General features: G+C 32.6%; 53 protein-coding genes (1 of these 53 running past the window's edge). 25 read left to right on the plus strand and 28 right to left on the minus strand.

Annotation, left to right across the window (positions count from 1 at the left end):
• A partial coding sequence (locus LNQ49_RS00005) for a tail fiber domain-containing protein (RefSeq protein ID WP_229986744.1) occupies positions 1–993 on the plus strand: 993 nt, incomplete at its 5' end.
• A gap of 557 nt (positions 994–1,550) precedes the next feature.
• Here LNQ49_RS00005 and LNQ49_RS00010 read toward each other — a convergent pair.
• The 4 genes from LNQ49_RS00010 to LNQ49_RS00025 form a co-directional block, all read right to left on the minus strand.
• Positions 1,551–2,099 carry a YbhB/YbcL family Raf kinase inhibitor-like protein gene (locus LNQ49_RS00010; protein ID WP_229986745.1) on the minus strand — a complete coding sequence of 183 codons (549 nt, stop codon included), beginning with the start codon at positions 2,097–2,099 and terminating at the stop codon, positions 1,551–1,553.
• Between the two features lie 89 nt (positions 2,100–2,188).
• A complete protein-coding gene (locus LNQ49_RS00015; protein WP_229986746.1) occupies positions 2,189–3,025 on the minus strand; it encodes a helix-turn-helix domain-containing protein in 837 nt (278 codons plus the stop codon).
• 98 nt (positions 3,026–3,123) lie between these two features.
• A complete protein-coding gene (locus LNQ49_RS00020; RefSeq protein WP_229986747.1) occupies positions 3,124–3,600 on the minus strand; it encodes a YdeI/OmpD-associated family protein in 477 nt (158 codons plus the stop codon).
• 4 nt (positions 3,601–3,604) lie between these two features.
• Complete coding sequence (locus LNQ49_RS00025; RefSeq protein ID WP_229986748.1) at positions 3,605–4,234, minus strand: hypothetical protein; 630 nt, start codon at positions 4,232–4,234, stop codon at positions 3,605–3,607.
• Positions 4,235–4,645: 411 nt separating this feature from the next.
• Between LNQ49_RS00025 and LNQ49_RS23185 the strand changes: the two genes are divergently transcribed.
• The 3 genes from LNQ49_RS23185 (at position 4,646) to LNQ49_RS00035 (ending at position 7,627) form a co-directional block, all read left to right on the plus strand.
• Positions 4,646–4,768 carry a hypothetical protein gene (locus tag LNQ49_RS23185; RefSeq protein ID WP_255680711.1) on the plus strand — a complete coding sequence of 41 codons (123 nt, stop codon included), beginning with the start codon at positions 4,646–4,648 and terminating at the stop codon, positions 4,766–4,768.
• A gap of 70 nt (positions 4,769–4,838) precedes the next feature.
• Positions 4,839–6,002, plus strand: a complete 1,164-nt coding sequence (locus LNQ49_RS00030; RefSeq protein WP_229986749.1) for an ankyrin repeat domain-containing protein — start codon at positions 4,839–4,841, stop codon at positions 6,000–6,002.
• A gap of 170 nt (positions 6,003–6,172) precedes the next feature.
• Positions 6,173–7,627: a hypothetical protein gene (locus LNQ49_RS00035; protein WP_229986750.1), complete on the plus strand. Its 1,455-nt coding sequence runs from the start codon at positions 6,173–6,175 to the stop codon at positions 7,625–7,627.
• Positions 7,628–7,864: 237 nt separating this feature from the next.
• Here LNQ49_RS00035 and LNQ49_RS00040 read toward each other — a convergent pair whose 3' ends face one another.
• Complete coding sequence (locus tag LNQ49_RS00040) at positions 7,865–8,611, minus strand: NUDIX hydrolase (protein WP_229986751.1); 747 nt, start codon at positions 8,609–8,611, stop codon at positions 7,865–7,867.
• 391 nt (positions 8,612–9,002) lie between these two features.
• Between LNQ49_RS00040 and LNQ49_RS00045 the strand changes: the two genes are divergently transcribed.
• Entirely contained in the window at positions 9,003–11,255 is a 2,253-nt protein-coding gene (locus LNQ49_RS00045; RefSeq protein ID WP_229986752.1) for a TonB-dependent receptor, read from the plus strand.
• A gap of 12 nt (positions 11,256–11,267) precedes the next feature.
• Positions 11,268–13,580: a glycoside hydrolase family 3 protein gene (locus LNQ49_RS00050; RefSeq protein WP_229986753.1), complete on the plus strand. Its 2,313-nt coding sequence runs from the start codon at positions 11,268–11,270 to the stop codon at positions 13,578–13,580.
• Positions 13,581–13,720: 140 nt separating this feature from the next.
• Here LNQ49_RS00050 and LNQ49_RS00055 read toward each other — a convergent pair whose 3' ends face one another.
• Both LNQ49_RS00055 and LNQ49_RS00060 read right to left on the minus strand, forming a co-directional pair.
• Positions 13,721–14,863 (minus strand): hypothetical protein, encoded by a 1,143-nt coding sequence (locus LNQ49_RS00055; protein ID WP_229986754.1) that lies wholly within the window; start codon positions 14,861–14,863, stop codon positions 13,721–13,723.
• A gap of 265 nt (positions 14,864–15,128) precedes the next feature.
• A complete protein-coding gene (locus tag LNQ49_RS00060) occupies positions 15,129–15,530 on the minus strand; it encodes a glyoxalase (RefSeq protein ID WP_229986755.1) in 402 nt (133 codons plus the stop codon).
• A 70-nt stretch (positions 15,531–15,600) separates the two neighbouring features.
• Between LNQ49_RS00060 and LNQ49_RS00065 the strand changes: the two genes are divergently transcribed.
• On the plus strand, positions 15,601–15,984 hold the full coding sequence (locus LNQ49_RS00065; RefSeq protein ID WP_229986756.1) for an acyl-CoA thioesterase: 384 nt from the start codon (positions 15,601–15,603) through the stop codon (positions 15,982–15,984).
• Positions 15,985–16,215: 231 nt separating this feature from the next.
• Here LNQ49_RS00065 and LNQ49_RS00070 read toward each other — a convergent pair whose 3' ends face one another.
• On the minus strand, positions 16,216–17,472 hold the full coding sequence (locus tag LNQ49_RS00070) for a mechanosensitive ion channel family protein (RefSeq protein ID WP_229986757.1): 1,257 nt from the start codon (positions 17,470–17,472) through the stop codon (positions 16,216–16,218).
• Positions 17,465–17,749, minus strand: a complete 285-nt coding sequence (locus LNQ49_RS00075) for a DUF3817 domain-containing protein (protein ID WP_229986758.1) — start codon at positions 17,747–17,749, stop codon at positions 17,465–17,467. Before LNQ49_RS00075 ends, LNQ49_RS00070 begins: the two co-directional genes overlap by 8 nt.
• Positions 17,750–17,853: 104 nt before the next feature.
• On the opposite strand from LNQ49_RS00075, the gene LNQ49_RS00080 reads away from it, so the two are divergent.
• From LNQ49_RS00080 to LNQ49_RS00095, 4 genes are all read left to right on the plus strand, one after another.
• Entirely contained in the window at positions 17,854–18,387 is a 534-nt protein-coding gene (locus tag LNQ49_RS00080) for a DUF6155 family protein (protein WP_229986759.1), read from the plus strand.
• 107 nt (positions 18,388–18,494) lie between these two features.
• Positions 18,495–20,033 carry a DEAD/DEAH box helicase gene (locus tag LNQ49_RS00085; RefSeq protein ID WP_229986760.1) on the plus strand — a complete coding sequence of 513 codons (1,539 nt, stop codon included), beginning with the start codon at positions 18,495–18,497 and terminating at the stop codon, positions 20,031–20,033.
• 486 nt (positions 20,034–20,519) lie between these two features.
• Positions 20,520–21,854: a DEAD/DEAH box helicase gene (locus tag LNQ49_RS00090; protein WP_229986761.1), complete on the plus strand. Its 1,335-nt coding sequence runs from the start codon at positions 20,520–20,522 to the stop codon at positions 21,852–21,854.
• Between the two features lie 83 nt (positions 21,855–21,937).
• Positions 21,938–23,206 (plus strand): NAD(P)/FAD-dependent oxidoreductase, encoded by a 1,269-nt coding sequence (locus LNQ49_RS00095; protein WP_229986762.1) that lies wholly within the window; start codon positions 21,938–21,940, stop codon positions 23,204–23,206.
• A 497-nt stretch (positions 23,207–23,703) separates the two neighbouring features.
• Here LNQ49_RS00095 and LNQ49_RS00100 read toward each other — a convergent pair whose 3' ends face one another.
• Positions 23,704–24,933, minus strand: coding sequence for a multidrug effflux MFS transporter (locus tag LNQ49_RS00100; RefSeq protein WP_229986763.1), 1,230 nt, complete (start codon positions 24,931–24,933; stop codon positions 23,704–23,706).
• A 149-nt stretch (positions 24,934–25,082) separates the two neighbouring features.
• On the opposite strand from LNQ49_RS00100, the gene LNQ49_RS00105 reads away from it, so the two are divergent.
• The 3 genes from LNQ49_RS00105 to LNQ49_RS00115 all read left to right on the plus strand — a co-directional run bounded on the left by LNQ49_RS00105 (position 25,083) and on the right by LNQ49_RS00115 (position 27,198).
• Entirely contained in the window at positions 25,083–25,496 is a 414-nt protein-coding gene (locus LNQ49_RS00105) for a hypothetical protein (protein ID WP_229986764.1), read from the plus strand.
• A 178-nt stretch (positions 25,497–25,674) separates the two neighbouring features.
• The gene (locus tag LNQ49_RS00110) at positions 25,675–26,580 is read left to right on the plus strand and encodes a DUF5655 domain-containing protein (RefSeq protein ID WP_229986765.1); all 906 of its coding nucleotides are present in this window, start codon (positions 25,675–25,677) and stop codon (positions 26,578–26,580) included.
• Between the two features lie 309 nt (positions 26,581–26,889).
• The gene (locus LNQ49_RS00115; protein WP_229986766.1) at positions 26,890–27,198 is read left to right on the plus strand and encodes a hypothetical protein; all 309 of its coding nucleotides are present in this window, start codon (positions 26,890–26,892) and stop codon (positions 27,196–27,198) included.
• Positions 27,199–27,200: 2 nt separating this feature from the next.
• Here LNQ49_RS00115 and LNQ49_RS00120 read toward each other — a convergent pair whose 3' ends face one another.
• Positions 27,201–27,488: a type II toxin-antitoxin system RelE/ParE family toxin gene (locus LNQ49_RS00120; protein WP_229986767.1), complete on the minus strand. Its 288-nt coding sequence runs from the start codon at positions 27,486–27,488 to the stop codon at positions 27,201–27,203.
• A 618-nt stretch (positions 27,489–28,106) separates the two neighbouring features.
• Between LNQ49_RS00120 and LNQ49_RS00125 the strand changes: the two genes are divergently transcribed.
• Both LNQ49_RS00125 and LNQ49_RS00130 read left to right on the plus strand, forming a co-directional pair.
• On the plus strand, positions 28,107–30,023 hold the full coding sequence (locus LNQ49_RS00125; protein ID WP_229986768.1) for a DUF294 nucleotidyltransferase-like domain-containing protein: 1,917 nt from the start codon (positions 28,107–28,109) through the stop codon (positions 30,021–30,023).
• Position 30,024: 1 nt separating this feature from the next.
• The gene (locus LNQ49_RS00130) at positions 30,025–30,621 is read left to right on the plus strand and encodes a 3'-5' exonuclease (RefSeq protein ID WP_229986769.1); all 597 of its coding nucleotides are present in this window, start codon (positions 30,025–30,027) and stop codon (positions 30,619–30,621) included.
• On the opposite strand, the gene LNQ49_RS00135 is transcribed toward LNQ49_RS00130, so the two are convergent.
• The 8 genes from LNQ49_RS00135 to LNQ49_RS00170 form a co-directional block, all read right to left on the minus strand.
• Complete coding sequence (locus LNQ49_RS00135) at positions 30,622–31,113, minus strand: 4'-phosphopantetheinyl transferase family protein (protein ID WP_229986770.1); 492 nt, start codon at positions 31,111–31,113, stop codon at positions 30,622–30,624.
• Positions 31,110–31,364, minus strand: coding sequence for an acyl carrier protein (locus LNQ49_RS00140; protein ID WP_229986771.1), 255 nt, complete (start codon positions 31,362–31,364; stop codon positions 31,110–31,112). The genes LNQ49_RS00135 and LNQ49_RS00140 overlap by 4 nt, the downstream gene beginning before the upstream one ends.
• Before the next feature lie 27 nt (positions 31,365–31,391).
• Positions 31,392–32,663, minus strand: a complete 1,272-nt coding sequence (locus LNQ49_RS00145; RefSeq protein WP_229986772.1) for a beta-ketoacyl-[acyl-carrier-protein] synthase family protein — start codon at positions 32,661–32,663, stop codon at positions 31,392–31,394.
• A gap of 23 nt (positions 32,664–32,686) precedes the next feature.
• Positions 32,687–33,115 (minus strand): 3-hydroxyacyl-ACP dehydratase FabZ family protein, encoded by a 429-nt coding sequence (locus LNQ49_RS00150; RefSeq protein WP_229986773.1) that lies wholly within the window; start codon positions 33,113–33,115, stop codon positions 32,687–32,689.
• 14 nt (positions 33,116–33,129) lie between these two features.
• The gene (locus LNQ49_RS00155) at positions 33,130–34,182 is read right to left on the minus strand and encodes a type III polyketide synthase (protein ID WP_229986774.1); all 1,053 of its coding nucleotides are present in this window, start codon (positions 34,180–34,182) and stop codon (positions 33,130–33,132) included.
• Entirely contained in the window at positions 34,179–34,892 is a 714-nt protein-coding gene (locus tag LNQ49_RS00160) for a methyltransferase domain-containing protein (protein WP_229986775.1), read from the minus strand. Before LNQ49_RS00160 ends, LNQ49_RS00155 begins: the two co-directional genes overlap by 4 nt.
• A gap of 2 nt (positions 34,893–34,894) precedes the next feature.
• Positions 34,895–36,025, minus strand: a complete 1,131-nt coding sequence (locus tag LNQ49_RS00165; protein ID WP_229986776.1) for an NAD(P)/FAD-dependent oxidoreductase — start codon at positions 36,023–36,025, stop codon at positions 34,895–34,897.
• Between the two features lie 215 nt (positions 36,026–36,240).
• Positions 36,241–36,828 carry a hypothetical protein gene (locus tag LNQ49_RS00170; RefSeq protein WP_229986777.1) on the minus strand — a complete coding sequence of 196 codons (588 nt, stop codon included), beginning with the start codon at positions 36,826–36,828 and terminating at the stop codon, positions 36,241–36,243.
• Between the two features lie 307 nt (positions 36,829–37,135).
• Between LNQ49_RS00170 and LNQ49_RS00175 the strand changes: the two genes are divergently transcribed.
• Complete coding sequence (locus tag LNQ49_RS00175) at positions 37,136–41,341, plus strand: DUF6531 domain-containing protein (protein WP_229986778.1); 4,206 nt, start codon at positions 37,136–37,138, stop codon at positions 41,339–41,341.
• A gap of 13 nt (positions 41,342–41,354) precedes the next feature.
• Complete coding sequence (locus LNQ49_RS00180) at positions 41,355–41,822, plus strand: hypothetical protein (RefSeq protein ID WP_229986779.1); 468 nt, start codon at positions 41,355–41,357, stop codon at positions 41,820–41,822.
• 88 nt (positions 41,823–41,910) lie between these two features.
• Here LNQ49_RS00180 and LNQ49_RS00185 read toward each other — a convergent pair whose 3' ends face one another.
• A complete protein-coding gene (locus tag LNQ49_RS00185; RefSeq protein ID WP_229986780.1) occupies positions 41,911–42,120 on the minus strand; it encodes a transposase in 210 nt (69 codons plus the stop codon).
• Between the two features lie 236 nt (positions 42,121–42,356).
• Between LNQ49_RS00185 and LNQ49_RS00190 the strand changes: the two genes are divergently transcribed.
• From LNQ49_RS00190 to ybiA, 6 genes are all read left to right on the plus strand, one after another.
• Entirely contained in the window at positions 42,357–42,506 is a 150-nt protein-coding gene (locus LNQ49_RS00190; RefSeq protein WP_229991301.1) for an RHS repeat-associated core domain-containing protein, read from the plus strand.
• Between the two features lie 242 nt (positions 42,507–42,748).
• Complete coding sequence (locus LNQ49_RS23190; RefSeq protein ID WP_255680715.1) at positions 42,749–42,877, plus strand: hypothetical protein; 129 nt, start codon at positions 42,749–42,751, stop codon at positions 42,875–42,877.
• A gap of 1 nt (position 42,878) precedes the next feature.
• Positions 42,879–43,193 (plus strand): hypothetical protein, encoded by a 315-nt coding sequence (locus LNQ49_RS00195; RefSeq protein ID WP_229986781.1) that lies wholly within the window; start codon positions 42,879–42,881, stop codon positions 43,191–43,193.
• A 25-nt stretch (positions 43,194–43,218) separates the two neighbouring features.
• On the plus strand, positions 43,219–43,416 hold the full coding sequence (locus LNQ49_RS00200; RefSeq protein ID WP_229986782.1) for a hypothetical protein: 198 nt from the start codon (positions 43,219–43,221) through the stop codon (positions 43,414–43,416).
• Positions 43,417–43,418: 2 nt separating this feature from the next.
• On the plus strand, positions 43,419–43,769 hold the full coding sequence (locus LNQ49_RS00205) for a P-loop NTPase family protein (protein WP_229986783.1): 351 nt from the start codon (positions 43,419–43,421) through the stop codon (positions 43,767–43,769).
• A gap of 71 nt (positions 43,770–43,840) precedes the next feature.
• A complete protein-coding gene (gene ybiA, locus LNQ49_RS00210; RefSeq protein WP_229986784.1) occupies positions 43,841–44,647 on the plus strand; it encodes a riboflavin biosynthesis intermediates N-glycosidase in 807 nt (268 codons plus the stop codon).
• A gap of 216 nt (positions 44,648–44,863) precedes the next feature.
• On the opposite strand, the gene LNQ49_RS00215 is transcribed toward ybiA, so the two are convergent.
• The 8 genes from LNQ49_RS00215 to LNQ49_RS00250 all read right to left on the minus strand — a co-directional run bounded on the left by LNQ49_RS00215 (position 44,864) and on the right by LNQ49_RS00250 (position 56,510).
• On the minus strand, positions 44,864–45,772 hold the full coding sequence (locus tag LNQ49_RS00215; protein WP_229986785.1) for a GNAT family N-acetyltransferase: 909 nt from the start codon (positions 45,770–45,772) through the stop codon (positions 44,864–44,866).
• Between the two features lie 130 nt (positions 45,773–45,902).
• The gene (gene acs, locus LNQ49_RS00220) at positions 45,903–47,810 is read right to left on the minus strand and encodes an acetate--CoA ligase (RefSeq protein WP_229986786.1); all 1,908 of its coding nucleotides are present in this window, start codon (positions 47,808–47,810) and stop codon (positions 45,903–45,905) included.
• A gap of 562 nt (positions 47,811–48,372) precedes the next feature.
• A complete protein-coding gene (gene ilvC, locus LNQ49_RS00225; RefSeq protein ID WP_229986787.1) occupies positions 48,373–49,842 on the minus strand; it encodes a ketol-acid reductoisomerase in 1,470 nt (489 codons plus the stop codon).
• Between the two features lie 17 nt (positions 49,843–49,859).
• On the minus strand, positions 49,860–50,387 hold the full coding sequence (ilvN, locus tag LNQ49_RS00230) for an acetolactate synthase small subunit (protein ID WP_229986788.1): 528 nt from the start codon (positions 50,385–50,387) through the stop codon (positions 49,860–49,862).
• A 76-nt stretch (positions 50,388–50,463) separates the two neighbouring features.
• Positions 50,464–52,158 carry a biosynthetic-type acetolactate synthase large subunit gene (gene ilvB / locus LNQ49_RS00235; protein ID WP_229986789.1) on the minus strand — a complete coding sequence of 565 codons (1,695 nt, stop codon included), beginning with the start codon at positions 52,156–52,158 and terminating at the stop codon, positions 50,464–50,466.
• A gap of 62 nt (positions 52,159–52,220) precedes the next feature.
• A complete protein-coding gene (gene ilvD / locus LNQ49_RS00240; RefSeq protein ID WP_229986790.1) occupies positions 52,221–53,894 on the minus strand; it encodes a dihydroxy-acid dehydratase in 1,674 nt (557 codons plus the stop codon).
• A gap of 279 nt (positions 53,895–54,173) precedes the next feature.
• Entirely contained in the window at positions 54,174–55,292 is a 1,119-nt protein-coding gene (leuB, locus tag LNQ49_RS00245; RefSeq protein WP_229986791.1) for a 3-isopropylmalate dehydrogenase, read from the minus strand.
• Between the two features lie 42 nt (positions 55,293–55,334).
• On the minus strand, positions 55,335–56,510 hold the full coding sequence (locus LNQ49_RS00250; protein WP_229986792.1) for a 2-isopropylmalate synthase: 1,176 nt from the start codon (positions 56,508–56,510) through the stop codon (positions 55,335–55,337).
• Positions 56,511–56,665: 155 nt separating this feature from the next.
• Here LNQ49_RS00250 and LNQ49_RS00255 point away from each other — a divergent pair, with 155 nt between their 5' ends.
• On the plus strand, positions 56,666–57,671 hold the 5' portion of the coding sequence (locus LNQ49_RS00255) for a hypothetical protein (protein WP_229986793.1). The gene runs 539 nt beyond the window's last position; the window shows 1,006 of its 1,545 coding nt (coding positions 1–1,006); the start codon lies at positions 56,666–56,668; its stop codon lies beyond the right edge, outside the window.

Here is a 57,671-nt window from a genome sequence, read left to right on the forward strand (position 1 = left end):
ACTATGCCTATAGCAGCTTGGGGTTTAAAAGGAAATACGGGTAGTGCTACAGATTTTATTGGTACTACAAATGATCAGGATGTAGTTTTTAAAAGAAACAACATACGCTCAGGCAGCTTAGCAGGAACAAATACTTCTTTTGGACAGCATTCATTAGAATCTAATAGTAGTAGTAATGGTAATAGTGCTTTTGGTTTACGTGCTTTACAGAATAATACTGTTGGAAATAATAACACTGCCATTGGTACTATGGCTCTTCAAAGGTCTATTAATAATATTGATAACGTTGCTGTGGGACTTGCTGCCTTAGGCAGACTTGAAAAAGGGAATTATAATGTAGCTTTAGGTAGTAATGCTCTTTTTTTAAATAAAGCAGGGAATTATAATATTGCTATTGGTTATATGGCAGGAGACGAACTTTTTATGCAAGACAATCAAGATGCATTTAACATTGTGATAGGCTCTAAAGCAGGCAAAGGATTGGTACAAGGAATAAAGAATACCATCTTAGGTTCTAATATAATTGGCTTACCCGCTAATCTTTCTAATTCGATTATTATAGGAGAAGGAGCCAAGACCTCTGTCAACAATAGTATTAGACTTGGTAATACTTCTATTAGTAGTTTTACAGGGCAAGTAGCTTATTCATTTGCATCAGATAAAAGATATAAAACGGATATTAAAACCATTCCTCTAGGACTTGATTTTATAAACAAGTTGAATCCTGTAGAGTACATTCGTAAAAATAATACGTCTAATACCAAAGAATGGGGCTTTATTGCTCAGGAATTGCAACAAACACTTCAGGAAGAAAATTATAAAGATGCGGGTATTGTACAAGATGATGGTAGTGCAGATAAAATGCTATCAGTACGTTATACCGATTTAATTGCACCTATGGTTAAAGCCATGCAGGAGCTAACAGAACATAACGAGTTTTTAAATAATAGAATCAATCAGTTAGAAGCTAAACTAGAAAAATTGAGTAAATGATAGTTGTAGTTTGCAGTACTCAGTTTACAGTCGCGGTTAACAGTGAGCAGTTACAGTTTACAGTCACAATACTAAAATTGAACACTAAACACTGAGACTGAGTACTGAAAACTTTTTTACACGCAGATTTATTACCCACAAACTTGTCACCCTGACGAAGGAAGGGTCTCATAAAGCAACTCGACATAGTGAGGGTTAAACCTGAAACCTGAAACAAAAAAAACAGTTTGCAGTCACAGTTCAACTTGAAACTGAGACTGCAACTGCAAACTGAGGCTAAACACCGAGACTTGAACACTGAGACTGAGTACTGAAAACTTTTTTACACGCAGATTTATTACCCACAAACTTGTCACCCTGACGAAGGAAGGGTCTCATAAAGCAACTCGACATAGTGACGGTTAAACCTGAAACCTGAAACAAAAAAAACAGTTTGCAGTCACGGTTCAACTTGAAACTGCGACTGCGACTGAACACTGAGACTGAACACTGAGACTGAACACTGAGTACTGCAAACTGAGACTGAGTACTGCAAACTGAGTACTGCAAACTGCAACTTATCGCTTATAATAGGCAATTATACTTGCTTTGGCTAATGTATTGTTCCAAAGATTAAAACCTACAACAGCAGGGTTAGTATTTTCATCAGTACCTAGTTTAGCTGTTTTTAAAGCATAAACAGTTATGATATATTGATGAAATCCATGACCTTCAGGAGGACAAGGGCCGCCAAATCCTTTAATACCGTAATCAGTTATACTCTGAATAGCTTCTTTGGGAGCTAAATTAAGTTTTGTATTCCCAGCACTTGCTACCAATTCGTTGACATTTGCAGGAATATCCGTTACAATCCAATGCCAGAATCCGCTTCCTGTTGGAGCATCGGGATCATACATCGTTATGGCAAAACTTTTTGTTGCTTCGGGTGCATTTTTCCAAGACAATTGCGGAGATTTGTTTTCGCCAGAACAGCCAAATCCATTGAATTCTTGTGTTTTTGTAGCTTCACCTCCTAAATCTTTACTAGTTAGGGTAAATGTTTTTTGTCCAAAAAGAGTTGTTGAAAAAATCAAGGACAGTACTAAAATTAAATTTACTTTTTGCATTTTTATTACGCTTTAAATGTTTCAGCAAATTTAGCTCAGGTACAAGCCGTAGGAGCATAGGTGGTCGTTCAAAAACTGTTGCTAAAAGCTCAATTCTTATGATGGTGTTTTGGGGTAACTCCGTATTTTGATTTATAAGCCTGAATAAAGCTAGACAAATTCTCATAACCGACTTCAAAATAAATTTCAGATGAGCTTTTTTGTTTAAGATTTAGTAAGGAATGAGCATATTCTAATCTTTTGTTTTGAAACCACTTAATAGGAGATTGAGAATAGTGTTTTTCAAACTCTCTTTTAAAAGTAGAAACGCTCATGTCACACAAAAAAGCCAATTCATTTAATGTAAGCTTACTCAATTGATTGCTTTCAACGGTACGAATGAACTTTTGAGTTGTATCATTATTGTTTAAAATTAAGGAATGAATAAAATCGGTTCCTTGTTTCTCAATAAGATAGAGCATGATTTCTTCAAACTTAAGATATAATAATTTGCTTTGTGCATTTTTTGATAGTTTAGAAATATCCAATAAACTATCTATATATCTTCTGATAAAAGCGTCATATTCAAAAGAATAAACAGATTTATAATCTATTGTTTCTGTTTTGTTTAAAGGTAGTTCTCTAATGAATTTTAGTAGTAAATCATTTGGAAAAAACAGCAGTATACTTCTGTATTTATTCACATCAGAAAGCTTTTCAGTCATTAAACAATGACCAGATTTCATGAGTAAAAAACTTGAGTTATCTATCACTAATGATGAACTATCAAAAACGACTTCTTTGTTGCCTTCCATCAAAAAACTAAATGCATTTTGATTCAAAATGATTTGCTGTTTAGAAATCTCTCGAGTAGTATAATAGTCATAGACTTGAATAGATGGCGTTTGTTCTACATAAAGTTCATCAGGAAGTATAATTGTTTTCATTCTGTTTTTTGTTTTTCTATGCAAATAGGAGATATCAAAAATACAATACGTTTATTAGAAACGGAAATATGTATAGTAAGTCATTATTAGAATTGTTTCTACAGCTTTATTGTTTTTGAGATTGTATCAATGGTATCTACAATTCTTTTTACTTTTATTTTATCTGTTTTTGCCGAATAGATCCATTCCATAATAGTTTTCTGTTCAGCATTGCTATAGGATAAAAATGTTTCTAATGCTCTAGGTTCATCCATTAAGCAAAGTTTTAATTCATCAGTTATTTCAGTTGTAAGATTGTCTTCGTATAGAATTATCCGAACGTAGTCACCTTCTTTCTTTTTTATTTTTTTTCTAATCTCAGCTTTTACAGGTAAAAAGAGTTTACCATTTCCCATTGATTGTAAATTGTAACTCTTGATTTCAAAATCATCAATCGATCCACACACTCTTACCCAGCCAAAAGGAGTCTTTTCGCTGGCTTGTATTTCAGGAATTTTTGCAAATGTCCAACCGCCTTTGCCTTGAAATTTTTCAAGTAAATATTCTTTATCAACCAATGGGATTTGTTCTTTCATTTGTTTAGCCTACTAAATACCAAAAATCTAATTTCATTGTTGTTTCATCAGCCATTTCCAACATAGGTTTGCAAAATGAATTGGACATATAACCAAAACAAATTTCTTTGGTTTTACCTAATGTTTCTCCGAATGTGATTTCAGAATAGGTATTGTCTTGTATTCTACCAATAAAATGGTCTTTAGTATTTTCAAAAGTACTTAAATATTCTTTTTCAATGTTTTCAGATACGATTAATAGTTGCTCTACTTCGTTTTCATTTTTAAGTTTAAATGTACCACATTCGATACAAGAAAAGGAAGACGGAATCTTAAAATTAGTTTTTAAAACTTCATGATACTCCATTTTTATACTTGGCCCATCAATTAATTTGAAGAAATCCTGTGCTTCTGGAAGCTTTATTAAGTTTTCTTCTATTTTTTTTAAATCTCCAAAATCAGACACGAAAAGAATATTTGCATATTCGTTTTTAAAGTTGCGTACTAAGCAGTGAAAAATAACACCATTTTGTTTTGCTAATATACTTTCAAATTTTAGAACTGCATTTATTAGTTCGTCATCAGTTACATTTTCTTTTTTATTGAAACTTGTAAATTCCATTGCTTTTACAAAATCATTGCTTACTCTAATCATTTTTATATTTTAAATTAATACTTCTGTAAAAGTAAACTGAGGTGGTGACAGCCCTATGTCAACAGTAAAACCAATCTTTGATTGTTTTTTTGAATACTAAGAATTTGATAAAATAATTGAAAAATCATTTTTAAACTATACAGAGTAGGTACAAGTGTAGTGTCGTTTTTGTAAAAAGGTGATGAGGTTTAGGTAAGCGATATAAAGCGGAATAAAAAGTGTAAAGTCTCTTTTTTAAGTTAACTATTTGATAAAAGTAGTTAAATAGCCTGTTTCGAGTAGATGTGAGTAGGTTGTTATTGCCCGTTATAGCTTTAATAGGTTTAGTTTTGTACGTAAAATACTGTATAATACTTCGCCTGATTCTTCATCAGCCTTGGATAGGAGTAGGTAGACGGCAGTGATGATAAAATGCTTTCTGTACGGTATACCGATTTAATTGCTCCTATGATTAAAGCCATTCAGGAGCTTTCAAAAGAGAATAAAGAACTAAAAGAACGAATTATAGCACTTGAACAACAAAGAATGCAATAACATTTAATCATGACTGTTTTTTGTGAGTTCTTTTTTAAAATATGAATTGTTTAATTAAATATATAAAGATATGACTGAAAATAAATCAGTAGCAGAAGCTATATTACGTGGAAGTTTAGATGAAGCAAGAACACTTTTAAAGAACGGAGAAAAAATTTCTGGATTGTTTGCCGAAAACAATAAAATGGGAATATTTCATGTAGTATTTCGAGAAAAAGCGATTGACTTAATAGACCCTTTAATCGAAAGCGGATTGATTGAAACAGATATATATGAGTATGAAAATTTTGACTATACCATCTTCAAAACAATAGCCGAACAATTAAAAGCAGATGATGCTATTGTTGCTTTTTTGAAAGAAATCATGAGTAGGATTACAAATAGTAATGATGAAGTAAACAATCAAACATTGCTTGGCTTTTTTATTAATGAAGAAGCACACCCAGCTATTATACAATGCCTTATTGATGAAGGATGCAGAGTTGATTTTAAATATGATGATGATAAAAATTTAATTCATCGCATAATGGCGCATCCTAAAAAACTAGTATATAGTGATATATTAATAAATGAGGGAGTAAATATCGACGAAAGAGATAAGTTCGGAATAACTCCTTTGATGGTTGCAGTAGGTTGTAATAATATCAAAGGCACAGATTTTCTTTTAGAAAATGGAGCAGATATCTATGAGAAAGACAATAATGGAAACTCAGTGTTTTTTCGTGCAGTTGCCGAAAATCATAATTATGATCTATTATTGAAACTATTAGAATATTCTTCGATTGATTTTGATTCTATCAATACTAATGGCGAAACTGTACTATCTCAGTTTATGAAGAACATGTATGAATACGATGATGACCATGTAAGCATATTAGTAAAATTAATAGAGTCTGGTGCCGATTTACAACAAGCAGTGATGTATCAGGGGGCACTAAAATCAGGAATGGATTGGTTGGCAGAGAAAGAAGAGAATGTATTAGAAGCTGTTGTGGGTTTAATTGATGTAAACGATCAAGATGACCACGGAAATACCCTCTTGCATAAAATATGTGCTATTGATGTTATTCAAGATAGAGAACGTGTTAAGATGCTTTACAAAAAAGCAAAAATGCTATTAAATGCAGGTGCTTTAGTTGATATTACAAATACCAAAGATGAAACCGCCCTAATGCTGGCTCAACAAGATGATTTCAAAATTAAAATAGTAGAATTATTAATGATGAAGCAATAGTAATTTGGACTCGATAGGATAAAATATTTGATAAAAATGGCGTTTGTTTAAACGCCATTTTTTATAAAGTTATCTGAAGAAAATAAGCAATAAGCCATTACAAAAAGGAGAAGAAATATATTTTTTAAAATAAGAGATATGATTCTTTAAATAGATATACAATTAAAATTATGAAAAAAAACATTATATTATTTTTTATTCTCGTTCTATCAGCCAATTTATACGGACAAACAGGTATAAATACAAGAAATATAGACCCATCAGCTGAATTAGAAATTCATTCATCAAATAAAGGAATATTAATACCTCGAGTAGCTCTTACTAGTAGTAACGATATGGTAACAATACCAAAAGCTGCAGAATCACTAATGATATATAATATTGCTAATGCTGGAATAGTTCCCCATGATGTTGTTAAAGGGTTTTATTACTGGTGTAGTGAGAAAAAAGAATGGATTGCACTAAGAGCTCCAAACTCTTGGAGAGTTTCAGGAGGTGATGAGGAAAGCACCCTGAATACACAGGACATATACCAAATGGGTACAGTAAGTGTTGGGACAAATACGGTAGATGACTCAGCAATATTTAATGTACAATCAGATAATAAAGGAGTGTTGTTTCCTAAAGTTACATTAAAAGGAGAGCAAGATAAAAGCGTGATAAAGAATCCTACTGATGGACTTCTGGTTTATAATACAGGACTTGATCCCAATTTCAATCTTTCAGGTTATATGTATTGGAATACTGATTCATGGATTATTTTATCTCCTTCAAAAACGAGTAAAGCAGTTATAAGTAATGGACTTGTTAAAGACTCTCAAATGCTATTATCAAATAGTTATACAGCAACAGTTATAGATGATATTTTGACAGTAGTATATTCGGGTGGTAATGGCGTTTTCTACCCTAAAGAGGGAAAATATTTGGCAAGCGGCACAGTAGGGGGAGATAAGGAAATATATTTAGAACTTCAGGCAGGAAAGCTAGAATCTACAGGAATGTTATATTTTAAGATTACTGGTAAGCCAGGCTCATCTGTCAAGACTAGTGCTATAAAAGATATTAAAATCAAGTTTCAAGGCAAATTGTTAGGAGAAATAGATAAGGTAGGAGGAGTGACTGTAACTGAAGCGTTACAATTTACAATTTCAAATTCTATAGATATAGAGGATGGTAATGAGTTTGGAGAGAATGGGTCTATACTAAATTGGTCTAGAGATAATAACTCTGTAGGTCAATATATTGAATTGCCTGAAGATGGATCATTTGTTTTTGCCTTTAGAATCTATGGAGTTACTAGCAGTACTTATACTACTGTGCAACAACAATGGTGTTTTATTAGTGCATGGAAAGAGCTAGAGGAAACTGCATTAGGAACATCTCCGATTCTCTCGGATATTTCAGAAATGGGACTTATTAGTCCTAGAAAAGGATCTTCTATTACTTATACTATAAATCTTACTGCAACTGGTAAAAAAGGAGATAGAGTATTTTTCAAAATGGCTCGTGGACATAATAACAGTAAGGAACAAAAATTTACGCTTACGTTAAAAAATGGAGGCCCTGCTAGTCTTCCTAGCGAAAAAAGTGGAGCACGAACATCTATGTTTTATTTCAAATTGTAAAATAGAATGAACCGATAACAGATTTAGGAAGCTTTGAAGTAACTGTAAACGGTATGCAAAATACCGTTTATGGTTATTTCTAGATATAAATTTTATTGTTAAATGTTTGGAGTAAAGGTAGATATGAACATTTAAGCGTTGTTCTGTATTGATTATAAAAAATCACATTAGTCTTGATTTATCTGACCATAAATTTTATCCAAGACAATCAAAAAAATAAGGATTAAAACATCAAATTTACCAGCTACCCTTAAAACCTTCTTTAAGAGCATTGTTGTATTCTTCCAAATTAAAACTGTATAAATCAGGTGCTTTATGAGCACCACCTTTGCGCGATTCATCAAGTTTAATTAAGATATCGTAGCGCAATATTTTTCTATAAAAGTTACCACGATTAAGTTTTTTACCCAGAATGATTTCATATAATTTCTGAAGCTCAGGCATGGTAAATTTCTCAGGAAGAAGATTATAGCCAATCGGATGATTGCTCAATTGCTCTCGTAAAGTAAGAAGTGCTTTGTCTAGAATTTCTCTGTGATCCATCATAAATGGTGGTAAATCATCAATAGATTTCCATTCGCAGGCAGTTGAGATATCATCTATCGTTAAATTTACTTTAGAGTATTCAGCAAGAGCATAGTAGCCTATAGAAACAAACCGTTGTTTGTTCCATAAATCATCATTATAATCTTTAAAAATACCCTCAGAACGGTTTAAATTACCAAAAGTGTAAAATTGCTGTAAATAGATGTTTTCAGTACCCGTTCTAGTTTTTAAAATACGGATAGCAGCAGTATCGATATTTTCGTCTTTTTGCACATAGCCACCAGGGAGACCAAAAGAATCTTGGTCTTTCATTTTAATAGTCAGCACTTGAAGAGCAGCGTCTTTAAAACTAAAAATGGCACAATCAATAGAGAGTGTAGGAACATATTTTTCCCAAGACACTTCAGAATCTTTTTCAAGTAATTTTTTAAACTCCATAATATACAATTACCGTCAAATTTACTCTTTTGATGTTGATAAGTCAACTTTAAAAAGTTTTTTTCTAATAATTCTTTTGGGAATTATAAAAAAAATGAGTCTCAGAAAAATGGTATTTCAGTTCAAATTTTGATAGTAGTAAAATTCATTATTTGAAGATTTTTCTCACTGTTTACTGGGGTTGCGCAAACGTGATAGTGATTTTTTTGGACATATTTAGTCCGTAATAATATGGAGTATTTTACGCTTCGATTGCCATTATTTTGAGTTTTAAATGAGATTATGATAACTTTTTTTTGAATTGTTTGCTAATATGAAAAAATGTAATTAATATTGCTTCTTAATGAAGCAATGAAATTTTAATACCACCTTTTAATTAACCAAATTACTTATGAAAAGAATAATTATTTCAGCGATTTGTATGACGATTTTTCCCGCTTTCGAAGGATTTTCACAAGAGGAAAAAAAGCAGCGCAAGGTATCAGATACCACAAAAACAAAAATTGTAGAAACCAACACTAAAGAAGAAAAAAATAGAAATGTGATGCTAAATGCGGCAAACAACACTGGGCCGCGTGATGTGAATATCGGACTGCCATCATCTGTTGGTGGAATCACCATTCTTGAAAATGATTTGCCAGTAGTATATTATTTCTGGCCAGAGTTACCAAACAGAACATGGAGACAAAGTAAAAGTTTAGGACGTACAGGATTGCTAAAAATAGGAGAAGCAGCAATTACAACTGGCGATTTAGGATTTACTGTTAATTCGTACACGAGATTAGGTACAGATAAATTAGAAATAAACGGTAATTTTTCAGGATCAAGCTTCGGATGGATGAAAGGAGACTTAAATGTTTCTGGACCATTAAGCAAAGGCTGGTCCTATACAATGGGAGCTTATGCCAATTTTGATCCCAATTCATTTGATGTGAAGTTTGCAAAATATTCAGACCGTACACAAATTTATAGAGCAGGGCTAACCAAGAAATTCAATAATGGCAAAGGAGAAATTAGCGTTTTATATAAATACGCAAACTCAGCGTCATTAAGTAACAATGCCGTTTTTGAATACAAGCAAGGTGGAAAAGTAGAGGAGTATAATGGATTTAGAATAGGAAGAGATTCATATATCGTAAATGATGGAATTTTTAAGTTTAAAGACATTCTTACTGGAGAAACTAAAAACAGAAGTATGAAAGGGAGCGATGCAGCAACAACCTCACATACCGTTGATATACTTGGGAATTATGACTTAGCAAATGATTGGAAATTTAATTTCACAACCCGTTTTCGTTATGCCGAAGCCACACAATTAATGGTATTCCCATTGAGTATATTTGAGGCAACAGCCGCAGACAACTTTACATACAAAGAAACAGGAAAGCCATACGTTGGAAATGTGAACTCGATGTTAGCATTAAATTCAGACAAAACCCCAACAACAACATTCTTATCGCGATTTGAGATAAAAAAGAATGTAGACAATCACCAATGGAGATTTGGGTTAATGGAGTCTTATTATAAAGTAGATGAATTTACATCAAGCCGATCATTCTTTAATCAGACCGTAAGTGCAAATCCAGATAAATTAGTGCGTAATACACCAGGAGGGACAGCAAATACCGATGCAGATGGGTTTTACAACTACAACGTAGGAGGAGAATATCATAATGGTTTTGAGAATAAACTCTCCGCTTTTTTCTCAGACAACTGGACAGCTTCAGATCGATTGACATTAAGTTATGGAGTAAACTTGAGATACCACAAATTAAAAGGAGACTATTACCTAACACCTAGAACACCAGATTTAGTATTTGATCCAAGTCAGAAAACATATTTTGACAACAACTGGTTTCATTTAGGGGGATCGATAAATGCTGTTTATAAGGTAATAAAAAGTGCTGGGCTACTTGCCGATTTTACATATACAGAGAAAAACGGTCAATTAGAGAGTTATTCAGGAGCAGTAGAACCAAATCTTGCAAAAACCAAAAGCCCTTTGGCAGCATTTGGAGTGTATTTTAATCAGGAAAAATTTAGTATAGTATCACAAGCAACTTATCTAACAAGAAATAATTATCAATCAAGATTAAACTTAGTAAACCCATCAAATTCAAGCCAGTCAGAGGTGGCAACAGTTTTTTATGATATACAAACGCTAGGTTGGACAACAGATATTGTGGCAACACCATTTGAAGGATTTAATCTACATTACTTAATTACGTTTCAGGATCCAATTTATAAAAATTATGATTTCTCAGCTTTTGGAAAAAACTATTCGTATAACGACAAAAATGTTTTAGAAATTTCAAAAGTATTGATGGAAATAGATCCAAGTTATACCCATAAAAATTTTAAATTTTGGGCGAGTTTCCGTTATTTCAGCAAGCAATATGCGAACCTAACAAATGCATTATACTTTGCGCCAAGATGGGAAACTTTTGGAGGAGTAAATTATAAAATCAACAATCACTTTGATATTGGACTTACAGCAGTAAACTTCCTAAATCAAACAGGAGCAAAAGGAACAATTAGCGGTGCCGAGTTAATCACAGACGCAACCCCTTATTACGATAAGTTATTGGTAGGATCATACATTCGACCATTTACATTAGAAGCATCATTAAATTTCAGATTTTAAATTTTATATAAAATGAAAAAAACAGTTATAACAATCAGCTTGGCTTTCTTTTTGAGCGTTACAGCAAAAGCACAGCAAGAAAATTTTACCCTAGTCAAAAACAATAAAGGAGCTGATTTAGGATATTCGCCAGAATCAGGAGTGAAAATTTTAACCATAAACGGAAAAAAATTCAAGGATTTAAATAAAAATGGAAAATTAGATAAATACGAAGATTGGAGACTTTCGGCAGATGAGAGAGCCAAAGATTTAGCAAAACAAATGTCAGTTGAGCAAATTGCAGGATTGATGCTTTATAGCCGACACCAATCATTGCCAGCAGGAATTACGGGATATAATTCAGGAACGTATAACGGTAAAATTTTCCCAGAGAGTAATGCTAAAGCGTATGATTTGTCAGACCAACAAAAAGCATTTTTAAAAGAAGATAATCTGCGACATGTATTAATTACAAATGTAGAAAGTCCAGAAGCAGCCGCTTTATGGAACAACCAGATGCAAGCATTTGTAGAGGGAATAGGATTAGGGGTTCCGAGTAATACCAGTACTGATCCACGTCATATTGCCAATGTAACATCAGAGTTTAATGCAGGAGCAGGAGGAACAATCTCCATGTGGCCAGATGGATTAGGAATGGCAGCAACATTCAACCCGAAAATTGTAGAACAGTTTGGTCAAATTGCAGCCAAAGAATACCGTGCACTAGGAATTGCAACAGCCTTATCACCGCAAATAGATTTAGGAACTGAACCAAGATGGTACAGAATTTCGATGACTTTTGGCGAAAGCCCATTACTAACAAGAGATATGGGAAGAGCCTATATTGATGGATTTCAAACCTCATTTGGAAAAGACGAAATTAAAGACGGTTGGGGATATAAAAGTGTAAATGCCATGGTGAAACACTGGCCGAGTGGTGGAGCAGAAGAAGGAGGTCGTGACGGACACTGGGCTTATGGGAAATTTGCGGTATATCCAGGAAATAATTTGCAACAGCATATTGATCCGTTTGTAAATGGTGCCTTTAAGTTAAAAGGGAAAACAAGCAAAGCATCAGCAGTAATGCCTTATTACACCATAAGCTTTGATCAGGATAAAAAATACAATGAAAATGTAGCCAACGGATATAGCAAATACATTATTACCGATTTGTTAAGAGACAAATATGGTTACGATGGAGTAGTTTGTACCGACTGGTTAATTACAGGTAATGAAGGAAAAACACCAAATATATTTGCTGGAAAACCTTGGGGAGTAGAGAACCTTTCGATAGATGAAAGACACTATAAAGCGATTATAGCAGGAGTAGACCAATTTGGAGGGAATAATGATAAAAAACCAGTTTTGGCAGCCTATGAAATGGGGGTTAAAGAATTTGGAGAATCATTTATGAGAGCCCGATTCGAAAGATCAGCCGTTCGATTGCTGAAGAATATTTTTAGAGTGGGGCTATTCGAAAACCCTTATCTGAATATAGCCGAAACAAAAGCGATTGTTGGAAATGCGAAGTTCATGGAAGCAGGATACGACGCACAATTAAAATCGGTAGTATTATTGAAAAACAAAGCTTCGATTTTACCAATAAAAGAAAAGAAAACAGTTTTTATTCCTAAAATCTATACAGCTTCAACCAAAGATTGGTGGGGAACACCAAGTCAGCCAAAATTGGAATACCCTGTAAATTTAGAATTAGTAAAAAAATACTATAATGTAAGCGATGACCCTACAAAAGCAGATTTTGCTATTGTATTTGTAACAAGCCCAAAAAGCCTAGAAGAAGGGTATGATTTAAATGATAGAATCAACGGAAGCAATGGTTATGTGCCAATTTCATTGCAATACAGATCGTATACCGCAACTGAGGCAAGAGCCAAAAGTATTGCAGCGGGCGATCAGGTAATCGATCCAACGATAACAGACAGAACATATAAAAACAAAACAGTTACTGTAGCCAACACAATGGATTTGAGAACCATTTTAGATACCAAAGACATGATGAAAGGTAAGCCAGTAATTGTTTCGGTTACAGCTTCAAAACCAATGATCTTTAATGAATTTGAAAAAGAAGTTGACGGAATTGTATTGGAATTTGGAGTTTCAACACAGGCAGTTTTAGATATCATTTCAGGTAAAACAGAGCCATCAGGATTATTACCAGTTCAGATGCCAGCCAATATGGAAACAGTAGAAAAACAATTTGAAGATGTTCCTTTTGATATGGTTTCGCATAAAGACAGCGAAGGAAACGTTTATGATTTTGCTTATGGGTTAAATTGGAAAGGAGTTATAAAAGACGCAAGAACCAACACCTATAAAAAAGAATAAAGAACTGTTGAAGTCGTAATAAATTCGATTATAATATTTCAAAAAAACACCTGTAAAACAATTTTTGCAGGTGTTTTTTTTTACAAGTACTTGATTTAAATAGGGATGTTATACCGCAATATCAAGATTAGTTTTAAGAGCTAAAGTTTCCAAAATATCATAGAGCTTCTGTTTGCAACGGCATCATCTCCATCTCCATTTTTTAATGCCCACTTAAAACTATAGGTAGGGTCCACATTTACGCTCGAAATTGTAAAATAAATTTTATCACCAGCCTTTCCAGAAATAGTTAAATTAATGGAATACGTTATTTGATTATAACCAACAGCTTTAATTATAGTCATTTCAGCTATATCCAATAGATTATCAGTCATCGGATTAATATTAATTACATTAGAAGGTTTTATAACGGGAGTAGCACCTTTTTGCTTAAAAGCAGCGATGTAAACGGGCAAAGCCGTGTTGCTTGGCGGTGCAAGTATTGCTGTTCCATATAAACGAAAAGAAAAGGAGTACGAACCAGTTTCAGGTAATATGATTTCCTTTTGTTGTCCTTTCTTGCCCCATTTCATGAGGCTGCCACCATATCCTTTTTCAACACCGTTACCGCCATTAACTCCAAAATTTGCAATTACATTGCTATAAAGAGTATACTGAGAAGATTCAATCACCTGACTTCCTCCAATGTCTTTAGTAGCTAGTGTAGTTTCTTGAAAGATTATAGGAACATTAGTAATTTTACTTGGAAAACTTACAAGAGGCTTTCCAGTTACTTTGTATACAAGAATTCCAGTTGCTCCTAATTTTCCAGGCTGAAGTTCAAATGTTAGCCCTTTATGGGTATAAGGGGTTCCTCTAGGATATGAGCCACCGTTTCCGCCTATGTACCTTACTTCAAGAATTCCGTTATAAGGTTTGTTTGCATCATAAGCGTTTGGGCTCAATGAGGTGTCAATGATAGAATTTATTGAAAGAGTTGCTTTTATACTTGAAGTATCAACAAGTAGTCTCCATTCTATTCCGTCCCAAGACATATATCCTTTATGTTGAAAATCGGGATGCAGTCCTGAATTGTAAACCAAAAGACCATTTGCAGGAGCACGAATAGTAGTCATGTCCTTACTGCTTTGCAAAGTAACTATAGGCAATAATACACCTTTGGTAGAAGAATCTAGCTCCAAAATTGCCGAAGGATGAGGCGCTTTAGGGCTGCCAATCGTAGTTTGTCCCAAAATAGTTGAATAAAAAACGACAAACAAAATAAGGGCATACGAATATTTCATAAGCTATAAAATTTAGGTTGTTTTTGTAAATATAATATTTATATAAAAAACTTACAAAAAAAGCATTAAAAAATATTATTTGTAGTATATAAGCTATATTTTGTGTTAAAAGTATAAATTAAACAATTTGCCTTAAATAAAGCCAGAGTAAGAAGGAAGTATTGTAGAAGTGTTATTGGGAATTAATATAAAAAAACCAGTGAAGCGAGGCTCACTGGTTTGCTTATTTAGTATAAGAATTACTAAGTTATTTTACGGTAATAGATTATTTGGATTCAAGTTCAAATAACTGGACTTGATTTTTAAGCCTTTCGATTACCAAATTCATCATTCTTTTGTTTAAGCTAGAAGAATTTAGAATATAAGATTGATATTCGTCAGCAGTAAAAAGAGCGATAACCATACCTTTTAATGAATTTCTAAATTTAATGTCTTTCTGAATAGCGTTTTCAATTACTAAAAGTTTCTTTTCAACGGTGTAAGAATAAAAATCGGTTTTATTTTTATTGACATAATTTATAAAAACGGCAACAAACAAATCGTTTTGAAGTTTTAAAATCGGCCGAAGTACTTCGTTTTGAAATAATTCATCTGCAGAAGATTGAGCATTTACAGTGCCTAAAGTTGGTCCTCGGAATTCTTGTAAAAAAGTATCTCTGTGGCTCATTTTTTTATTTAAAATTAAAAAAAAAAATGATACTAAAATGTTATTTTTGTTACTAAATAAAATAAAAATCATGAAATTTCACACTCGAAAATGGGTTAAACCCGAAGATCTAAATCCAAACGGAACTTTATTTGGAGGACAATTACTGGCATGGATAGACGAAGAGTTGGCTTTGTATACAATTATTCAGTTAGAAAACTACAGAGTAGTAACCAAACATATGTCAGAGATTAATTTTAAAAGCTCAGCCAGACAAGGTGATATAGTCGAAATCGGAATAGACGTAGTTAGATTTGGAAACACCTCGTTGGTACTAAAATGCGAAGTAAGAAATATGATGACCAGAGAAACCATTATTACATTAGATAATATTACAATGGTTAATTTAGGAGAAGACGGAAAACCAAAAGCACACGGTAAAACAAAAATAGAATACGTAAAAGACCGTTTATAGTAGGTTGTGAAATGTGAGTTGTGAAATTTTCAGCACGCAGATTTTTATTCTCAACCTTGTCACCCTGACGAAGGAAGGGGCTCATAAAGTAACTCAAACTGTAAAATGTGAAACGTGAATTGTGAAATGTAAGCAGTAAAATGTGAATTGTAAACTGAGACTGCAAACTGCAACTGAACACTAAAAACAAAAAACCACATAAGCATTATCAACTTATATGGTTTAGAGTTCTTATTCTAGAGGACCTATTTTAGAGGGCAATTCAAATATTTCAAGGTCAAAATAGGCAACAGAAGCAATAATATGATCAAAAATATCAGCCATTATATATTCGTAATTAGCCCAACGTTTATCACTCGAAAAAGTATAGATTTCCAAAGGTACACCGTGAGCGGTCGATTGCAGCTGACGGCACATCATATGCATATCCTTATTTAAACCAGGATGGTTAAGCATGTATTGGATAATATATTTTCTAAACAAACCAAGGTTAGTCATATTGCGACCATTCAGAGAGAGAGATTTATCAATACCATGTACGTCATTATATTTTTCTATTTCGGCCTGACGAGATTCAATATAAGGAGTAATCAGTTGAATCTTTTTCATCATATTCAAATCCTCATTAGACAGAAAACGAATGGTACTCGTTTTAATCAAAATATGTCTTTTGATACGACGTCCATCTGATTTTTGCATACCACGCCAGTTCTGAAAAGAATCAGAACTCAAGGCATAGGTTGGAATAGTGGTGATTGTATTATCAAAATTTCGAACTTTTACAGTAGTAAGATTAATTTCGATAACATCCCCATCGGCACCAAATTTATCCATTGTAATCCAGTCACCAATACGAACCATATCGTTGATAGCAACCTGAACACTAGAAACAAAACCAAGAATAGTATCTCTAAAAATCAAGATAATAATTGCCGAAAGCGTTCCTAAGATTGTTAATAGTTCGCCTTGCCTGATTCCGAATAATTTAGAAATAATGATAACGATTCCAAATATCCAAAGTACCATCATTACAACCTGAATAAAACTATCGATAGGTTTATCGCTGTATTCTGGTTTTTGTTTTAAATAGTCTTTAAGAGAATTAAAAACAGTTTGAATAATCCATAGCGATAACAGTACAATATACACACCAACAATTTTCCCAAAGACCAATTCCCAATATTCATACTTTTCCAAAATTATTGGAACAGCTTTATAGATAAAGAAAAACGGAATTAAGTAAGCAGTGTATTTAGTCGTTTTATTATTAATTAAAAAATCATCAAACTTAGTTTTTGTTTTTTGGGCAAAAACGGCGGTAAGAGTTACTAAAAGAAATTTAGCTACATAATATATGGCATAAGCCATTATAATAAGTACAGCAATATTAATTATAAGACTGAGATAAGCAGCAATATTGCGGCTCATACCCCAGTCTCTAAAAAGAGGGTATAAAAAGTTAAATATTTTCTCCAAAAACTTAAGCATTTTTTAAGTATTTATACTCAACATAAAAAGTACCAAACGGAATCACAGAAGCAATTAAGATTAACATGAAGGTTTTAAAATCCCATTTTTGAGCGCTTTTCAATAAAATCGCCAGTAAAATGTACCCTATAAATAGTAAACCATGGCTCATTCCGATAGGGAATAATAAAGTTTTATATAAAGCTAGGTTGGTAGGCTTAATAAAAAGCATATTAGAAAATAAAACCAGATATGAAATTCCTTCTAAAATCGCTGTAATCTTAAAAATCTTGAGCATTTAATTATTTTTTTAAATTATTAACGGTAAAATTAATGATTCTGCTTCATTTTTAGGGCATCCAAAGAGAAAGTAATTTACTTTTACAATCTTAAACTTTGATAATGAGTAAACGCGATTTAAAAAAATATTTAAACGATCTTACTAAAGAGCAATTAGAAGAGCAGATAATCGAATTATACGAGAAATTTAGCCCAGTAAAAGTGTACTATGATTTTGTGTTTAATCCAAAAGAAGAAACACTGTTGCAGGAATGTAAGTTAAAAATTTCGCATGAATATTTTCCCGTTAGGGCAAAAGCGACAAGACGACGTGTAAAACCAAAAATGCGTCGTTCAGTAGCTCAAAAATACATCAAACACTTTATACTTTTAGGAGTAGATCCGTTTGTAATCGCCGATGTTATGCTTTATAATATCGAAATTGCACAAACATATTCATCAGAAAATCCGATAAAGCAAGAACTTTTTTACAAAAGCATGTTCAATTCATTCGAGCAAGCAGTAAATTTTATAATTTCAAACGGAATTTTAGCCGAATTTAAGTCCAGAATAAATCAAATTTATGAGGAAACGGCTACCCAAAAATGGAAAAACGAGTCTGATTTTGAAGTAATTTTGGATAAATTGACATTTTAGATCCCGCTCTATAATTAAATAATTGAGAACTTTTCCTTTTATTTTAAGATAAAAAAGACAAGATAACTGTTTTTTAGGTGTATTTTTGCAAAAACCAATAAAAAACAATGTCTCAAAACACTTTAGAAATAGAAAGAGAAGAAAAAAAAGAACTTTACGCATACCAAAAAGGCGATATTGACGCCATTTTTGATCGTTTAGATAATGGTTCGGCGCAACATCATTTGTTGTATCAATTGCCTACTGGTGGAGGGAAAACAGTCGTTTTCTCAGAAATCGTGCGTCGTTACTTGTCTCAACATGAGAAAAAAGTAGTAGTTTTAACACACAGAATTGAACTTTGTAAGCAAACTTCAAAAATGTTGAAAGGTTTTGGTGTTAAAAACAAGATTATCAATAGCAAGGTAAAAGAACTATTGGACCAAAATGAGTATTCATGCTTCGTGGCCATGGTTGAAACATTAAAAAACCGTATTAATGACGAAAAATTACATTTAGATAATATTGGTTTAGTAATTATCGATGAGGCGCATTACAACTCATTCCGAAAATTATTAAGCTCATTCAAAAATGCATTTATATTAGGAGTAACAGCAACACCGCTAAGCTCAAATATCAAATTGCCAATGCACGAAAGTTACGATGAACTAATTGTAGGAGACACAATAGGTTCGTTAATCGAGCAAGGGTTTTTGGCAAGAGCAACTACATATAGTTATGATGTAGGGTTAACATCTCTAAAAGTAGGTATCAATGGAGATTATACCGTAAAATCTTCAGATGATTTATATACCAATACCATCATGCAAGAAAAATTATTGCATGCTTATACAGAGAAATCACTAGGAAAGAAAACCTTGATTTTTAATAACGGTATACATACTTCATTATATGTATATGAAACCTTTAGAGAAGCAGGTTACGATATTCGCCACCTTGACAATACAAGTAGTAACGAAGAAAGAAAAGATATTCTACAATGGTTTAAGAAAACTCCAGATGCAATTTTAACATCAGTAGGAATCTTAACAACAGGTTTTGATGAGCCAACAGTAGAAACCATTATATTAAATAGAGCAACCAAGTCATTGACATTATATTATCAAATGATTGGGCGTGGTTCTCGAAAATTACCTAATAAAGATGAGTTTACAGTTATCGATTTAGGAAACAATGCAGCACGTTTCGGATTATGGAGTGAGCCAGTAAACTGGCAGCATATCTTTAAATCACCAGAGTTTTATTTGGAGAATTTAAGAGACGATACCGAAATCGAATTGTATTTCAAATACAGCATGCCACCAGAATTACGCGCAAAATTCAGCAAAACTGCCGATGTAAGTTTTGATGTCGATGAAGAACATAAAATTGCAATAGCACAAAATTTACGTTCAAAAGTAGTTTTGGATAAATCATTAGAGCAACACGCAGCAATGTGTGTAGATAATTCAGAAACGCTACAAGAAGCCAAAGCATTAGGAAAAGAGCTAGAGGATGACATCGATTGTCGTATCAAGCGATATTCAAAATGTTTAAGTCAATGTAGTAAGAATTACCGCGAATGGCTTATAGATGATTATAAATTGAAGTTAGTATTATTAACCGGTAAAAAATACCGTGAAAAAATAATGAACGAACCAGATTGATTCTAAAATAAGAATAAAAGTTTTTAGGAGCTATCCCGATAATTATCGGGACCTGCTGTACGCTAAATCTTTTATTTTTTAAAGAAAAAAATAAAAGGATACCGCTGCCATCAGGGCTAGAGTTCCGTTTACATAAGAACTATTATTTTTAATAGTTTACATTAAGAGGAACGAGGAATCTCCATAAGTGCAAAATTGATTAATTGATTCGGCATGTGGAGATTCTTCTTTCATCAAAAAAAAGAAAGTAATAACTGTTTAATCTAAATAATGGGCTAAAAACAACCATTAAGAGATCAAGCAAAATAATGCTTTCGTAATCTTGTCATTTCGAAGAACGAGAAATCGCAATTGAGGAAGACAAGATTGGAATAAAAATCATTTTAATCTGAGTAATCAGTGGCTAAAAAATAACCACCTGAGAGATTAAAGTACAGTTAGAAATTTTTAAATCTTTAAATTTTTCAATTTTAAAAAAATAAAATAATGTCAAAACAATTTTCAGATTTAGGAATTTCAGCACCAATACTAAAAGCACTAACCGAATTAAATATTGTTACACCAACCGAAATTCAGCAGAAAACCATTCCGCTAATCTTGGCAAATAACAGTGATGTAGTAGGTTTAGCAAAAACAGGAACAGGAAAAACAGCAGCATTTGGATTGCCATTACTGCAGTTAATAAATCCAGAGTTACCTACAGTACAAGCAGTAATTCTAGTTCCAACCAGAGAATTAGGACATCAGATATTTAAAAATTTAGAAGATTTCTCAAAATACCAGCCACAAGTTTCTATAGCAGCTACTTGCGGGGGAATCCCGATAAAGCCACAAATAGAGCGACTTACGCAACCAACTCATATCGTGGTTGCAACGCCAGGGCGATTAATCGATTTAATTCAGCGAAAAGCAATCAATCTAAAAGAGACACAATATCTTATTTTGGATGAAGCCGATGAAATGGTTTCAATCTTAAAAGAAAGTCTAGATGAAATCGTAGCCGAATTACCTAAAAAACATACTACATTCTTATTCTCAGCAACATTGCCGGGGACAATCAAGCAATTGATCCAGAACTACCTATCCAAAAATGTAGTTCAGGTAAGTGCAAATATGGAAACCGTAGGAAATCAAGGAATTGACCACGAATACATAGTAGTTGATCCAATTGAAAAACTAGATGTTTTAATGCATTTTTTGAATTCAAGAGATGGAGAACGCGGAATTATTTTTTGTAAAACAAAAGCAGCAGTAAACAAGCTGGCTAAAAACTTAGCAATAAACCGTTTTTCATCAGGAGCATTGCACGGTAGTTTGTCACAAGGAATAAGAGACCGAATCATGGAGCAATTTCGTGAAGGACACATCAATATATTAGTTGCTACGGATTTAGCAGCTAGGGGAATAGATGTCAAAGAAATTTCTTACGTTGTGAATTACCATTTACCAGATGCTTACGAAGCTTATGTACACCGTAGTGGTAGAACAGCTAGAGCAGGAGCAAAGGGATTATCACTTACAGTTTTGCAACCAGAAGAGGTTGTTGAAATAGCAGATTTTGAAAAAGAATTAGGAATTAAATTCACAGAATTTAAAAAACCATCAGTTGCAAGTCTAGAAGAAAACAATACACTTTTGTGGGCAAAACAAATCTTCAAAACAAAACCAAATCACGACGTTTCAACAGAATTAAAAACAAAAGTAAAAACAGTTTTTCATCATTTAACTAAAGACGAATTGATAGAAAAGTTGTTGGCAAATTATATCTTGCAAAATAAACCAGAGGTAGTTGAAAAACCTGTTAAAAAATTCAAAAAGTAAGTATTGTTACGTTTGTAGCTGCTGATATATGTTGTACTTTTATAAGGTATTTTTTTATAAAACCTATTTAATAGAAAGCATATATGAAGATAGTAATCATAGGAGGTGGTTTTGCAGGAATAAATCTAGCAAAAGAGCTTGTAAACCAGCCTCAAATACAAGTAACACTTGTAGATAAAAACAACTATAATTTTTTTCCACCACTTATATATCAGGTTGCGACTGCATTTTTAGAACCTTCAAGTATCAGTTATCCTTTTAGGAAATTTTTTGCAGGCAAAAAAAACCTAAGCTTTAGATTGGGAGAATTAGAACAAGTAGTTCCGGCCGAAAATAAAGTAATTCTTAGTAACGGAGAATTAACATACGATTATTTAGTATTTGCAACAGGAGCAGAGACTAGTTATTTTGGAATGGAGAACGTAATGAAAAACGCCATTCCGATGAAAACGCTTAATGATGCCATTGTAATGCGTAATACGTTGCTTAAAAACCTTGAGAAAGCAGCAATTTGCAAAGATATACGTAAACGCCGTAAATTATTAACCATTGTTGTTGCAGGAGGAGGGCCAACAGGAGTAGAGGTTTCGGGAATGTTTGCCGAAATGCGTAAAAACATTCTATTAAAAGAATATCCAGAACTCGATACCTCGGCAAGTAATGTTTATTTAGTCGATGGGGGAGATGCATTATTGGCTCCAATGAGTAAAGCTTCACAACAAGACACACTCAAAGCGCTTACAGATCTAGGCGTTGTGGTAAAACTCAACAACCGAGTAACAGATTATGTAGATGATATCGTGTATTTTTCAAATGGAGAAACAATTCACACCAAAAATTTAATTTGGGCAGCGGGAGTTTCGGCAAAAGCTTTTGATGGTATTCCGATGGAGAGTTACGGACGTGGAAAACGAATGGCAACCGATGCACATAATAAAGTAAACGGATTGGAAAATATTTATGCTATTGGTGATACATCAATCATGGATACAGACCCAGCATTTCCAAACGGACATCCACAAGTGGCACAAGTAGCCATTCAACAAGGATTAAATCTAGCAAAAAACTTTAAGGCAATTGTACAAAACAAACCCTTAAAACCTTTTAAATATGTAGACAAAGGATCAATGGCGATTATAGGTAAAAATAAAGCCGTTGTTGATTTACCAAAACCAAAATGGCATTTCAAAGGATTCTTGGCTTGGGTAATTTGGTTATTTATACACCTTATATCACTTATTACATACCGTAATCGTTTAAGTACTTTTTACAACTGGATGGTAGCTTATTTTGCAAAAGACCAATCGCTACGTATGATTATCAGACCAGATAAAAAACAAGCAATCAATTAAAAATACGCTTACAATTAATAAAAAAGGTTTTTCTTTAAATTTTAAAGAAAAACCTTTTTTGCATATGCAGTTTATAGTCTCAGTATTCAGTCTCAGTACTCAGCCGCAACTTACAGCTTACATTTCACATTTCACCATTTCTACTTTTAACCAAAATAAACCTTTGAGCCTCTGAGCCTTTGCAACTTTGAACCTTTTTCAATCACAGTTTCCACTTTTAACTAAAATAAACCTTGCGTCCCTTGCGTAGACCTTTGCATACTTTGCGGTTAATATCCATTTCACGTTTCACAACTCACATTTCACAGTTTGTAGATTGAGTTACTTTATGAGACCCTTCCTTCGTCAGGGTGACAAGATTGAGAATAAAAAACCTGTGTGCTGAAAAGTTTGCAGTTTGCAGTCACAGTACTATAAAAGAGTAATCTAAGTAAAACCTTTGAGCCTTTGCAACTTTGAACCTTTTTTAATCTTAGCACCTCAGTACCTCAGATCCTTTAATGAAGCACTACAGTTTCATCATCGTTAGAAATAGCAACTTTTTCTTTTATAAAACGCTTACCAATATTCAAAATAATAAAAGCAGTAATAGTAGTCGTTGTCATAATAGCAACCATTGGAACAATAGAGCTTTTTACAAAAACACCAACTGCAAACGAAGCGATTGCACCTAAACCAAGCTGAATTGCACCCATTAACGCCGATGCACTTCCAGCATTTTTAGCAAAAGGAGCCATTGTAAGACCAGCAGTATTAGGATTTGAAATTCCTAGACAAGCCAAGTAAATGAATAACATGCCGATTGTTTCGTATAAACCAAGGAAGTTGTTTATAGCCAAAATCAAAAAGACAATACTAATTACAGATTGAGTAATCAATGCACCAAAAATCATTTGTTCGCTAGAAAATTTTCTTAATAAAAACGAATTCAACTGACTAGCACCAATAAAACTCAAAGACATAAAGGCAAAAATCCAACCATAAATTTTAGCATCAACCTTAAAAATATCCATGAAAACGATAGGAGAGGACGCTACATAAGTAAATAAACCAGAAAAAGACACTGCACCTGTAAAGGCATAAGTAAAGAATTGAGGTTCTTTTACAACTCTAAGGAAGTTAGTAATTATAGGTCTTGGTTTTAGAGAAATAGAGGTATCAGGTTTATGTGTGTTGGGTAAGCCAACTTGAGAAGCAATTAAAATCACAATTCCCATACACATTAATATAAAGAAAACAGTATGCCATCCATAATCAGAAGTTACATAACCACCAATAGTTGGAGCAAGCATTGGTGAAAGACCAACAACAAGCATAAGCATAGAGAAAACTTTAGGAATATCCTTTACAGGAAAAAGATCACGAACCATTGCCACAGAAGCTACAGTTGCAGCACAGCTACCAACAGCTTGTAAAAAACGCAAACCAATAAAAGTATCAATATCAGTAACAAAAACACATCCTAAAGAAGCCAAAATATAAACCATCAATCCAACGAATAAGGGTTTTTTTCGACCAAATCGATCCAATAAAGGTCCGTAAAGTAGTTGTCCAGCCGAAATACCTATAAAATAACTAGATAAACTCATAGAAACTTTTGCAACAGTGGTGTTTAAATCTTTAGCAATTCCAGAAAAACCAGGAAGATACATATCGATAGAAAACGGTCCAAGAGCAGTTAAAGAGCCTAAAATAAGGATTAATTGGAGGTATTTTTTTGTAGTCATTTATTTAAAAAATAATATTTTTATTTCCATGCAAAGATAAATATTTCGTACCTTGTTGATTCATTAAAAAATGTTTTAATGAAAAACCCATTTTTTTAACAGAGTTAGCTCTGTAAAGGGCTATAATTATTAATTTAAAATTATCAATTATGAAAAGATGTGCCTTATTATTACTTTTAGTTACTACAGTTTCTTTTTCTCAAACAATTACTTCCAAAATTGAACCAGTAAGTGTTGAACAGTATGAATTTCTTGAAAAAGTAAATAAATATTATCCTGATATTCCTCTTACTAAACAAATTACAAATTTTTATGCAGATGATAAAGTCATCGATTCAAAACAAGAATTTGATTTAAGAGGGACGGCGTTCTCAGCATACAGCTTAGCAATTGGTCCTTATAACAAAACAATCAAATTTGATTATACGACAAAAACTGACGGAAGAACTCATGGTGAGATTGCCCTTTTTAAAGGAGACGTTTATAAAACGGCATATTATGATGATAAAAATAAATTTGAAGTTTTTGTAAACGGAAAATCGGTTTACCTAAAGAAACATTAAAGTTATATAAGTCAAATAAAAACCATCTTAGCAATAAGATGGTTTTTTTATGTTTTTAAAATTGTTCTATCTTATTTTTAAACAGCATTGTTTAAGAATATTTAAATCTTAAATTCGCATAGTGTGCATATTAATTGAGTATACAAAACATTAGAACTTGAAATTAGAATAAAAAAGCATGAACATATTTACTCGAAATAAAAATTTGATGACTAGCTTAAAAGAAATAAACTTTAAGTTGGAAAAAGATATTCAAAATCTTTTTGAAGGAAATTTAGATAAAATTACAAATTTGAAACTAATTAAGTCTGAGTTCACTATAAAAAGTAATCGTATAGATACTTTGGCATTCGACGAAGAAAGTAAAGCATTTGTAATTATTGAGTATAAAAGGAACCAGAATTATAGTGTTATTGACCAAGGAGTATCATATTTGAACCTGATGTTGGAATATAGAGCTGACTTTATTGTAGAATATAACGAGACACAGAAAGGAAATTTAAAACGATCAGATGTTGACTGGTCACAATCCAGAATTGTTTTTGTTTCGCCTTCATTTACTGATTTTCAAAAGCAATCATCTAATTTTAAAGATTTAGCTATCGAGCTTTGGGAAATAAAGCAATTTGAGAATGATATTGTTATTATCAATCCGATAAAAAAATCTAAATCAGCACCTAGTATAAAACTAGTACAACAAAATGAGGGGTCTGACATAAGTAAAGTTATCAAAGAGATAGTAGTATATACGGAAGATAGTCATTTAAATGGTAAAAGCGATGAAATGTTAGAGCTGTACGATTCTTATAAAAATGCAATCTTAGCTTTATCTCCAGATATAGAAATTGTACCGAAAAAGAAGTATATCGCTTTTAAGTTAAAGAGCAATATAGTTGATGTTAATGTACAGCAGAATAAAATGATTTTTTGGATTAATATGAAAAAAGGAACATTAGATGATCCTAAGAAAATAACAATTGATGCTTCTGTAAAAGGGCATCATGGTAATGGAGATTATGAATTAAAAGTTAGTGATACAAAGAATTTGGAATACATTATGAGCTTAATAAAACAAGCTTTGTAATTTGATCTAAAAAATATTTGTTTTTACACGAATATGCTGTTGACACAGTATTTATAAAGTTGATATTTCTGTAGTTTAAAAAAAAGTAAAAACTTTTTCAATTATGCAAAACATTAATGAAGCATACAGCGAATATTGACATAAAAAAAAACGTTTTATTGAACTTATTTATTGTTAAGTAATAAGATGGTTTTTTTATTTGTTCTAATTTTTAGAATTGCTTTGAGTTCCGAATAGCTTATTTTACAATATTGTGTATCAATTTTTTTACTATATTTGATAAATAAATGTAATTAAAAATTATCAAATATGATAGCAGAAATTATTGCTTTTAAAAAGATAGCAGAAGAACTAGATGAATTAATTACTAATTCACCGTTCAAAAAGAATTATATCATAGAGCAGGTAGGACTTTCTGTACCGACATTTTATAGAAAATTAAAAGCACAAACTTTTACAGCGGATGAAATGATGTCAATAGCAAAAATAATCTCTCCAGAAGAATACTATAGAATGGAATTAATGTCTGAGCTTGAGGAAGCTAGAAATGATTATAAAAATGGGAAAACGATTCCGCATAGCGAAATGATAGAGAGAATAAAAAATAAAAAGAAATAAGATTATATTTCAAAGTTTATCTTTTTTTGTCTGTTATCATGAAAATACATTAACGTAATTTTTCCTTTGTAAATAGTATAAAACAAAGAGATTTGTTTTACAATTAGAATGATACTACACTTAAAATCATTGTTATAGCGACCTAAATATGGGTTTTTTGATATCAAATCAATTACTCTCAGTACTTCAGAATCAAATTTAGTAGCTACTTCTAAATTCCAATTTTCTAATAGATACTCACAATTTTGTAAATATGTCTTTTCGGCTTTTAGAGTCCAAACGACTTCCATATGATCTTTATTTTTTAATGTAAATATATGTGTTTATTTGAATAAAATGTAAGAATATTTTTATTTTAACTTGTTCGTAAAAAAATATTAGATTAATAATTACTGAGGATTATCTAGAATTTATAAATCGTCTAATGAGTGTTCATGTGAAAAATGATTTATTTTTTTGTACAAGTATTCGTCAAGTGGATATTTCTGTAGTTTAAAAAAAAGTAAAAACTTTTTCAATTATGCAAAACATTAATGAAGCATACAGCGAGAATCCATATCAGGGTTTAAAATTTAGCTTAAATGATTTTGACAAATAAATATTTAAATACGCCTCAATACAATGAGGCTTTTTTTATGTTTCTAATTTTAAAGGATATTAGTTTGAACGCTGTACATTGGTATTTCTACTATATAATAAATGACCTATAATTTATATTATGTAAAATAGAATGTTTTTAATCCTGAAAATGCTCATATCAATCCCTATGTTTGTATTTTAAAGGTTTTATTGCTTATTTTAGCTTAATATATGGTAAAATAAATGGATTCAAAATAATTTATCCTTTCATTGTAAGGGTTTATTTTATTATTTTTACAAACGATACTTTCTAAAAATCTATCTAACTTATGAATACAATTGCTGAGCATATCGCAGATTTCTTGAAAGAATATCCGCCATTCGATAACTTAACTTTTCAAGAACTATCTGAGATTGCGACCAATATTCGTGTTATTAATTTAGAAAAACACGCTGTATTGTTTCAGGTTAATGACACCTTGCACGATAGTTTTTACGTGGTTGCTTCAGGCGTTATTAATTTATCGGTAATTGCCGATGCCGAAGAAACATTATTAAATAAATGTCATGATGGTGATATATTTGGGTTACGCCCATTTTTTGCCAAGAATAACTATATGATGACGGCAAAAGCCAGAGAAGAAAGTATTGTGTACGCAATACCAATTGCTGTCTTTAGGCCTTTTGTTGCAAACAATCCAGATGTTTTAAATTTCTTATTAGAAAGTTTTGCAGCAAATACGCGTCATACCAAAGACAATGCAGAGTTTAAAGGAAATCATATTTCTGATAATATATTCTATTCAGACCAACAATCAGAAATACAATACATACAATCTTTAAGCTATAATAACTCACCATTAATAGCCAAACCAAGTGATATTGTAAAAGATGTTGCTATACGCATGACTGATGCTATGGTTGATAATATTGTCGTTTGTGACAGTAATAAACCTATTGGTATTGTTACTGACGCCGATTTGTCTTCTAAAATTGCTACAGGTAGATTCTCAATTGATGAAACTGTAGATAGAATCATGTCCTCACCTGTTGTAACTGTAATAGAAAATGTTTCATTAGCCGAAGCGCAATTGTTGATGCTAAAGAATAATGTAAGTCATTTATGTGTTACAAAAGACGGAACAAGTAAATCTGCTGTAAAAGGAGTTATCTCAGAGCATGATTTAATTGTTGCACAGGCTAGTAATCCGGGAGTATTGATAAAAGAAATTAAACGTTCGCAATTGCCTAAGGATTTGAAACAAATCAGAGATCGTTTATCAGACTTGATTCAGAATTACATACAAAAGAATATTCCACTTTCACATATAAGTAATATTGCAAATGAAATTAATCTGGCGTTGATAAAACGTTCAGTTGAGCTTTCAATTTTAGAGATGGGCTCACCTCCTGCTCGTTTTGCATGGTTAAGTATTGGGAGTCAAGGAAGAAAAGAACAGCTTTTATTGACGGATCAGGATAGTATTTTGATTTTTGAAGATGTAACTGCAGATAAATACCGTGATGTAAAAGATTACTTCTTGCATCTGGCAAAAAGAACTACAGCTACCTTAGAAAAAATAGGATATGAATATTGCCCTAATGGACATATGGCTAGTAATATGTTGTGGTGTAAGTCGCTGACAGACTGGACAAAACAATATAACAGTTGGATGAATACTCCAGGTGAAAACAGCAATGATTTAAGTAGTATTTTCTTTGATTATGAGATTGTTTTTGGAGAACCAAAAATTGAAGAAGTAATAGAAAATGTGATATTCAAAAACGCCATAAACAATACATTATTCTTTGATTTCTTAGGAAATGATGCGTTGAGAAAGAATTCACCTTTAAGCTTCTTTAAGAAATTTATTGTTGAAGAAGAAGGTCCACATAAATTTAAGTTTGATATTAAAACACGTGCATTGATGCCTTTAATTGATGGTGCACGTTTACTTATATTGAGCTCGAATATAAAAGGAATTAAAAATACCTATTTGCGATTTAAGCAATTAGCGATTACTGATTCTAAAAATGCTGATATTTATCTTAGTTGTGCTGAAGCATTTTTAACCTTGTCAAAATTTAGAACTGTAGAAGGATTAAAAAATGATGATTCAGGACAATATATCAATTTGAGAGAACTATCAAAAAGCGATAAAGAAAAATTAAAAAATGCATTAGCTCCGATGAAAGATTTAGAAGAGCTTATAAAAAGTAAATTTCAACTGACCCAATTTTCATAATATGTTAGACTGGCTGAAAAATATCAACAAAGAATACCCTGATTTCTGGAAAGAGTACCTCACTAAATTTGAGACTAAATCAGAGCGTTTTGTTGTATTATCTACCGAAACATCAGGATTAAACCCAACTAAAGATGTGATTCTGTCTATTGGTTCATTTGCAGTAATAAACAATAGTATTCATATTCAGGATAGTTTTGAAGCAGTTTTGCTGCAGTATAAATTCTTTCATGATAACGGACTTACAAATGAGTTTATTATTGAAAGTAAAATGGAAAAATTACCAGAACCAGATGCACTTAAAGCTTTAATTGAATATATTGGAAATGGTGTTTTGGTTGGGCATCATATTAATTTTGATGTAGAAATGATTAATGCAGCCCTAGAAAAACTAGACTGTGGAAGATTAAAAAATGAAGCTTTAGATGTAGATGTTATGTATCGTAAGCTTCATGATATTAATGACAGACAGTTCTCTCTAGATGAATTGTGTGAGATTTATAAAATTCCAAAAAGCGAAAGAAATTCATCTTCAGAAGATGCATATAAAATTGCCTTACTATTCTTGAAACTTAAATCAAGATTAGGGATAAAGTAATTATTCCTTTACTCTAATTGACTCAATAAAACGTCCATGATGACTTATTGAAATTGGTATTACAGCTTTTGTAATAGCATCAATTAGATATGGAATCCCTTGGTCTTTAAGTATTTTACAGTTGCTGTTTAAAGAGATGATTCTATTTAAATTTTCTCTTTTAGAAACAGCAACTGTATGTATATAATCTTTTGTGATTGTTGTTTGAGTATGATACAAGTTGTTGTTTATAGATACAGTACCAAAACGGGCACATTCGTAAATGCAAATTAACTTTGTTGGAAAATAGCCATTTATTTTAGTGTCGCGATTGTATATTTTATAAGCAGCTTCTTTTCGACTCCATAAATTCCAAACCATTATTTCGGGCGTATTAGAATTGTGAATGAGCAATTGTTCTTCGTCGGTAAAAATTTTATTTAAAAAACCTTCGCGTTTCCAATTGCTCTCTTGTTGAGCAGTTTTTAGATCAACAATATCATTTCCAATCATTTTTCACTTAGTTTAGATTGAATAATGCTCAAAGCAGCTTTCGCATTAACCATTTTTTCCATTGATTCGTTATCAATTGTAATATCAAAGGCTTCTTCAACATCTAAGACAATGTCGACTAAATTGGCAGAATTAATATTTAAATCAGTTATGAAGTTTGTTTCTTCTGTGAAATTTTCAAAAGCAGTATCATTCTTAACATAAGGCTTTACAATGTTTTTTAATTCGGTTAGTAGTTGTTGGTTATCCATATTCAATAGTTGTTTTTTAAATGAGAGTTAGTTATATTTTTTTAAAATCACGCAACCATTCACGTCACCAAAACCAAAACTAGCTTTGGCAATAATATTTAGATCGGAATTAATTAATTGAGTTGGGATTTTAGATTTGTCTATTATAGATGTAATTTCTGGATGTAGATCTTCACAATTTACATTTGGAAAAATAAAACCTTGATGTAATTGCAATACCGAAGCTACAAGTTCTATGCTTCCTGCAGCTGATAAACAATGTCCTATAGTTGATTTTAATGCATTTACATAGGGAAAATCATTGCCCTTACGATTTAATGCAATGCTCCAATTTTCAATTTCCAAAGCATCTTTACTAGTAGCGGTAAGATGTCCATTAATCAAATCAATTTCAGAGGCTGAAACTGAAGCATTTTCTAGTGCGTTGCTAATGCATTTTTGTACAGCTGTTGCGTTTGGGGCTGTCATGCTTCCGTTCCCACGCTGTCCGCCTGAGTTTATATTTCCCCCCAAGACTTCAGCATAAATTCGTGCTCCCCTATTTAGAGCTGTTTCTAAATCTTCTAACACCAAGGCTCCTGCCCCACTTCCTGGAACAAAACCCGAAGCGCTTGCACTCATTGGTCTAGAGCCACTCTCGGGAGTATCATTGTGTTTGAAAGTACAAACCTTCATTGCATCAAATCCTCCCCAAATATAAGGTCCAGAGTCACTAGTGCTACCTGCTAAAATTCGTTTGGCTTGACCTAGTTTGATTCGTTCGTACGCCATTAAAACACTTTCGGTACCAGTTGTACAAGCCGATGAATTGGTGGTGACTTGATTTCCAAGTCCTAGTTTGCCGCCTAAATAAGCGCTTACGCCACTAATCATGGTTTGAGCTACAACAGTACTTCCTAATCTTCTGGTTTGAAAATCATCAATTTTATAGATGCTTTCTCTAAATTTTTCTATTCCAGATGTTCCTGCGCCAAAGATTGTTCCGCTATCCCAATCAGGATCATCATTTTCTAGAATTGCTAAGCCTGCATCTTTCCATGCGTCTAAACCTGCAATTACACCATATAAAATTCCAGTAGCATTAAAATTCCGTAATTCAAGCTCAGAAAAATAAGCAGCTATCAATTCAGGAGATAATGCTGGTTTTCCAGAAATATGACAAGAAAATTGCAAGCGTTCTAATTCAGCATCGTATTTAATACCTGATCGGCCATTTTTTAATGCATCTGTAAATGCATCAAGCCCCACCCCATTTGGGGCAACGACTCCAAGACCTGTAATGACAACTCTTTTTTGCATTTGCTTATTTTTAAGGTTAAAATTTAAACAATCATTCCGGCAATCATCCCAGAACAAACTTCAACTCCAAGCTGGTTTTTCATAGTTACCTTGCATTTTAATTTCCCAAATCTAAAATACATTTTTTCTGAAACAACTGTTACTTTTTCATTTGGATAAACAGGTTTTAAAAAATCTATTTCAATTGATGTTAAGGCAATTGAGGTATTTTTAGTGAATTCTTTGTTTAATAAAAATATACCTAAGCATACCAATCCAATTTGTGCCATTACTTCAGTTAAGATTACACCCGGAGTAATAGGATTTGCTATAAAATGGCCTTTGTAAAAATCTAAATTTTCATCAAAATAGTAGGTTCCCTCTACTCCATTTTCAGATATAGAAATAACTTCGTCTACAAACAAAAAAGGTTTGCTATACGGTAATTTAGATATAATATCTTGATTTGTCATTTCTAATTCTATATTTAAAATTGCAATAGAACACGTTGAGCCGAAAAACCCGGTCCAAAACTCAACATTAAACCCCTTTGTCCCTTTTTTGGTTTTTTGTCCATAATTTGCTCTAAAACATATAAAACAGTTGCACTGGACATGTTTCCGTATAATCTAAGGACTTCTTTCGTGTCATCGATATTCTTACCTAAATCAGAAAATAATTCTTCTACAGTTTGTATTATTTTTTTTCCTCCAGGATGAAATATTAAATGATCTATATCTTCTATTTTTAATTTGTTCTTGGCTAAAAAAGGATGGATGATATCTGGAAAATGAGAGGCAATTGTTTCTGGAACTTCAATATCCAGTACCATTTGTAACCCGGTGTTTACAAGTTTAAAACCCATCATATGGATGTTATCATAAAAATGATACATTTCTTCATTAATAATTTCAGGGCCATTATCATCTTCATGTGAAGAAAGAAGAGCACAAGCGGCACCATCTCCAAAAATTGCTGCTGATACAATATTTGCCATCGAGAAGTCATCTAACTGAAAAGTTGCAGTTGGACTTTCTACAGCAATTACCGCAGCTCGTTTTCCAGGATTGGCTTTTAAAAAGTTTTTAGCATAGATAATTCCAGAAATACCAGCAGCACAGCCCATTTCGGTTACAGGGAGACGCACGATATCTTGACGCAGTTTGAGTTTGTTTATAAGATAGGCATCCAAAGAAGGAATCATAATACCTGTACAACTTACTGTAATGATATAATCTAAGCTTTCAGGCTTCCAGTTTGATTTATCCAAGGCTTTTTTTAAGACTTTTTCTCCTAAATCTATTACCTCACGGACATAAATATCGTTTCGATCCTCAAAAGAAGTATTAGAAAAAACCTCGATGGGATCCATAATAGAGTATCGCTTATCGACAGCAGCACCCTCAAAGATTTTTTTTACCTTTCGGATAAAGCGTTCATCTTGCCCCAAAAGCCACGAATCTAAAAAAGGGATAATTTCTTCAGTTGTTCTTGAATATTTGGGTAATTGCTTAGTAATGGCGGTTATTTTTACACTCATGTTTTTGAAATTATCCATTGATATCGGAAAGCCCATTTCCATTGAATGGTATATTTTTTTAAGTTTAACTGTTTAGAGAAATCAAGTAATTCATGTTTTTTAAATCCTCTTAAAATAGATGTTAAGCCATCTTTTTTAGACATTCCGTTTAATTGGGTAATAAAACACATTGCTTGAAATAAACGATAAGAAACAATACTTCTGTGTAAATCATTTATTACTACTCCAAGTCTTGCATTAGCATTAAAAATGGTTGCTAGATTGATTATTTCATTATTTTTAAAATGATGTAAAGTCAAAGTACACAATATAATATCGTATTCTAATTTACTAAATGATTCATCAAATATATCTTCGCAACGGTAAATTATATTGGGGTAATGTTTAGATAGTTTTCGAGCGTAATTTATTGTAAAAGCATTGGCATCGATACCTATTAATTTAAAATTCCAATCGTGTTTTAATCCATAATCGGCTAATTTCCTTAACATGTCTCCGTTTCCGCACCCTATATCTACAATAGTTATTGTTTGATCTTTGCTAATACCATCCAATAATTTTTCGACTCCTTGTAAAGTTAAGTAGTTTCCTCCAAGAAGCTGATTTATTTTAGCGATTTTATCCAATGCGTTTTGTAAAACATCCCCTTTTAAATTGAAGTCATCCATAATCTCTGGATCATCCGTTCTATATTTGGTTTTTATAGCCATTATTAATTTAGAATTATAGATTTACCATGTGTTCTTTTTATAATTTGAGGTAATAAAAATGGAAATTGAATTAAGAACCACATTACCACTGTAGCTCCTTTCTTGTTTTGTAATAGCGAAGCAAGAAATCGACCTGTTTTTAATCTTCTCTTAAAATTGTAGTTCCATGATTTGGTGTACTCCTTTTCAAGCTCTTTTCTTGAAATGCTCTTTTTGGTATAAAAATCTATAATTAATTCAGAGGCAATTTTTGCACTGTGAATTGCCATTGCCATACCATTGCCACATAAAGGCTGTATTAAACCTGCGCTATCTCCAACCATTAGAATATGATTTTCTATTGCTGTTTTTTCTTCAAATGAAATCTGACTTATTGTAAGTGGTTTTTCGAATAGTGGTTTGCTATTGGTGAAAAATTGTCTTAGATACGGGTTTTTATAAATAATATTAGCTTGAAAATCATCAATGTTTCTGTATTTTTTAAAAGTATCAAAATGAACTAGATAGCAAATGTTTATTATGTCGTTTTCGACTTTTGAAACACCACAATATCCTCCTTCAAAATTATATAACCCAACGAGATCATTTGCAAATTCTCCGCTGTAGTGCCCTTTTACTGCAAGCCAAGGAGCTTTTTTTTGAATGAATTTGCGTTGTAGTTTTTGATCAAAATTAGAGCGTTTGCCAAAGGCACCTATGGCTATATTGGTTACATACGTTTCTGATTTTAAGGTTGTAATAGTAAATAACTCATTCTCAAAACTAATGTCTTCAACAGTATCATGAATTATCTCACATCCATTTTCGATTGCTTTTTTATACAGCTGATAATCTAATGTGTAACGACTGAGTCCGAATCCTCCAAGAGGCAATTTGCAATGAATTAGTTTTCCATTTGATGCTGAGAATTCTAATCGTGTAATTGCTACTGGGTTCAAGTCCTGAATTTTTAAGTCAAGCCAATCCAGATAAGGTTTGATTTCATTAGAGACATATTCACCACAAACTTTATGTTTTGGGAATTCGTTTTTTTCAATCAAAATCACTCGTAGTTTCATTTTGGATAAATGAATACCACAAGTAAGCCCTGCTAGTCCCCCACCAATAATTACTACATCAGCATTTTTTTTCATATGTAGATACTATTCGTTTTTAACAGATATGATGCCGTCAATCTGGTTTTTATAAGATTTTAAAACCCCGACGATTTAATGCTATAGCTAATTTAAGTAATTTCTTGATAGAAAAATCATTTTGAAATAAAATAGGTACTTGGGACTGAATAGTTACTAATTATTTTTTTTGAGGCTTGCAGATAACGTAGGCTCTAAATGCAGAATTTTTATTTTTAGCTTTTATTTATTCTCTCAAAAGATTGAATTATAGAATCCATTTGTCGACTGTATTTGTTTTCTTGATTTTTAAGTGTCCATGTTATGACCTGATAAAATTTGTCTTTATCTTCAATAAAAGCAAACTTCCAATAATAAAATGTAGAATCAATATCAGCTTTTCCTGTTATAGAAATAATTCTTGCGTTTAACCCATTTATTGTCGTTTTTTCAAGATCTGAGATAACATCAATAGAAATCCCTCTTTTTGTTATAAAGTCTAATACATAGTTAGAATAACCATCTAGATTTGATGGATATTGATTATTTGGATCGGTTGCATCATTTATATATATTTTATCAAGAACGGTGTGTTTGTGAATTGCATCATCAAATTCTGCTTTGGTATCTGTAATGACAATAGTATAGAGTTTCTTTTTAGTATTCTGATATTCTAATATGGCAACTTGGCTTATTGTATCTGTTTTAGATAAAAAAACTGGTAGATTAATTTTATGTTCATTATCTACTTGTATTGTTTCTGTTTTATAGTCAGATTCACATGAGCAAATAAAAATAATCAATAGAGATAATAATTTTTTCATTTTTTTATAATTCAAATTAATCATACAAAAATAAAAAATAGTATTTATCTTATTTTAATACCTTTTTGCATGCTTGATATTAATCTCTATGATAAAAGGGTGTAAAATATAAAAGGGTGTAAAAATAGCATATAGTAATTGTATAACTGAATTTTAATAAAATTTAGCTTTATTGTTATATTAGTAAAAATAGTACAAAAAAATTTATTTTGTAAATAATATTTGTAATACATTTGTGACAAATAAATTTTTCACATCATATTAACAAAAGACAAGAGGAATACTAATTGAGCAGCACCTATTAACTATGTTATTAACCGATAACCATTTAACCATTGTGGTAGGGATCGATATCCACTTTACCACTTTACCTCCATTTAATCCATTTCACCCTTATATAGGTATTGTAATAGATCCATTCGACTATGTACCCTATTTAGGAACCAGTGTGCATGTAAATGGATTCAAACGTGGGAACTCAGATACCAGCGGTATTATAATCCCTCTAGTTCATATTCCGCTTTTTACCCCACCTTGGCTTATGACACCGATTATCGGACATGAGAGTATGAACTTTTTTGCCTCACAAACCGTTTTTTCCGACAGTACCCGAATGAGTCCCAAAGGACATATGCTGATGACTTGTAATGATATTGGGATTCCGCTCTCCATGAGTCTAGGAAAAACTAAAGTAGGTAAGAAAATGTTGCCCTTTGCTCCAACACTATTTGCACCAACTTCATTTTCATTACCTATTTCTACAGGAAAACCAGTAATGGTAGGAGGCCCTTATCCGCCAGATTGGGGAGGAATGCTAACAGGATTAGCAGCAAGTATCGGATTTAGTACGCTTATGAAAAAAGTTAGAGGACTTGCTAAAAAAATTAACTTAAAAGGATCAAAAAGCCCAAAAGGACTTAAAGATTCACTCAGAAAATGTGCGCATGATCCTGTAAATCTTATAAATGGAGCTGTTATTTACGAAGGTAGCGATTTTGATATTGCAAGCCCAATACCATTAAACTGGGAAAGAGCTTGGTACTCTGATTCAAAATATATAGGCTGGCTCGGACATGGTGTACACAGTATATATGACCGAGCAGTAGAACTATATCCAGAAGATGATGCATTAGGTCTGCGTATGGACGATGGGAGATTAGTGGTATTTCCGACTTTACTACCCGATGAAGAATACTATCTGCGCGAAGAAAAAACAACCCTAAAAAGAACTCAAGAAGGGTATCAAGCCTACGATCATAAAAGCAAGCTATTTTATAATTTCACCCTATTTAATGGTAAAAAATACCAACTCACCCAAATAGCCAATCATGATGGATTAGCTATTGATTTTGAATTTACAGGTTATCACCTAAGTAAAATTATTGATGCATCAGGTAGAGAAATAAAAGTAAGTACTAAAGACAGATTTATTCAAAAATTAGAACTTGTAACACTTGAGAAAGACGAATTACTAGTAGCCTACGAGTATGACGAGCATTTCAATATGATTGCAATTATCGATGCACTAGGTAAACCAACGCGCATTGAGTACGAAAATCATTTAATGGTAAAGAAAACCGATCGAAATGGACAAGCCTTTTATTGGGAATATGATAAACAAGACAAGTGTATTCACACTTGGGGCGACGGTGGCTGGCAAGAAGGTTGGATAGAATACTATACAGCAGAAGGCTATAACATAGTAACCGATGCTAATGGAGCTGTAAGAACCTATTATTACGAGCCAAACCAACTCGTAACCCAAGAGCAAGACCCTATGGGTAACAGTATTTTTTATGACTATACTGAGTTCATGGAACTGTACCGAGAAATCGACCAAGAAGGACGAATTACGGGATACAATTACGATGATATGGGAAATAAAATAGGTACAACCTATCCCGATGGTACAGAAGAAATGATGTTATACGATGATGAAAACCGTCCGTCGATAGCCATTGATCCCGAAGGACAGAAAACAATCTATTTGTATCACAAAGAAAAAGAACATCAGCTAAAAACCATCATTGCACCTGATAAAACAAGTACCCATTTTACCTACAACAAAAAAGGACTATTGGCAAGCGTTGCCAAAAACAATAATAAATTGCAACTGGTTTACGACCAGCAGCACAATCTTATTGAATGGCGTGAAAACGACCAAAAGCTAAAATCTTGGGAGTACAACCATCGAGGGCGTGTACAAGCCATTTACACTCCGATGCAAATGGCAGATTATTTTAGCTATGATGCCTTAGATAGGGTACAACAAATTGTAGAGAAAGACAGTAACGTTATACAATTTAGTTATAATAATTATGACGAAGTAATAGCTTTAAAAGACAAAAAAAACAATATCAAGTTTAGTTATACCCCACTAGGAAGTCTAGCCACAAGAGAGCAAAACGGTATAAAAGTGCGTTTTGACTACGACAAGATGGAACAGCTTAGTAGTATAAAAAATGAAGATAACGAAAGCTATTATTTTGACCGAAATAAAGCAGGGTACATCATGCGCGAAACAGCATTTGATGGCTTAGTAAAAAAATACAACCGCAACCTTGTAGGTGAAGTGACCAAAATAGACCATGGAGGCGGAAAATATACCGAGTATGAACAAGATGCTTTAGGTCGCATAACTCGAGCTGACTACCACGATGGTACATGGGAAACCTATACCTATAACAAAAATGGGCAATTAGTAGAAGCTACAAATCAAAATGTGAGTATCTATTTAGAGCGTAATGTAAACGGACGTATAACCAAAGAAACTCAAAAACAACAGCTTGATACTAACGAGAATGGTATCAGTCTTACCGCAACCTACAATGCTTTAGGACAACGTACCAACATAAGTACTAGTTTAGGGGCAGATATCAACACCCATTACAATAGCAAAGGACAATTAGAGCGTATTGAAGCGCAAAGCAATGAACTCAAAGAACAACATCAAGCTTGGGAAACAACCTTAAAGCGAGATGAATTAGGACGCGAAATTGAGCGATACGCTACAGGAGGACTAAACATAAAAACGAGCTACAATAGCAGTGGCAAGCAAAAAGAGCAAGAAGTATTTGCTAATGGAAAACGTACAGGTTCTCGTTACTACAACTGGGATACGAGCCAACAACTGCGTAGCGTAGTAAACCAACTCACTGGCGGTATGACCTTTTTTGATTATGATGACTTTGGTAACTTAGCTAAGGCAGATTATGATGGCAAAGGAGAATTGTACAAAACACCTGATGCAGTAGGTAATTTATACAAAACCCAAGACCGCAGTGATCGTAAGTATGGCAAAGGAGGAAAACTTTTGCAAGATGAAAAATACCATTACAAATACGATGAACTAGGGAATCTAATACACAAAAGTACTAGAAATATAAATGATCTGTTACAATTTGCAGCACCAACTAATTGGATGGACAAACTAGCTGGCAACAAAACAGAAGAGACTAGATTACAGCAAGAACATGAACAGTGGCAACATGGTGATACTGGGTATACTTGGCTCGCCAACGGAATGCTTGAAAGTGTAACAAACCCAGATGGCAAAGTTGTATGTTTTGAATATGATGCGCTAGGAAGACGTACAGCAAAAATTGCAAACAAAGAAATTTTTAGATACTTTTGGGATGGTAACGTTCTTATCCATGAATGGAAATACGATTTAAAAGATCGACCAAAGTTAATTGTTGTTGAGGATGACTTAGTATACGATAAACCTGAACCAATTGAAAATCTGACAACTTGGGTATATGAAGATGGTTCTTTTGTACCGAGTGCTAAGATAATTGGAGAAGAAAAATTTTCAATAATTAGCGATTATATTGGTAGACCAATAGAAGTTTACAGTGAAGTTGGAGAATTAGTTTGGGAAACGGATTATGATATTTATGGTGGTCTAAAAGATTTTAAAGGAGATAGGGAATTTATTCCTTTTAGACAACTCGGGCAGTATGAAGATATAGAAACTGGATTGTATTATAATCGATTTAGATACTATAATCCTGATACTGGACTCTACTTAAGTCAAGACCCAATAGGGCTCGCTGGAAATAATCCTAACTTTTATGCTTATGTCCATGATTGCAATAGTTGGGTGGATGTATTTGGATTATCCGAAATGATTGATCCAAGTTTATTAAATTATTCTCAAGGATATGTAAATGGTCAAACTGAGGCCTATGAAAAAGCAATGAAAGATGGTACTTGGGATTGGAGCAAATTCCCTGATGATCATCAAACACCTAGTGCATTAAGAGTTGTTGAAGTCGATGGGAAATTGGTTTCTTTAGATAATAGAAGACTGTTAGCAGCTCAAAATGCAGGATTAACAGAAGTTCCAATGATCAAAGTACAACCTGGGGATTCAATGCCTGGAGGCGGGACATATGGTAAAAATTTAAAAGGAAAATTAAATTCAAGACCTAAAAATAGACCAGATTTACCTAAAATTAACTTACCTGCCACAGGAACCAATGTTAAACCAACTGTAATTGCATGCCATTAAAAAATACTTATAAATGAAAAATAAAATAATGCTAGAGCATTGGTCAAACGAAGAGTTGATCGGAATAAATTCTTTGCAAAAATGCAATGGTGAAATTATAATATTAAATTGTTATAAAGTAAATAATCTAAATAATCCTTTATATTATTCATTTCCTCTTTGCGAAACTACTATAGAGAGTTTAGAGAAATTTAATACTGACATTTGGACAACTTTTGACGTTCTCTCAAATAGAATAGAAATTAATAACGAATATATCGTATTTGGTGGTGAAGGCGGGATGGGAAACGAAGGATTTATAGCCTGTACAGATTGTTCTAATAATTTCTTATGGGCTCTTTTTTTCACAGATTCAAATCCATTTTATAAAATAGAATTAGTTAATAATGAAATTCATGCTTTTTCATCATATGATTTAGTTTATAAAATAGATTTAAAAGATCCGAAAAACATCAATATTTCTCATTGCATATGGAGATAATCCAGAAGCATTAGAAAAATGGAGAGAATCAGGTCAAAGAATGATCTCTTTTGATACTGATGAAATGTAATATTCATTGATAAGGTTGTTAAACTAGCATTACAAGATAACCGTATAAATAAATTTTTAGAAACATTTTACTGTCATAACTCGGACGGCCTTCACCTTTGATGGTTTGTACGGCAAAACCAAGTTTGGCAAGGTCTACAAAGGTCACAAATGCATCTATAAAACGTACTTGATTATCGAGTGCGATAGCGTCTCCCTGCTGGCGCAAGCTTCTAGCTTGTGCACACATCGATATAAAACCACAAAACTCGCTAAATTAGCGGGTTTTGTGGTTTTAAAAAGCTTATAATATAGTGTACGCAGGGGGGGTAAAAATCAATTGGAAAGCAAAAAAAATCTTTACAGAAGAATCGAGCTTTTAAAAAAATGAAATACTTTTTCTTTTTATTTGAAAGAAAAATCAGTTACTTTTGAAATTGTAGAGTAGGAGATTCTTTGAAAGGCAGTAGGTAATTTATTGAAAGTATAGTAGAGACTAGACTTTATTATAATAGATTTAGATACTATAACCCTGAGGCTGGGCTTTATTTAAGTATAGACCCTTTATCAATTTTGGGAGGATTTAATCTTTATGCCTATGATTTCTCTCAAATAGCCCATTTTATAGAGCTTTAAACGGTGCACAAGAAGCCAGTGTTAAAGTAGGAGAAGTAATTAATCCGAAAGATATTACTGCTACCCATACTATACAACAACATATAGATGATGGTAGTCTACAAATTCAATATATATCAACAACAAAGAAAAAAGGAACTGCTGAATTTTATTCTAAGCGAAACCCTAAAAGAGGGGAAACAAATCCGAGTACAATAATTGAAATTGAGACTGATAAACTTAGTTCTTCTAGTGTTTTTGATATGTCAAGCGGAATAGATCCACAAACAGGTAAAAAATTAGATATGCCAGCATTACGCTATGCTACTAAAGATGCAGAAGTATTAATACAAGGAGCAATACCAGCAGGAGCATATAAAATTTGTAAATAAGATGAATGATTTTCAAAAAATAGAAAGAGTTGAAGAACAGATTTCTCAATACTATGAGATAGTATTTGATAATGATAGCGAAGATTATAATTATAATAAAATGCTTAAGAACAAGTTGAAAGAAATTATAATAAGCTCAAGAGATAATAATACAATAATTGAAAAAGCATTGTTTGTATTGGCTAAATCAACCGGATGTTCTGAGGACCAGGAAATTGCAGATGACATTGTTGGTTATCTATTCGAAAATAAAATCATTAATAATAACCAATTAAAATTATTCTATGATAACTTGGGAACTAATAGATGGTTGTGATGAATAGGAATGGAAATAATTAGGTTTGTCAAAACCAGGATCTGGAAGATCTTTACCTTTAGATGTGGATAATTCATCTAGGGCAAAAGCCTTGGGATTAGATGTGCTACAAGAAAAAATGTCTGCTAGAATGGGTAGAGATGTTAACCTTAGAATATTTGATAGTGTAGAATCTGCAAGAAGTTCTAGTGCTACTAAAAGCTTAATGATAAAATGTAATTAATAATGGTTAAATCATACTATGTTACTTTTGGTTATCTTGGAGAAGATAAAAACGAATTAGCTCAAATAATTTCTGATAAATTGAATATTAATTTAGTTCCGATTTCAGGGGGGAGATTTGGGTATAGATTTGGAGAAATAGCAGAAACAATTTCTGTAATGGAAAATTACTTAGAATATGATGATTGGTGGCAAGAAGACAATTACAGAAATTGCCCGACATTAGTAAAAGCATCATTCACAAAAGGTAAAAATATTGAAAAAGAAATTAAGGCTAATCATATAAGAGAAGTTTTAAAAACAATCCCAAATTTGCTTGAAATTAAATATGAAATTATAGAATCAGAAAAATGAGTTCTGTTTTGAAAATTTCAAATGTAGTCAAGACCCATTTAGTAAAATGCAATTGTTAAAAAATATACTCCATGCAAATAGACTATTTAAATGAATATTTAGAATACAATGATAGCGATATTGAATTAGAATTCTATTTAAGAATTAATGCAGAATGGAATGAAGAAAGTTACAATAAGCTATTTAATATTTTAATGTCATTTTTTGAATTGTGCAAAAAAGAAAGTGAAATTCCGAAAGATTTGGATTATTTTTTTACAAACACAATAGATCGAATTATTGGAATTTTATCAAATCCAATTTTCACACAAAATAATTTAATTGAACTCAATAATACAGATTATAAAAAACTAATTTTAGGCAAAATAGATACACTGAAAAAATTGAAATCAATTTATGAAAAACGTCTTTTTTTAAAATATTATTTTTTTTATGGGTATAATAATCCTTTATCTCAATGGTATAATTCTACTTTTATCATAGATAATTTGAACTTCAATTCGACTGAACAATGGATGATGTATTCAAAAGCCAAATTATTTAATGATCATGAGAAAATGAATGAAATCATTAAAGAACCTAATCAGAGTCGTCAACGAAAATTAGGTAGGCAAGTAAATGGTTTTAAAGAAAATATATGGATTGAGAAAAGAGAAGAAATTGTACGAATTGGGAATCTAGAAAAATTCATTCAAAATAAAGAATTGTTTTTTTTTCTAAAAAATACTAACAAAATGATTTTAGCAGAAGCAAGCCCAGTTGATCTAATATGGGGTATTGGATTTTCTATAAATGATCTGGAAAGATTCGATAGTTCTAAATGTAGAGGTTTAAATTTGCTAGGGAACATTTTAATGGAGGTTAGAGAAAAATTATAAATAATTGCACTAACTACGCAAATTTCTGGCTTGTAATTAAAAAAAAATAAAACAAAACCCGCTAAATTAGCGGGTTTTGTTTAGTAGCTAGTAGTTCTTTGAAAAAGTTTAGCATCATAAAATAATTATGTATTTAGACTAGTATAAGTTAATAATGAGAAATGCAATGTAGTTTGGGAAACAGATTATGATATTTATGGAGGCTTAAGTTGTAATTTAAGTATGTGACAATGAATTAATTCTTAATTGATTTTTTTCAAATCCCGACTGTAATTCAGAAGAAACAAAAAGTTGTAAATCTTCTTCTTTATAATCTCTGTATTGAAATCCTATTGTTTGTTTTGGTGTGAAACCCAAAACAACTTCGTCAAATATAAAATCTGCAAAAGTGCTAATAACAGCATCCAGTTTGATTTCGTTCTGAGAGAAAATCTCAACAATATGTAGAGCTTGTTCTTCTACTTGTACTACAACAGCGCAATTTAATTCTTCAATGTAATAGATAGCATCTTTAAAGCCCATTTCGGGGTATGAATAGCAGTAAAAAAAACTTAAGCCTTTACTCTTAGTCTGGAATTGACTATTTGCAACGGAATTTTCTACTAGTGTTTCAAACAAATTAAAATCTTTTTTATTTTCTAAATCTAGTTTTCGTTTTGTATGTTTTTGAATAAGCGCTGTATTCTTTTTGGTTTGAAAATGTTCAAACTCAGACACTGGAACAAGACCAAATTTTGGATAATACTCCAATACTGTATCGTTGGCGAATAAAAAAGCACCTTCAATTTTGTCTTTGAAATCAGCTGTTATACGTTCCATCAAAAATCGATTTAAGCCTTGTTTCTGATAGTCTTTATCGGTCATTACAGTACCCAATTGCATCACTGTTTTTTCTTCTTTTATGAACAAACTTACAGTTATATGGGATACAATTTTATCTCCATCAAATAATGAATATATGATGCAGTTTTCATCCCAAAAGCCCGATTGGTAGTAGTTTTCAAAATCAAAATCCCAGAAATCTTGTGTCATTCGATTAAATTCTAGTCGAAGCTTTTCATGCTGTTGGTATTGTTTATATAAAGTGTAATTTTTATCTTTTATTTTTATGTTTTCTGTCTTCATTTATTTTACTGTTAATGAATGTGTCTGTTTGGTATCTTACTTTCCAATCCGTACTAAGAAAAGCATGTTCTAAAAGTAAAAAAGCTGCCTCGAATAGAGACAGCTTTTTTATTTATTTTAGAAAAAGGTATTATACTTTTTCTTTCATGATCTCTTCTACAATTTCAGGATTCAATAATGTCGAAATATCACCAAAGTTTGAATAATCTCCTTCGGCTATCTTACGTAGAATTCTACGCATGATTTTTCCAGAACGTGTTTTTGGTAAACCTGATACAAACTGAATTTTATCTAGTTTAGCAATCGGACCGATGTGGTCTGAAATGTATTGGTTGATTTCTTTACTTAAGTTTGCTCTATCTCTGTATTCTCCTGTTTCTTTTAAGATTACAAAGCCATATAATGCATTTCCTTTAATATCATGTGGGAATCCAACAATTGCAGATTCTGCAACAGCTGGGTGTTCGTTAATAGCATCCTCAATTGGAGCTGTTCCTAGGTTGTGACCTGAAACAATTACAACATCATCTACTCTACCTGTGATTCTGTAGTATCCTACTTCATCTCTTAATGCTCCGTCTCCTGTAAAATATTTACCTGGGAATGCAGAGAAATAAGTGTCTTTATAACGTTGGTGATCTCCCCAAATTGTTCTAGCGATTCCTGGCCATGGAAATTTGATACATAAACTTCCAACAACTTGGTTTCCTTCAATTTCATTTCTCTTATCATCCATTAAAACTGGCTGAATTCCAGGAAGTGGCAAAGTTGCATAAGTAGGTTTTGTAGGTGTTACAAAAGCAATTGGTGAAATCATGATTCCTCCAGTTTCTGTTTGCCACCAAGTATCTACTACTGGACATCTTTTATCTCCTACGTGGTCATTGTACCAGTGCCAAGCTTCTTCATTGATAGGCTCCCCTACTGATCCAATTACCTTAAGTGATTTTAAAGGATATTTTTGAACGTAATCTAAGCTTTCTTTTGCCAAAGAGCGTATAGCTGTTGGTGCAGTATAAAACTGAGTTACTTTGTGTTTTTCGATAATTTCCCAAAAACGGCTAAAATCTGGGTAAGATGGAACTCCTTCAAAAATTACAGTAGTTCCTCCATTTAATAATGGACCATATAATATGTACGAGTGACCTGTTATCCAACCAATATCGGCAGTACACCAGAAAATATCATTTTCCTCATGACTAAATACGTTTTTAAATGTATATGCTGTGTAAACCATATAACCTGCAGTGGTATGAACCATTCCTTTAGGTTTTCCTGTTGAACCTGATGTGTATAAGATAAATAACGGATCTTCTGCATCCATGATTTCGGCAACATTATAATCTAATGCGGCGTCAAGAAGTGGTTGTAACCATTGGTCACGTCCTTCTTTCATTTTTACTTCAGTTTTGGTTCTTTTGGCAACCAAAACATTGGTAACACATGGACAAGTTTCTAATGCTTCATCAACAATTCCTTTTAAATCAATAGTTTTATTACCTCTATATCCTCCATCAGAAGTGATAACCATTTTACATTGGCTATCGTTTATTCTTGCCGTTACTGCTGATGCTGAAAATCCTGCGAATACAACTGAATGGATTGCCCCTATTCTTGCGCATGCTAAAACTGAAACTGCCAATTCAGGAATCATTGGTAAGTAAATACAAACCCTGTCTCCTTTTTTTATTCCTTGTTCGCGTAAAACATTCGCCATCTTTGAAACTCTCTCATATAACTCATTATAAGTAATATGTACTGAGCTTTCTGAAGGGTCGTTTGGTTCGAATATTATTGCTGTTTTTTCTCCTCTTTTACTTAAATGTCTGTCGATACAGTTTTTGGTAATGTTTACTTTTGCTTCAGAAAACCATTTAACCTCTGCATCTGCCATATTAAAATCGACAACTTTTTCCCATTGTTGGTACCATGTGAAATTTTCTTCTGCTATTTTTCCCCAAAATTTTCTTGGCTCACGAACAGATTTATTGTAGTGTTTAAAATATTGTTCTAAATTTTCAATTTTGTAATAACTCATTGTTTCTCAATTTTTTTTATAAAAGTATTAAATCTCTTTCTATTCTTAAAACTATTTAATTTATTAATTATGACAAAAAATTGCAATATACGTTTAAAATACAGCAATTAATTTGCATTTATTTAAAATTTTGTAATTACTGGGTAAATTTACTTAGTATAAAAAAAGGCATGATAAATAATATCACACCTTTAGTCTTAACAAGATTAACAACAATTAATTTTAGTGCCACAAAACATTGATTTAGATAAATATGAATCAATCATTTTTATTCTTTCGATTGTATAAGTAGGGCAATAATTTTATCTTCTGTATCTTAGAATAGGCTCACTATTTTTGAAAATAGCAGCAACATTATTAATTTAATTAGAGAATAAAAGATAAGTTTGACCATTTCTTTTATTAGGTATTACTCCACTTAACTACTTGCTCATTTTTAGTTAAGTGAAAGTAATATGCATCCATATCCATACTATCTTAATAAGTGCTTACTAATTCAAAATATTATATAAAAACAGAGATACAGCGCAAACTTCAACATAGGTTGAAATCCCAAATTTAATTATCCAATTTTTTTCATTGCAGTCATTGATTCTCTCAACCATGCTCCTACTTCTTCGATAGGGTGTTGACGAATGCTTTTGTTTACTGCAATTAGTACTGCATTATCAACCTCATTTGAAGCTGAGAATGGTTTTCCGATTACATTTGTATCAACTGTTTTTATGAAATTAGTCAATAACGGTTTGCAAGCGTGATCAAATAAATAACAACCATATTCGGCAGTATCCGATATAATTCTATTCATTTCGTATAATTTCTTTCTTGCAACTGTGTTTGCAATCAAAGGTAATTCGTGTAATGATTCATAATATGCTGATTCTTCAATGATACCAGCTTCTGTCATAGTTTCAAAAGCCAATTCTACACCAGCTTTAACCATGGCAATCATTAATACTCCATTATCAAAATATTCTTGTTCAGTAATAGCAGCAGTTGTTGGAGCTGTTTTCTCGAAGTTTGTTTCTCCTGTTGCTGCTCTCCATGATAACAAATTAACATCATCATTAGCCCAGTCAATCATCATGTTTTTAGAGAATTCTCCTGACATGATATCATCTTGGTGTTTTTGGAACAACGGACGCATAATGTCTTTTAGTTCTTCCGCAATTTCGTAAGCTTCGATTTTTGCAGGATTCGAAAGACGATCCATCATATTGGTAATTCCACCATGTTTTAGAGCTTCGGTGATCGTTTCCCAACCATATTGGATTAGTTTTGATGCATATCCAGGTTCGATTCCTTTTTCTACCATTTTGTCAAAACATAAGATAGATCCTGTTTGTAACATTCCGCAAAGAATAGTTTGCTCTCCCATCAAATCCGATTTTACTTCGGCAACAAATGAAGATTTTAAAACTCCTGCTTTATGGCCTCCAGTTGCAACAGCGTATGCTTTGGCTTGATCCAAACCTAAATTATTAGGGTCGTTTTCTGGGTGAACAGCAATTAATGTAGGTACACCAAATCCTCTTTTGTATTCTTCACGAACTTCTGAGCCAGGACATTTAGGAGCACACATAATTACAGTAATGTCTTTACGAATTTGCATTCCCTCTTCCACAATATTGAACCCGTGAGAATATGCTAGTGTTGAATCACTTTTCATTAAAGGCATAATTGCTGTAACTACAGCTGTATGTTGTTTGTCTGGTGTAAGATTACATACTAAATCTGCCGTTGGAATTAATTCATCATAAGTACCTACTTTAAAACCATTTTCGGTAGCATTTTTATAAGAAACTCTTTTTTCTGCAATTGCATCTGCACGTAAAGCATAAGAAATATCAAGACCTGAGTCTCTCATGTTTAAACCTTGGTTTAATCCTTGAGCGCCACAACCAACTATAACTACTTTTTTTCCTTTTAAAGCAGCAATTCCATCAGCGAATTCTGATTGCTCCATAAATTCGCAAACGCCTAATTGTTCTAATTGTAATCTTAGCGGTAATGTGTTAAAATAATTTGCCATTTTTTAGTATTAATTTTTTATTTATGTTTTAATTCTTCTAGTAATGTGGATACTTCCATTTTTTCTTTTGAAACAGAAATTCTTCCTGAGCGTACAAATTGCATAATCCCGTATGGTTTTAATTTATTATGTACTTCTTCTATTTCTGAGCGTCTTCCTGATTTTGAAATCACAAAAAAATCACGCGAAACGGTTACAATTGTAGATTGGCTTTCTTTGATGATATTCTGAATCTGTTTTTCATCAAACAACAAATTTGAGTGTATCTTGAATAAAGCATTTTCTAAATAAATAGTCTCCTCGTCAGTGTGATAAAAAGCCTTTATTACCTCGATTTGTTTTTCGATTTGACCTACAATATTCTTAACCCATTTTTCTGTTGTTTCTACAACTATTATAAATCTTGAAACTTTGTCTATTTCTGATTCTGAAACGTTTAGACTTAGTATGTTGATGTGACGCTTTAAGAATATTCCTGATATTCTATTTAATAAACCCACATTGTTTTCTGAGTATACCGAAATGGTAAATGTTCTATTTTCCATATTTATTTTTTTAAAGTTTTTCTTGTTTCAAGTTTCAAGTTGCTCAACTTGAACCCTCAAACTTTAAACTTTTTCTTTAGCTTAATCTGATATCAGAAACGGAAGCTCCTGTTGGAATCATTGGGAATACATTATTTTCTTTTTCAACCATAACTTCTAAGAAATAAGCGTCTTTTGAAGCAAGCATTTCTGCAACAGCTGCATCTAAATCTTCTCGTTTTGTTACTTTTTTTGCCTTGATATAATATCCTTCAGCGATAGCAACAAAATTTGGATTAATCATTTCTGTAGAAGCATATCTGTTATCAAAAAACAATTCTTGCCATTGACGTACCATTCCCAAAAATTCATTATTTAGCACCACAATTTTTACTGGGACTTTAGTTTGAAAGATGGTTCCTAATTCTTGAATAGTCATTTGGAATCCTCCATCACCAATAATGGCTACAACTTCGCGATCTGGTTTTCCCATTTTTGCTCCAATTGCAGCTGGCAAAGCAAACCCCATTGTTCCTAAGCCTCCTGAGGTAACATTACTTTTGGTTGAATTAAATTTGGCATAACGACAAGCAAACATTTGGTGTTGCCCTACGTCTGAAACAATTATTGCATCACCTTTTGAGTGTTTGTTAATCATTTCCATAGCTTCGCCCATTGAGATGCCTGGTTTTGATGGGCTTAATTCTTCTTTTATAACTGAATCAAATTCTATTTTATGTTTTTCTTTGAATTCATTATGCCAAGCCTCATGTTTATTGTCTTCGATTAGTGGAAGTAATGCATCTAATGCTTCTCTCACATCTCCTAAAACTGCAACTTCTGTTTTTACATTTTTATCAATCTCAGCTGGATCAATATCAAAATGAATCACTTTTGCTTGTTTTGCATAGGTTGCTAAATTTCCTGTAACACGATCATCAAAACGCATTCCCAGTGCAATTAGCACATCACACTCATTGGTAAGTAAGTTTGGCCCATAATTACCATGCATTCCTAACATTCCTACGTTTAATGGGTGGTCTGTTGGCAAGGCTGATAAGCCTAGAATTGTCCAACCTGCTGGAATTCCAGATTTTTCAATGAAAGCTTTTAATTGTTGTTCGGCCTGACCAAGAATGATTCCTTGTCCAAAAACGATAAATGGTTTTTTTGCTTTATTAATTAGTTCGGCAGCAGCAGCAACTTTGTCTAATTTTAATTTAGGTACTGGAGTATAACTTCTGATTCCTGTACATTTTTTATAGCTGAATTCGAATTCATCAAATTGAGCATTTTTGGTTATATCGATCAAAACTGGACCCGGACGGCCTGATTTTGCGATATAAAATGCTTTTGCAATAATTTCTGGAATCTCTGAAGCTTCGGTAACTTGGTAATTCCATTTTGTAACCGGAGTTGAAATTCCAATGATATCAGTTTCCTGAAAAGCATCTGAACCTAACAGGTGCTTCCCTACTTGACCTGTAATACAAACCATCGGTGTAGAGTCGATTTGTGCATCGGCAATTCCTGTAACTAAATTTGTAGCTCCCGGACCAGATGTAGCAATTGCGATTCCTACTTTACCCGTTGCTCTTGCATATCCTTGTGCAGCATGTGTAGCTCCTTGCTCATGACGTACAAGAACGTGGTGTAATTGATCTTTAAATTTGTATAATTCATCGTAAACAGGCATGATTGCTCCTCCCGGATATCCATAAACCAAGTCTACTCCTTCTTCTAATAAGCATCTAATAACGGCTTCGGCGCCTGATATTTTAGTTGTTCCCATTTGGTATTTTTATTTTTTAGAATTTGAAGCTTCATTTTACTATCAAATTCATTTTATGTCGATTATTTATCGGTAACGCAACCTGTTGATGCGCTTGAAACTGATCTTGCATATTTAAGCAAAACTCCTTTTGACGCTTTTAAGGCTGGCTGAATCCAGTTGGCTTTTCTTTCGTCAAATTCTGCGTCAGAAATTTTCAGGTTGATTGTATTTTTAATAGCATCAATGGTAATTAAATCTCCATCTTCTACTAAGGCTATACCCCCACCATCGTATGCTTCTGGTGTCATGTGTCCTACCACGAATCCATGCGAACCTCCAGAGAATCTACCATCTGTGATAAGTGCAACGCTACTTCCTAATCCTGCTCCAATAATAGCCGACGTTGGTTTTAGCATTTCAGGCATCCCTGGACCACCTTTTGGCCCGCAATACCTAATGACGACCACATCACCCGGTTTTACTTTTCCGGCTTGAATACCCGGAATAACATCAAATTCACTTTCAAAAACGACAGCAGTTCCTTCAAAATACTCTCCTTCTTTTCCGCTTATTTTGGCAACTGCTCCTTCTGAAGCTAGATTTCCGTATAATATCTGGATATTTCCAGTTGGTTTTAATGCTTTTTGGATTTCAAAAATCACTTCTTGTCCGTCGTTTAAATCTGGTACTGAAGCTAGATTTTCGGCTACTGTTTTTCCTGTTACTGTTAAACAATCTCCATGTATAAATCCTTCTTTTAATAAATATTTCATTACTGCTGGCACACCTCCTACATCATGTAAATCTTCCATCATGTATTTACCACTTGGTTTTAAATCGGCAAGTACTGGTGTTTTATCACTAATTCGCTGAAAATCTTCTAAAGTAATTTCAACATCAACTGAATGTGCCATTGCTATTAAGTGCATTACTGCATTTGTAGAACCTCCTAAAACGGCTACAAGTGTAATAGCATTTTCAAAAGCCTTATGAGTCATAATATCTCTTGGCTTGATATCTTTTTCTAATAATACTCTGATTGCTTTTCCCGCTTCAAGACACTCCTGTCTTTTTTCGTTGCTTAAAGCAGGATATGAAGAGCTAAATGGCAAACTCATACCTAAAGCTTCAATTGCTGATGACATGGTGTTAGCAGTGTACATTCCGCCACAAGCTCCAGCTCCTGGACAAGCATTTTGAATCACACCTTTAAAATCTTCGTCAGTAATCGTGTTTTGGAATTTTTTTCCTAATGCTTCAAATGCTGAAACAATATTTAGAGATTCTCCTTTCCATTTTCCTGAGTGAATTGATCCTCCATAAACCATAAGTGCTGGACGATTTACTCTTCCCATTGCGATTAAGGCTCCTGGCATATTTTTGTCACAACCTGGAATAGCAATTAAACTATCGTACCATTGTGCTCCCATAACAGTTTCAATAGAATCAGCAATAACATCACGAGAAACTAATGAAAAACGCATTCCGTCTGTACCATTTGAGATACCATCACTTACGCCTACAGTATTAAAAATTAATCCGACTAGATCAGCATTTCCTACTCCCTTTTTAACATCTTTTGCTAAATCGTTCAGGTGCATGTTACAAGTGTTTCCTTCATACCCCATGCTTACAATTCCAACTTGTGCTTTTTTTAAATCTTCTTCAGTTAGACCAATCCCATATAACATTGCTTGTGCTGCTGGTTGTGTTTGGTCCTGAGTAATGACTTTGCTGTACTTATTTAATTCCATTATGTGTTTTTTGTATTTTCGTAATTTTAATTTTATTCAAAAAAAAAACCTTCCAGTATTTGGAAGGTTTATAATATTATTTTTCAATTATATTTATAGCACTCCCTTATGTATATGTGATTACCACATTGACATTAATGACAGAAATAATAATAATTGAAATTCTCATGTTCTTTTTTTAGATGTGCCAAATATATAAAAACTAATACTACTAAAAAAATAAAATCTCAACATTTCAATCTCTTCTTGTGATTAATATCATGAATTTAACATAATACCTTAAACAATCGTAGATTGTCCGATATGTACGTTATCATTATTGAAATAAAGCAAGTCATCTTTGCTTAAAATAAAATTTGAGACAAATTCGCCAACTTCATTTGTTCCGAATTTTGAATCTGGTTTTAAATCAGTTGTTACTACTTGATATTCTATTGCTTTTTCTACTGCTTCGTATACCTTATTTGCTTCTTTAAAAAGACCAAAATGCTCTAATAACATCGCGGCCGATAATATTGATGCAATAGGATTTGCAATGTTTTTTCCTTTTGCTTGTGGGTAAGATCCGTGAATAGGCTCAAAAAGCGCATTCTTTCCTCCTAATGATGCTGAAGCCAATAATCCAATTGAACCTGTAATTACACTTGCCTCATCAGATAGAATATCTCCAAATAGGTTTTCTGTCAAAATAACATCAAACTGTTTTGGATTAAGGATGATTTGCATTGCAGCATTATCTACAAATAGAAAATCTAAAGCTACATCTGGGTAATCCTCACTTACCGTTTTTACAACTTTTCTCCATAATCTAGAAGTCTCAAGTACATTGGCTTTATCAACCATAGTTACTTTTTTGCGACGATTTTGTGCTGCTTTAAAAGCTAAATGTGCAATTCGTGTAATTTCTTCTTCTGAATATTCACATAAATCAGATGCATGTGTTCCTGCTTCGTTTAGTTTTTTCTCACCAAAATAAGCTCCACCAGTTAATTCTCTGAAAATAGTAAAGTCGGCACCTTCAATAATCTCTCTTTTTAAAGGAGATGCGTCTAACAATGCTTTGTATGGTTTTATCGGACGGATATTTGCAAACAAACCAAGTTCTTTACGCAGTTTTAATAATCCTTGCTCCGGACGAACTTTTGCATTTGGATTGTTATCATATTTTGGATCTCCGATTGCACCAAATAAAACAGCATCAGTATTCAGGCAAAGGTTTAAAGTTTGCTCTGGTAATGGATTTCCTGTTTTGTCGATTGCAATTGCTCCCATAAGGGCATCTTCAAAAACAAATTCATGATTGTACACCTCGCCTATAGCATATAATGCTTTTTTGGCCTGTAATATTACCTCTGGTCCGATTCCGTCCCCCGATAAAACTGCTATTTTCAAATTCATAATGCCTCGTTCTTTATGTATTTAAATCTTATTTTTTTATAGTTAGTTTCTAACTAATTCACTTTCTATTTTACAAGCTTCAATAATTTGATGAATATCATCATCGATTACTTCTTTTTTGATATCTGCGAATCTTAAAAATTCTAGATATATAATGTCTAATTGTACTTTAGTAAGTTCATAACCTACTTTTTTAGCTCGGTATGCTAATGCTGCTCTACCACTTCTTGCTGTTAGTATAATTGATGATTCATTTACTCCTACATCTAGCGGATCCATGATTTCGTAAGTGGCTCTGTTTTTAATTACACCATCTTGGTGAATTCCTGAGCTGTGTGCAAATGCATTTGCTCCTACTATCGCTTTGTTTGGTTGTACTATCATTCCCATACTTTCAGAAACTAAACGGCTCATTTCGTTTAACTGACGCGTATTGATATTAGTATCTAAGTTTAGATAAGGATGTTGTTTAAATATCATTACCACTTCCTCAAGGGCAGTATTTCCAGCTCTCTCTCCAATACCATTAATAGTACATTCTATTTGTCTTGCTCCATTTATAGCTCCTGCAATTGAGTTTGCTGTTGCCATTCCTAAATCGTTATGACAGTGGCAAGAAAGAATTACATTTTCTATTCCTTTTACGTTTTCTTTTAAATATTTAATTTTTGCTCCGTATTCATCTGGCAAGCAATATCCTGTTGTATCAGGGATATTAAGTACTGTTGCTCCTGATTTTATTACTTCTTCGCAAACTTTTGCAAGGAAAGCATTATCCGTTCTTCCAGCGTCTTCTGCATAAAACTCTACGTCCTCTACATATGATTTAGCATGTGATACTGCAAATTTTGCTCTTGCGATGATATCTTCTTTTGTTGTGTTTAATTTATGGAGGATGTGTGAATCTGAGGTTCCGATTCCAGTATGGATTCTAGGTTTTTTGGCATGTTTTAGTGCTGCTGCGGCAACATCAATGTCATTTTTTACAGCTCTTGTAAGACCACAGACGGTGGCATTCTCTACAATTTTGCAAATCTCAGAGACTGATAAAAAATCTCCTGGGCTAGACACAGGAAAACCAGCCTCAATGATATCAACTCCCATTTCATCCAGGCGTTTTGCTATCACTAACTTTTGTTTTGTATCTAACTTACATCCTGGGACTTGTTCGCCATCTCTTAAGGTGGTGTCAAAAATTTGAACTTTCTCTCTATTCATTTTAATATATTTAATGTAATTTCACATCCTGATAACAAACATATATTGTATTACTTAAGTACCAAATTCATTATAATGAAAATATACTGTTCATAACACAATTTAAAAGCTATCAACTATCTAAATATCAATAAATTACATTATTATATTTTACAATGGCTAACCATCAAAAAGATTTTTTATTTGTATTAATAAAATCCCTCTCCAAATCCGAAAAAAGACAATTTAAGATTTTTGCTAGTCGATTAGAGACAAGCTCAAATACAAAATTTATCGAACTTTTTAATATTTTAGACAAATCTGAAGTCTATGATGAGAAGCTTATTTTGAAAAGTGGTATCATTAAAAAAGTACAATTATCTAATCTTAAATCGTATTTATACAAGCAAATCTTGGTTAGCATTCGCTTGAATATCCCTAGTCAAAACATTCGTTATCAATTGCGTGAGCAAATTGATTTTGCAGCAATCTTATATAATAAAGGGTTGTATAAACAGAGCTTGAAGATCTTGGATAAAACCAAGTTGCAAGCATTGGAGAATGATGAAAAGTATATGGCGTATGAAATTGTTGAGTTTGAGAAATTGATTGAGTCTCAGTATATCACACGAAGTATTCAAGGCCGTGCAGACGAATTGGTGATTCAAGCCAAGGAATTAAATTATCGCAATACCATTTCTAGTAAACTGTCTAATTTATCCCTACAATTATATGGTATAATGCTGAAAACAGGTTATGTAAAGAGTGATGAAGAATATAAATATATTGATGATTATTTTAATAAACATATCTCCAAATTAGACGAAAGTAAGTTTGGTTTCCGTGAAAAATACTGGTTTTATAATGCCAACTTATGGCGCAGTTTCTTGGTTCAGGACTTTTTAGCAAGCTATAAATATTCTTATAAATGGGTTACATTGTTTTATGATAATCCTAATATGATTTACCTGAATCCTGTATTCTTTTTAAAAGGGAATAATTATTTCTTGGAGTCACTTTATATGTTGAAATACAAATCGAATTTCAAGAAATATTTGACTTTATTTGAAGAAACGATCAATGACCCACGTTTTCCAGTTAATGACAATGTAGCTTCACTATCATTCTTGTATTTGTACAATAATAAACTGAATTACCATATCCTTGATGCTTCTTTTGCCG

Source organism: Flavobacterium pisciphilum (genome assembly GCF_020905345.1).
GTDB lineage: Bacteria > Bacteroidota > Bacteroidia > Flavobacteriales > Flavobacteriaceae > Flavobacterium > Flavobacterium pisciphilum.

Bases quoted from the DNA above. Each gene is read 5' to 3' on its own strand.
- LNQ49_RS00010 (WP_229986745.1), bottom strand. From the start codon at position 2,099: ATGCAAAAAGTAAATTTAATTTTAGTACTGTCCTTGATTTTTTCAACA.
- LNQ49_RS00015 (WP_229986746.1), bottom strand. From the start codon at position 3,025: ATGAAAACAATTATACTTCCTGATGAACTTTATGTAGAACAAACGCCA.
- LNQ49_RS00020 (WP_229986747.1), bottom strand. From the start codon at position 3,600: ATGAAAGAACAAATCCCATTGGTTGATAAAGAATATTTACTTGAAAAA.
- LNQ49_RS00025 (WP_229986748.1), bottom strand. From the start codon at position 4,234: ATGATTAGAGTAAGCAATGATTTTGTAAAAGCAATGGAATTTACAAGT.
- LNQ49_RS23185 (WP_255680711.1), top strand. From the start codon at position 4,646: ATGCTTTCTGTACGGTATACCGATTTAATTGCTCCTATGATTAAAGCC.
- LNQ49_RS00030 (WP_229986749.1), top strand. From the start codon at position 4,839: ATGACTGAAAATAAATCAGTAGCAGAAGCTATATTACGTGGAAGTTTA.
- LNQ49_RS00035 (WP_229986750.1), top strand. From the start codon at position 6,173: ATGAAAAAAAACATTATATTATTTTTTATTCTCGTTCTATCAGCCAAT.
- LNQ49_RS00040 (WP_229986751.1), bottom strand. From the start codon at position 8,611: ATGGAGTTTAAAAAATTACTTGAAAAAGATTCTGAAGTGTCTTGGGAA.
- LNQ49_RS00045 (WP_229986752.1), top strand. From the start codon at position 9,003: ATGAAAAGAATAATTATTTCAGCGATTTGTATGACGATTTTTCCCGCT.
- LNQ49_RS00050 (WP_229986753.1), top strand. From the start codon at position 11,268: ATGAAAAAAACAGTTATAACAATCAGCTTGGCTTTCTTTTTGAGCGTT.
- LNQ49_RS00055 (WP_229986754.1), bottom strand. From the start codon at position 14,863: ATGAAATATTCGTATGCCCTTATTTTGTTTGTCGTTTTTTATTCAACT.
- LNQ49_RS00060 (WP_229986755.1), bottom strand. From the start codon at position 15,530: ATGAGCCACAGAGATACTTTTTTACAAGAATTCCGAGGACCAACTTTA.
- LNQ49_RS00065 (WP_229986756.1), top strand. From the start codon at position 15,601: ATGAAATTTCACACTCGAAAATGGGTTAAACCCGAAGATCTAAATCCA.
- LNQ49_RS00070 (WP_229986757.1), bottom strand. From the start codon at position 17,472: ATGCTTAAGTTTTTGGAGAAAATATTTAACTTTTTATACCCTCTTTTT.
- LNQ49_RS00075 (WP_229986758.1), bottom strand. From the start codon at position 17,749: ATGCTCAAGATTTTTAAGATTACAGCGATTTTAGAAGGAATTTCATAT.
- LNQ49_RS00080 (WP_229986759.1), top strand. From the start codon at position 17,854: ATGAGTAAACGCGATTTAAAAAAATATTTAAACGATCTTACTAAAGAG.
- LNQ49_RS00085 (WP_229986760.1), top strand. From the start codon at position 18,495: ATGTCTCAAAACACTTTAGAAATAGAAAGAGAAGAAAAAAAAGAACTT.
- LNQ49_RS00090 (WP_229986761.1), top strand. From the start codon at position 20,520: ATGTCAAAACAATTTTCAGATTTAGGAATTTCAGCACCAATACTAAAA.
- LNQ49_RS00095 (WP_229986762.1), top strand. From the start codon at position 21,938: ATGAAGATAGTAATCATAGGAGGTGGTTTTGCAGGAATAAATCTAGCA.
- LNQ49_RS00100 (WP_229986763.1), bottom strand. From the start codon at position 24,933: ATGACTACAAAAAAATACCTCCAATTAATCCTTATTTTAGGCTCTTTA.
- LNQ49_RS00105 (WP_229986764.1), top strand. From the start codon at position 25,083: ATGAAAAGATGTGCCTTATTATTACTTTTAGTTACTACAGTTTCTTTT.
- LNQ49_RS00110 (WP_229986765.1), top strand. From the start codon at position 25,675: ATGAACATATTTACTCGAAATAAAAATTTGATGACTAGCTTAAAAGAA.
- LNQ49_RS00115 (WP_229986766.1), top strand. From the start codon at position 26,890: ATGATAGCAGAAATTATTGCTTTTAAAAAGATAGCAGAAGAACTAGAT.
- LNQ49_RS00120 (WP_229986767.1), bottom strand. From the start codon at position 27,488: ATGGAAGTCGTTTGGACTCTAAAAGCCGAAAAGACATATTTACAAAAT.
- LNQ49_RS00125 (WP_229986768.1), top strand. From the start codon at position 28,107: ATGAATACAATTGCTGAGCATATCGCAGATTTCTTGAAAGAATATCCG.
- LNQ49_RS00130 (WP_229986769.1), top strand. From the start codon at position 30,025: ATGTTAGACTGGCTGAAAAATATCAACAAAGAATACCCTGATTTCTGG.
- LNQ49_RS00135 (WP_229986770.1), bottom strand. From the start codon at position 31,113: ATGATTGGAAATGATATTGTTGATCTAAAAACTGCTCAACAAGAGAGC.
- LNQ49_RS00140 (WP_229986771.1), bottom strand. From the start codon at position 31,364: ATGGATAACCAACAACTACTAACCGAATTAAAAAACATTGTAAAGCCT.
- LNQ49_RS00145 (WP_229986772.1), bottom strand. From the start codon at position 32,663: ATGCAAAAAAGAGTTGTCATTACAGGTCTTGGAGTCGTTGCCCCAAAT.
- LNQ49_RS00150 (WP_229986773.1), bottom strand. From the start codon at position 33,115: ATGACAAATCAAGATATTATATCTAAATTACCGTATAGCAAACCTTTT.
- LNQ49_RS00155 (WP_229986774.1), bottom strand. From the start codon at position 34,182: ATGAGTGTAAAAATAACCGCCATTACTAAGCAATTACCCAAATATTCA.
- LNQ49_RS00160 (WP_229986775.1), bottom strand. From the start codon at position 34,892: ATGGCTATAAAAACCAAATATAGAACGGATGATCCAGAGATTATGGAT.
- LNQ49_RS00165 (WP_229986776.1), bottom strand. From the start codon at position 36,025: ATGAAAAAAAATGCTGATGTAGTAATTATTGGTGGGGGACTAGCAGGG.
- LNQ49_RS00170 (WP_229986777.1), bottom strand. From the start codon at position 36,828: ATGAAAAAATTATTATCTCTATTGATTATTTTTATTTGCTCATGTGAA.
- LNQ49_RS00175 (WP_229986778.1), top strand. From the start codon at position 37,136: ATGTTATTAACCGATAACCATTTAACCATTGTGGTAGGGATCGATATC.
- LNQ49_RS00180 (WP_229986779.1), top strand. From the start codon at position 41,355: ATGAAAAATAAAATAATGCTAGAGCATTGGTCAAACGAAGAGTTGATC.
- LNQ49_RS00185 (WP_229986780.1), bottom strand. From the start codon at position 42,120: ATGTGTGCACAAGCTAGAAGCTTGCGCCAGCAGGGAGACGCTATCGCA.
- LNQ49_RS23190 (WP_255680715.1), top strand. From the start codon at position 42,749: ATGTCAAGCGGAATAGATCCACAAACAGGTAAAAAATTAGATATGCCA.
- LNQ49_RS00195 (WP_229986781.1), top strand. From the start codon at position 42,879: ATGAATGATTTTCAAAAAATAGAAAGAGTTGAAGAACAGATTTCTCAA.
- LNQ49_RS00205 (WP_229986783.1), top strand. From the start codon at position 43,419: ATGGTTAAATCATACTATGTTACTTTTGGTTATCTTGGAGAAGATAAA.
- ybiA (WP_229986784.1), top strand. From the start codon at position 43,841: ATGCAAATAGACTATTTAAATGAATATTTAGAATACAATGATAGCGAT.
- LNQ49_RS00215 (WP_229986785.1), bottom strand. From the start codon at position 45,772: ATGAAGACAGAAAACATAAAAATAAAAGATAAAAATTACACTTTATAT.
- acs (WP_229986786.1), bottom strand. From the start codon at position 47,810: ATGAGTTATTACAAAATTGAAAATTTAGAACAATATTTTAAACACTAC.
- ilvC (WP_229986787.1), bottom strand. From the start codon at position 49,842: ATGGCAAATTATTTTAACACATTACCGCTAAGATTACAATTAGAACAA.
- ilvN (WP_229986788.1), bottom strand. From the start codon at position 50,387: ATGGAAAATAGAACATTTACCATTTCGGTATACTCAGAAAACAATGTG.
- ilvB (WP_229986789.1), bottom strand. From the start codon at position 52,158: ATGGGAACAACTAAAATATCAGGCGCCGAAGCCGTTATTAGATGCTTA.
- ilvD (WP_229986790.1), bottom strand. From the start codon at position 53,894: ATGGAATTAAATAAGTACAGCAAAGTCATTACTCAGGACCAAACACAA.
- leuB (WP_229986791.1), bottom strand. From the start codon at position 55,292: ATGAATTTGAAAATAGCAGTTTTATCGGGGGACGGAATCGGACCAGAG.
- LNQ49_RS00250 (WP_229986792.1), bottom strand. From the start codon at position 56,510: ATGAATAGAGAGAAAGTTCAAATTTTTGACACCACCTTAAGAGATGGC.